At 74.1% G+C, this 55915-nt stretch carries 50 protein-coding genes, 2 tRNA genes, 1 other RNA gene and 1 pseudogene (1 of these 54 cut by a window edge); 35 read left to right on the top strand and 19 right to left on the bottom strand.

Annotated features, from left to right (window positions below; genetic code table 11):
- Positions 1 to 563: the 3' end of an exodeoxyribonuclease V subunit alpha gene (recD, locus tag G6553_RS06850; RefSeq protein WP_166190416.1), read on the top strand. It extends 1255 nt beyond the left edge of the window; the window shows 563 of its 1818 coding nt (coding positions 1256-1818); the start codon falls outside the window, past its left edge; the stop codon is at positions 561 to 563.
- 45 nt (positions 564 to 608) lie between these two features.
- On the top strand, positions 609 to 1220 hold the full coding sequence (locus tag G6553_RS06845; protein WP_166190414.1) for an ACT domain-containing protein: 612 nt from the start codon (positions 609 to 611) through the stop codon (positions 1218 to 1220).
- Between the two features lie 21 nt (positions 1221 to 1241).
- On the opposite strand, the gene G6553_RS06840 is transcribed toward G6553_RS06845, so the two are convergent.
- A complete protein-coding gene (locus G6553_RS06840; RefSeq protein WP_166190412.1) occupies positions 1242 to 1694 on the bottom strand; it encodes a nitroreductase family deazaflavin-dependent oxidoreductase in 453 nt (150 codons plus the stop codon).
- Positions 1695 to 1765: 71 nt separating this feature from the next.
- On the opposite strand from G6553_RS06840, the gene G6553_RS06835 reads away from it, so the two are divergent.
- From G6553_RS06835 to G6553_RS06825, 3 genes are read left to right on the top strand one after another with little or no spacing between them, the layout of a single operon-like run.
- A complete protein-coding gene (locus G6553_RS06835; protein WP_166190410.1) occupies positions 1766 to 2701 on the top strand; it encodes a 1,4-dihydroxy-2-naphthoyl-CoA synthase in 936 nt (311 codons plus the stop codon).
- 23 nt (positions 2702 to 2724) lie between these two features.
- Entirely contained in the window at positions 2725 to 3237 is a 513-nt protein-coding gene (locus tag G6553_RS06830; RefSeq protein WP_166190408.1) for a DUF4333 domain-containing protein, read from the top strand.
- Positions 3238 to 3290: 53 nt separating this feature from the next.
- On the top strand, positions 3291 to 3983 hold the full coding sequence (locus G6553_RS06825; protein ID WP_166190406.1) for an NAD-dependent deacylase: 693 nt from the start codon (positions 3291 to 3293) through the stop codon (positions 3981 to 3983).
- 112 nt (positions 3984 to 4095) lie between these two features.
- Here the strand turns inward: G6553_RS06825 and treZ are convergent, their stop codons facing one another.
- From treZ to glgX, 3 genes are read right to left on the bottom strand one after another with little or no spacing between them, the layout of a single operon-like run.
- Complete coding sequence (treZ, locus tag G6553_RS06820) at positions 4096 to 5856, bottom strand: malto-oligosyltrehalose trehalohydrolase (protein ID WP_166190404.1); 1761 nt, start codon at positions 5854 to 5856, stop codon at positions 4096 to 4098.
- A gap of 1 nt (position 5857) precedes the next feature.
- Positions 5858 to 8263 carry a malto-oligosyltrehalose synthase gene (treY, locus tag G6553_RS06815; protein ID WP_166190402.1) on the bottom strand — a complete coding sequence of 802 codons (2406 nt, stop codon included), beginning with the start codon at positions 8261 to 8263 and terminating at the stop codon, positions 5858 to 5860.
- Between the two features lie 2 nt (positions 8264 to 8265).
- Entirely contained in the window at positions 8266 to 10455 is a 2190-nt protein-coding gene (gene glgX / locus G6553_RS06810) for a glycogen debranching protein GlgX (RefSeq protein ID WP_166190400.1), read from the bottom strand.
- A gap of 152 nt (positions 10456 to 10607) precedes the next feature.
- Between glgX and G6553_RS06805 the strand changes: the two genes are divergently transcribed.
- The gene (locus G6553_RS06805; protein WP_166190398.1) at positions 10608 to 11753 is read left to right on the top strand and encodes an acyl-CoA dehydrogenase family protein; all 1146 of its coding nucleotides are present in this window, start codon (positions 10608 to 10610) and stop codon (positions 11751 to 11753) included.
- 67 nt (positions 11754 to 11820) lie between these two features.
- Complete coding sequence (locus tag G6553_RS06800) at positions 11821 to 12132, top strand: GNAT family N-acetyltransferase (protein ID WP_166190396.1); 312 nt, start codon at positions 11821 to 11823, stop codon at positions 12130 to 12132.
- Between the two features lie 6 nt (positions 12133 to 12138).
- Here the strand turns inward: G6553_RS06800 and G6553_RS06795 are convergent, their stop codons facing one another.
- Complete coding sequence (locus tag G6553_RS06795) at positions 12139 to 12873, bottom strand: GTP pyrophosphokinase family protein (RefSeq protein ID WP_347565552.1); 735 nt, start codon at positions 12871 to 12873, stop codon at positions 12139 to 12141.
- Positions 12874 to 12951: 78 nt separating this feature from the next.
- Here G6553_RS06795 and thpR point away from each other — a divergent pair, with 78 nt between their 5' ends.
- From thpR to G6553_RS06775, 4 genes are read left to right on the top strand one after another with little or no spacing between them, the layout of a single operon-like run.
- Positions 12952 to 13530, top strand: coding sequence for an RNA 2',3'-cyclic phosphodiesterase (thpR, locus tag G6553_RS06790; protein ID WP_166190394.1), 579 nt, complete (start codon positions 12952 to 12954; stop codon positions 13528 to 13530).
- Positions 13531 to 13554: 24 nt separating this feature from the next.
- Positions 13555 to 14679 (top strand): NAD(P) transhydrogenase subunit alpha, encoded by a 1125-nt coding sequence (locus G6553_RS21010; protein ID WP_166190392.1) that lies wholly within the window; start codon positions 13555 to 13557, stop codon positions 14677 to 14679.
- Positions 14676 to 14984: an NAD(P) transhydrogenase subunit alpha gene (locus G6553_RS06780; protein WP_166190391.1), complete on the top strand. Its 309-nt coding sequence runs from the start codon at positions 14676 to 14678 to the stop codon at positions 14982 to 14984. The genes G6553_RS21010 and G6553_RS06780 overlap by 4 nt, the downstream gene beginning before the upstream one ends.
- Before the next feature lie 20 nt (positions 14985 to 15004).
- Positions 15005 to 16378, top strand: a complete 1374-nt coding sequence (locus tag G6553_RS06775; protein ID WP_166190389.1) for an NAD(P)(+) transhydrogenase (Re/Si-specific) subunit beta — start codon at positions 15005 to 15007, stop codon at positions 16376 to 16378.
- Positions 16379 to 16530: 152 nt separating this feature from the next.
- Here G6553_RS06775 and upp read toward each other — a convergent pair whose 3' ends face one another.
- Positions 16531 to 17172: a uracil phosphoribosyltransferase gene (gene upp / locus G6553_RS06770; RefSeq protein WP_166190387.1), complete on the bottom strand. Its 642-nt coding sequence runs from the start codon at positions 17170 to 17172 to the stop codon at positions 16531 to 16533.
- Positions 17173 to 17308: 136 nt separating this feature from the next.
- On the opposite strand from upp, the gene G6553_RS06765 reads away from it, so the two are divergent.
- From G6553_RS06765 to G6553_RS06730, 8 genes and pseudogenes are all read left to right on the top strand, one after another.
- Positions 17309 to 17794, top strand: a complete 486-nt coding sequence (locus G6553_RS06765; protein WP_166190385.1) for a tRNA adenosine deaminase-associated protein — start codon at positions 17309 to 17311, stop codon at positions 17792 to 17794.
- Positions 17791 to 18267 carry a nucleoside deaminase gene (locus tag G6553_RS06760; RefSeq protein ID WP_347565551.1) on the top strand — a complete coding sequence of 159 codons (477 nt, stop codon included), beginning with the start codon at positions 17791 to 17793 and terminating at the stop codon, positions 18265 to 18267. Before G6553_RS06765 ends, G6553_RS06760 begins: the two co-directional genes overlap by 4 nt.
- 49 nt (positions 18268 to 18316) lie before the next feature.
- Positions 18317 to 18406 (top strand) — tRNA-Ser (locus G6553_RS06755).
- A gap of 250 nt (positions 18407 to 18656) precedes the next feature.
- The gene (locus G6553_RS06750; RefSeq protein ID WP_166190383.1) at positions 18657 to 18920 is read left to right on the top strand and encodes a hypothetical protein; all 264 of its coding nucleotides are present in this window, start codon (positions 18657 to 18659) and stop codon (positions 18918 to 18920) included.
- A 43-nt stretch (positions 18921 to 18963) separates the two neighbouring features.
- Positions 18964 to 20205 (top strand): calcium-binding protein, encoded by a 1242-nt coding sequence (locus G6553_RS06745; RefSeq protein ID WP_166190381.1) that lies wholly within the window; start codon positions 18964 to 18966, stop codon positions 20203 to 20205.
- A 28-nt stretch (positions 20206 to 20233) separates the two neighbouring features.
- A complete protein-coding gene (locus tag G6553_RS06740; RefSeq protein ID WP_166190380.1) occupies positions 20234 to 20893 on the top strand; it encodes a hypothetical protein in 660 nt (219 codons plus the stop codon).
- 164 nt (positions 20894 to 21057) lie between these two features.
- Positions 21058 to 23367: pseudogene (locus G6553_RS06735) on the top strand (excinuclease ABC subunit UvrA); the annotation flags it as partial.
- Positions 23368 to 23401: 34 nt separating this feature from the next.
- A complete protein-coding gene (locus G6553_RS06730) occupies positions 23402 to 23935 on the top strand; it encodes a gamma carbonic anhydrase family protein (protein ID WP_207619455.1) in 534 nt (177 codons plus the stop codon).
- 19 nt (positions 23936 to 23954) lie between these two features.
- On the opposite strand, the gene G6553_RS06725 is transcribed toward G6553_RS06730, so the two are convergent.
- Positions 23955 to 24326, bottom strand: coding sequence for a hypothetical protein (locus G6553_RS06725; protein WP_166190377.1), 372 nt, complete (start codon positions 24324 to 24326; stop codon positions 23955 to 23957).
- Positions 24327 to 24467: 141 nt separating this feature from the next.
- Between G6553_RS06725 and G6553_RS06720 the strand changes: the two genes are divergently transcribed.
- The 3 genes from G6553_RS06720 to G6553_RS06710 all read left to right on the top strand — a co-directional run bounded on the left by G6553_RS06720 (position 24468) and on the right by G6553_RS06710 (position 27262).
- Positions 24468 to 25349 (top strand): MoxR family ATPase, encoded by an 882-nt coding sequence (locus tag G6553_RS06720; RefSeq protein WP_166190354.1) that lies wholly within the window; start codon positions 24468 to 24470, stop codon positions 25347 to 25349.
- 7 nt (positions 25350 to 25356) lie between these two features.
- Positions 25357 to 26787, top strand: a complete 1431-nt coding sequence (locus G6553_RS06715) for a VWA domain-containing protein (protein ID WP_347565550.1) — start codon at positions 25357 to 25359, stop codon at positions 26785 to 26787.
- 196 nt (positions 26788 to 26983) lie between these two features.
- On the top strand, positions 26984 to 27262 hold the full coding sequence (locus tag G6553_RS06710; protein WP_166190353.1) for an HU family DNA-binding protein: 279 nt from the start codon (positions 26984 to 26986) through the stop codon (positions 27260 to 27262).
- Positions 27263 to 27470: 208 nt separating this feature from the next.
- On the opposite strand, the gene G6553_RS06705 is transcribed toward G6553_RS06710, so the two are convergent.
- Genes G6553_RS06705 through G6553_RS06695 form a run of 3 tightly spaced genes read right to left on the bottom strand, consistent with a single transcriptional unit; the run spans position 27471 to position 30248 of the window.
- Positions 27471 to 28814: a hypothetical protein gene (locus tag G6553_RS06705; protein ID WP_166190351.1), complete on the bottom strand. Its 1344-nt coding sequence runs from the start codon at positions 28812 to 28814 to the stop codon at positions 27471 to 27473.
- Entirely contained in the window at positions 28811 to 29791 is a 981-nt protein-coding gene (locus G6553_RS06700) for a hypothetical protein (protein ID WP_166190349.1), read from the bottom strand. The genes G6553_RS06705 and G6553_RS06700 overlap by 4 nt, the downstream gene beginning before the upstream one ends.
- 7 nt (positions 29792 to 29798) lie before the next feature.
- On the bottom strand, positions 29799 to 30248 hold the full coding sequence (locus G6553_RS06695) for a hypothetical protein (protein ID WP_166190347.1): 450 nt from the start codon (positions 30246 to 30248) through the stop codon (positions 29799 to 29801).
- 102 nt (positions 30249 to 30350) lie between these two features.
- On the opposite strand from G6553_RS06695, the gene G6553_RS06690 reads away from it, so the two are divergent.
- The gene (locus tag G6553_RS06690) at positions 30351 to 31787 is read left to right on the top strand and encodes a serine/threonine protein kinase (protein WP_207619454.1); all 1437 of its coding nucleotides are present in this window, start codon (positions 30351 to 30353) and stop codon (positions 31785 to 31787) included.
- Between the two features lie 49 nt (positions 31788 to 31836).
- Here the strand turns inward: G6553_RS06690 and G6553_RS06685 are convergent, their stop codons facing one another.
- The 4 genes from G6553_RS06685 to G6553_RS06670 all read right to left on the bottom strand — a co-directional run bounded on the left by G6553_RS06685 (position 31837) and on the right by G6553_RS06670 (position 36501).
- On the bottom strand, positions 31837 to 33243 hold the full coding sequence (locus G6553_RS06685; RefSeq protein ID WP_166190346.1) for a hypothetical protein: 1407 nt from the start codon (positions 33241 to 33243) through the stop codon (positions 31837 to 31839).
- A complete protein-coding gene (locus G6553_RS06680; protein WP_166190344.1) occupies positions 33240 to 33680 on the bottom strand; it encodes a WXG100 family type VII secretion target in 441 nt (146 codons plus the stop codon). The genes G6553_RS06685 and G6553_RS06680 overlap by 4 nt, the downstream gene beginning before the upstream one ends.
- 42 nt (positions 33681 to 33722) lie before the next feature.
- Complete coding sequence (locus tag G6553_RS06675; protein WP_347565549.1) at positions 33723 to 34910, bottom strand: pyridoxal phosphate-dependent aminotransferase; 1188 nt, start codon at positions 34908 to 34910, stop codon at positions 33723 to 33725.
- Positions 34911 to 35001: 91 nt separating this feature from the next.
- Positions 35002 to 36501 carry an FAD-binding protein gene (locus tag G6553_RS06670; RefSeq protein ID WP_166190342.1) on the bottom strand — a complete coding sequence of 500 codons (1500 nt, stop codon included), beginning with the start codon at positions 36499 to 36501 and terminating at the stop codon, positions 35002 to 35004.
- A 47-nt stretch (positions 36502 to 36548) separates the two neighbouring features.
- Here G6553_RS06670 and G6553_RS06665 point away from each other — a divergent pair, with 47 nt between their 5' ends.
- Together G6553_RS06665 and G6553_RS06660 are read left to right on the top strand one after the other, a co-directional pair.
- Positions 36549 to 37580 carry a TlpA disulfide reductase family protein gene (locus G6553_RS06665; protein WP_166190340.1) on the top strand — a complete coding sequence of 344 codons (1032 nt, stop codon included), beginning with the start codon at positions 36549 to 36551 and terminating at the stop codon, positions 37578 to 37580.
- A gap of 92 nt (positions 37581 to 37672) precedes the next feature.
- Positions 37673 to 39181: a potassium/proton antiporter gene (locus G6553_RS06660; protein ID WP_166190338.1), complete on the top strand. Its 1509-nt coding sequence runs from the start codon at positions 37673 to 37675 to the stop codon at positions 39179 to 39181.
- A gap of 170 nt (positions 39182 to 39351) precedes the next feature.
- On the opposite strand, the gene G6553_RS06655 is transcribed toward G6553_RS06660, so the two are convergent.
- Positions 39352 to 39867, bottom strand: a complete 516-nt coding sequence (locus G6553_RS06655; protein ID WP_166190336.1) for a LytR C-terminal domain-containing protein — start codon at positions 39865 to 39867, stop codon at positions 39352 to 39354.
- Complete coding sequence (locus G6553_RS06650; RefSeq protein WP_166190334.1) at positions 39867 to 40166, bottom strand: type II toxin-antitoxin system VapB family antitoxin; 300 nt, start codon at positions 40164 to 40166, stop codon at positions 39867 to 39869. The genes G6553_RS06655 and G6553_RS06650 overlap by 1 nt, the downstream gene beginning before the upstream one ends.
- A 69-nt stretch (positions 40167 to 40235) precedes the next feature.
- Here G6553_RS06650 and G6553_RS06645 point away from each other — a divergent pair, with 69 nt between their 5' ends.
- Complete coding sequence (locus G6553_RS06645; protein ID WP_166190332.1) at positions 40236 to 41825, top strand: helicase HerA-like domain-containing protein; 1590 nt, start codon at positions 40236 to 40238, stop codon at positions 41823 to 41825.
- A gap of 12 nt (positions 41826 to 41837) precedes the next feature.
- Here the strand turns inward: G6553_RS06645 and G6553_RS06640 are convergent, their stop codons facing one another.
- Positions 41838 to 42032 (bottom strand): hypothetical protein, encoded by a 195-nt coding sequence (locus G6553_RS06640; RefSeq protein WP_166190330.1) that lies wholly within the window; start codon positions 42030 to 42032, stop codon positions 41838 to 41840.
- A 130-nt stretch (positions 42033 to 42162) separates the two neighbouring features.
- Between G6553_RS06640 and G6553_RS06635 the strand changes: the two genes are divergently transcribed.
- On the top strand, positions 42163 to 42618 hold the full coding sequence (locus G6553_RS06635; protein ID WP_347565548.1) for a nuclear transport factor 2 family protein: 456 nt from the start codon (positions 42163 to 42165) through the stop codon (positions 42616 to 42618).
- Between the two features lie 48 nt (positions 42619 to 42666).
- Here G6553_RS06635 and eccCa read toward each other — a convergent pair whose 3' ends face one another.
- On the bottom strand, positions 42667 to 46680 hold the full coding sequence (gene eccCa / locus G6553_RS06630; RefSeq protein WP_347565547.1) for a type VII secretion protein EccCa: 4014 nt from the start codon (positions 46678 to 46680) through the stop codon (positions 42667 to 42669).
- Between the two features lie 226 nt (positions 46681 to 46906).
- On the opposite strand from eccCa, the gene G6553_RS06625 reads away from it, so the two are divergent.
- The 6 genes from G6553_RS06625 (at position 46907) to G6553_RS06600 (ending at position 53336) form a co-directional block, all read left to right on the top strand.
- Entirely contained in the window at positions 46907 to 48277 is a 1371-nt protein-coding gene (locus G6553_RS06625; RefSeq protein ID WP_166190326.1) for a hypothetical protein, read from the top strand.
- A gap of 156 nt (positions 48278 to 48433) precedes the next feature.
- On the top strand, positions 48434 to 48748 hold the full coding sequence (locus G6553_RS06620) for a WXG100 family type VII secretion target (protein ID WP_166190324.1): 315 nt from the start codon (positions 48434 to 48436) through the stop codon (positions 48746 to 48748).
- Positions 48749 to 48776: 28 nt separating this feature from the next.
- Entirely contained in the window at positions 48777 to 49073 is a 297-nt protein-coding gene (locus G6553_RS06615) for a WXG100 family type VII secretion target (RefSeq protein WP_166190322.1), read from the top strand.
- A 124-nt stretch (positions 49074 to 49197) separates the two neighbouring features.
- Positions 49198 to 50550, top strand: a complete 1353-nt coding sequence (gene eccD, locus G6553_RS06610) for a type VII secretion integral membrane protein EccD (RefSeq protein ID WP_166190321.1) — start codon at positions 49198 to 49200, stop codon at positions 50548 to 50550.
- Between the two features lie 6 nt (positions 50551 to 50556).
- Positions 50557 to 51984: a type VII secretion protein EccB gene (eccB, locus tag G6553_RS06605; RefSeq protein ID WP_166190319.1), complete on the top strand. Its 1428-nt coding sequence runs from the start codon at positions 50557 to 50559 to the stop codon at positions 51982 to 51984.
- A complete protein-coding gene (locus tag G6553_RS06600) occupies positions 51975 to 53336 on the top strand; it encodes a S8 family serine peptidase (RefSeq protein ID WP_166190317.1) in 1362 nt (453 codons plus the stop codon). The genes eccB and G6553_RS06600 overlap by 10 nt, the downstream gene beginning before the upstream one ends.
- 219 nt (positions 53337 to 53555) lie before the next feature.
- Here the strand turns inward: G6553_RS06600 and G6553_RS06595 are convergent.
- Positions 53556 to 53644: transfer RNA gene (locus tag G6553_RS06595), tRNA-Ser, on the bottom strand.
- A 106-nt stretch (positions 53645 to 53750) separates the two neighbouring features.
- On the opposite strand from G6553_RS06595, the gene ffs reads away from it, so the two are divergent.
- Positions 53751 to 53840: signal recognition particle sRNA small type (gene ffs / locus G6553_RS06590), an RNA gene on the top strand.
- A gap of 66 nt (positions 53841 to 53906) precedes the next feature.
- On the top strand, positions 53907 to 55915 hold a 2009-nt coding region (locus G6553_RS06585), incomplete at its 3' end, for a DNA polymerase III subunit gamma and tau (protein ID WP_166190315.1).

Here is a 55915-nt window from a genome sequence, read left to right as displayed (position 1 = left end):
GCGCCGTACGCGCTCTCGACGAGCACCGGCTGCTGTGCGCGCACCGCGAGGGTCCGTACGGTGTACGCGTCTGGAACCGGCACGTCGAGCAGTGGCTCGGCGAGGCGCTCGGGCAGGACCTGCGGCAGGAGTGGTACGTCGGCCGCCCGCTGCTGGTGACCACCAACGACCACGCGCTGGAGGTCTACAACGGCGAGACCGGCGCGGTGGTGCTCGGTGCCGACGGCCGCGTCCGGGCGTGGATCTCCGGGTCGCGGGGGCTCCAGGACTTCGCTCCCGGACGGCTCGACGCCGTGGAGACGATGCACGCGATGACGATCCACAAGAGCCAGGGCAGCCAGGCCCGCCGGGTGACCGTGCTGCTGCCCGAGGAGGGGTCGCGGCTGCTGAGCCGCGAGCTGTTCTACACCGCGGCCACGCGGGCCCAGGAGCACGTGCGCGTGGTCGGCTCCGAGGCTGCGGTGCGCGCCGCGGTGGGGACCCGGGCCCAGCGCGCGACCGGCCTGCGGCAGCGCCTCCAGGCGGCCCGCGCAGGTGGGTCCGGGAACGGGTCCGGGACGTGACACGGAGAAACCGCGTCGCAACCTCGGCCCACTAGGGTCGCGAGCATGCCCTTCCTGCTGCGCGTCGAGCTGCCCGACGTCCCCGGTTCGCTGGGGCGGCTGGCGACCGCGATCGGTGAGGCCGGCGGCGACATCGAGGCGATCGAGATCGTCGAGAAGCGGCACGACGGGACCGCGCTGGACGACGTCCTGCTGGAGATGTCCGGCGGCGCGATGCCCGACTCGGTGGTCTCGGCCTGCAACCAGATCGAGGGCGTCAGCGTGGTCTGGATCAGCCGGTACGCCGCAGGCGGCAACCTCGTCCTCGACCTCGAGGCCGTCGAGGAGCTGACCGCGACCCCTGCCGAGGCCGTCGACCGCTGCGTCGACCTGCTGCCGGTCACCTTCCGCGCCGACTGGGCTGCCCGGATCCACCGCGCCCACGGCACCCGGCACCGGACCGAGGCCGCGCCCGACGAGCTGCCGTTCGTCGAGATCGAGCACACCGAGCGGCTGGAGGTCGAGGGCGACGACGTGACGATCTACGCCGCGACCCGCCTCGACGGCAACCAGATCATCGTCATCGGTCGCCGGGGCGGGCCGGAGTTCCTCGACTCCGAGCTGGCCCGGCTCGACCACCTCGTCGGGCTCGCCCAGACCATCGCCCGCGTCGGCTGACGCGCGCTCGGTCCCGCCGCCTCAGTCCTCGACGCGCTCGAGGAGGAAGACGGGGATCTCCCGGTCGGTCTTCTCCTGGTACTCCGCGTACGGCGCGTACTGGGCGACGCACCGGTCCCACCACTCCGCGCGCTCGACGCCGGTGGCGACCCGGGCGCGGTAGAGGGCCGGCTCGGGGCCGTCCTGGAGCTGCACGACGGGATGGGCGAGGAAGTTGGCGTACCAGCTGGGGTGCTCCGGGTCGCCGCCCTTCGACGCGACGGCGGCGTACACGCCCTCGTGCTCGACGCGCATCACCGGGTTCTTGCGGAGCTTGCCGGACTTCGCGCCCTTCGAGGTGATGACCACGATCGGCCACTCCGGCTTGTCCATCAGCGTGTGTGCCTCGCGCCCGCCGGTGCGCTCGTAGGTCTCGACCTGGTTGCGCACCCACTCGCTGGGGCTGGGCTCGTACTCACCGTCCAAGAGGTCCATGACCTACCGGAACCCATTCCGGCGCGGTCCTCTTCCCGGGTGCCGGCGCGCCGCGGCTAGGGTCGGTCGCCATGAGCGCGATCGACGGGGTGTCGGAGATCTTCGACGCCGAGCTGTGGGACGTCGTCCCCGGCTTCGAGGACCTGACCGACCTGACCTACCACCGGGCGAAGGCGCACGGCACCGTCCGCGTCGCGTTCGACCGCCCCGACGTGCTCAACGCGTTCCGCCCGCACACCGTCGACGAGCTGCTGCGGGTGCTCGAGCACGCCCGGACCACCAGCGACGTCGGCTGCGTCCTGCTCACTGGCAACGGTCCCGGCGAGCGGCACGGCAAGTGGGCGTTCTGCACGGGTGGCGACCAGCGGATCCGCGGGCGCGCCGGTTACATGTATCAGGATCAGCACCGCGCGGAGGGCGAGACCGCCGAGACCGTGGTCGACAAGGCCAAGCTCGGTCGCCTGCACATCCTCGAGGTGCAGCGGCTGATCCGGTTCATGCCGAAGATCGTCATCTGCGTCGTCCCCGGCTGGACGGCCGGCGGCGGCCACAGCCTGCACGTGGTGTGCGACCTGACGCTGGCCAGCGCGGAGGAGGCGCGGTTCAAGCAGACCGACGCCGACGTGGGGTCGTTCGACGGCGGGTTCGGGTCGGCGTACCTCGCCCGCCAGGTCGGCCAGAAGATCGCCCGCGAGATCTTCTTCCTCGGCCAGGAGTACTCCGCCGAGGACGGGGTCCGGATGGGCACGGTCAACCGCGCGGTGCCGCACGCCGAGCTCGAGGCGACCGCGCTGGAGTGGGGCCGGATCGTCAACGGCAAGAGCCCGACGGCGCAGCGGATGCTGAAGTACTCCTTCAACGCCATCGACGACGGCCTGGTCGGCCAGCAGCTCTTCGCCGGCGAGACCACCCGCCTGGCCTACATGACCGACGAGGCCCAGGAGGGTCGCGACCAGTTCCTCGAGAAGCGCGACCCGGACTGGTCGGACTACCCCTGGTACTACTGAGGCGACCCGGGCACCGGCCGCCCGTGCGACGTCCCCTGCTCCGCGCCGCCGGGCTGGCCCCGGCGCTGCTGCTGGTCGCCTGCGGCGGCACCACGACCGGGGACCTGTCGGCGGACGCACTGGCCGCCGAGGTCGCGGCGCTCTACCCGGCGGCCGGCGACGCCCGCGTCGACGTCCGCTGCGCCGGTCCGCTCGCCGGCGAGCTGGGCGCCACGCAGGACTGCCGGGTGGCGGTGCGCCGCGACGTCGTGACGGTCCGCGCGACGGTGACCGAGGAGTCCGACGAGGGCCCGATGTTCGAGACCGTGCCGGTCGTCGCGGCGGGCCGGGTCGCCCGGACCGTGCTGCGTGCGCTGGTCGCGGACGAGTACGTCGTGGGCGAGGTCGCCTGCGAGGCCGAGCTGGTCGGCGTGGTGGGCGAGTCGGTGGCGTGCCGGGCCGCGCCACCGGACGGCGGGCGGCGTGCCGGCGTCACGGCGACCGTGCACCGGGTCGAGGGGCTCGACGTGCGGATCCGGTACCGCCTCGTGGGCTGACCCCCGCAGGGCGGCCCCAGGTGACACACTCGCCGCATGGAGGTGGAAGTGCTGTGAAGGTGGTCGTCCTGACCGGAGCCGGGATCTCTGCGGAGAGCGGGGTACCGACCTTCCGCGACGCCGACGGGCTGTGGGAGGGGCACCGGGTCGAGGACGTCGCCACGCCCGAGGCGTACGACGCGCAGCCGTTCGTCGTGCACCGGTTCTACGACGCCCGCCGCAAGGCGCTGGCGGCGGTGGAGCCGAACGCCGCGCACCACGCCCTCGCGCGGCTCGAGCAGGCCCTCGGCGACGACCTGCTCGTCGTCACCCAGAACATCGACGACCTGCACGAGCGCGCCGGCTCCAGCCGCGTCCTCCACATGCACGGCGAGCTGCTGTCGGCGGTCTGCCGGGCCTGCCGCGGCCGGTCGCGCTGGGAGCAGGACCTCGTCGACCTGCCGCCCTGCCCGCGCTGCGGCACGCCCGACCTGCGACCGGACGTGGTGTGGTTCGGCGAGATCCCCTACGAGATGGACCGGATCTACCTCGCGCTCGAGGCGGCCGACCTGTTCGTCTCGATCGGCACCTCCGGCGCGGTCTACCCGGCCGCCGGCTTCGTGCAGCAGGCGGCGGCGTACGGCGCCCGGACCCTCGAGCTGAACCTCCAGGCCAGCGAGGTCACCACGCTCTTCGACGAGACCCGGCAGGGCCTCGCCGGCGAGCTCGTGCCAGCGTGGGTGGACGAGGTGCTCGTCCGGCGTTGACCGGATGGCCAGCATCCCAAGTAGACCTGGGATGTTCGCACTCTGCGGCTGATGCGACGGCAGAGAACCTCCAGCATCCCAAGTTAACCTGGGATGCTGATACCCCCCGCCCCTATCCGAGCAGCACGCCCACGTGCGGCGGCAGCGACAGCGCGCCGCCGGGGAGGAGCTCGGCGCCGGTGGGGGTGGCGAAGAGGACGGAGAGGTCCGGGTCGACGGTGAGGTCGGCCGGCTCGTCACCGAAGTTGACCACCATCCGCGTGCCGGCGCGCGCCATCGTGAAGACGCGGGTGCCCTCGTCGGCGGTGCAGGAGACCGAGGTGAACGCGGGGTCGGTCAGCGCGGGGACCGTGCGCCGCAGAGCGGCCAGCCGGCGGTAGACGTCGAGCAGCACGGCGTGACGGCCGGACGACAGCTCGGTCCAGTCCAGCTTGGAGCGCCGGAACGTCTCGGGGTCCTGCGGGTCGGGCACGACCGACGGGTCCCAGCCCATTTTCGCGAACTCCGCGATCCGCCCCTCGGCGGTGGCCTTGCCGAGCTCCGGCTCCGGGTGGGAGGTGAAGAACTGGAACGGCGTCGACGCCGCCCACTCCTCGCCCTGGAAGAGCATCGGCGTGAACGGGCCGGCGAGCGTCAGCAGCGCAGCGCAGGCGAGCTGGTCGTCGTCGAGCACCTCGGCGATCCGGTCGCCGACGGCGCGGTTGCCGATCTGGTCGTGGTTCTGGTTGGCGACCACGAGCCGCCAGGTGGGCATGTGCTCGGTGTCGACCGGCACGCCGTGGTCGCTCTCGCGGAACGACGACCACGTCCCGTCGTGGAAGAAGCCCTTCTCGCACACCTTCGCCAGCGCCGACAGCGGCTCGAAGTCGGCGTAGTAGCCGGTCGTCTCTCGCGTCAGCGCCACGTGCACCGCGTGGTGGAAGTCGTCGCTCCACTGCGCGTCGAGCCCGTAGCCGCCGGCCTCGCGGGGCGTGACCAGCTTCGGGTCGTTGAGGTCGGACTCGGCGATGAGCGTCAGCGGGCGCCGCAGGTGGGCGGACAGCGCGGCGACCTCGACCGCCATCTCCTCGAGCAGGTGCACCTCGGAGGTGTCCTCGAGCGCGTGCACGGCGTCGAGGCGCAGCGCGTCGACGTGGTAGTCGCGCAGCCACATCGTCACGTTGTCGAGGATGTAGCGGCGCACCTCCGCGGACCCCTCGCCGTCGAGGTTCAACGAGTCGCCCCAGGTGTTGCGCCCGCTGGTCAGGTAGGGCCCGTAGACGGGGAGGTAGTTCCCGCTCGGCCCCAGGTGGTTGTAGACGACGTCCTGCACGACACCGAGGCCGGCCTGGTGGCAGGCGTCGACGAAGCGCTGGTACGCCGCCGGCCCCCCGTACTGCTCGGCGACGGTGTGCCACAGCACGCCGTCGTACCCCCAGTTGTGCGTGCCGTTGAAGCCGTTGACCGGCAACAGCTCGACCAGGTCCACGCCGATCGAGCGCAGGTGCTCGAGCTTGCCGATGGCGGCGTCGAGCGTGCCCTCGGGGGTGAACGTGCCGAGGTGCAGCTCGTAGATGACCGACCCGGGCAGCTGCCGACCGGTCCACGCCCCGTCGCCCCAGGTGTACGCCGTGGGGTCGTAGGTGCGGGACCGCTCGTGGACGCCCTGCGGCTGCCGGCGCGAGCGCGGGTCGGGCAGCACGGTGTCGGAGTCGTCGACGAGGTAGCCGTAGTCCACCTCGCCGCCTGTGGGCACCGGCTCGGCCGGCGTCCACCAACCGTCGTCGCCGCGGACCATCTCGACGACCTCGGTGGCGTCGGCCGGCCCGAGGGCCAGCCGCACGCGCGACGGCTTCGGGGCCCACAGGTCGAACGGGCCGCGGCGCTGGTGCATGTCAGTCCTCCTGGACGAGCAGGGCGACGGGGTAGGAGCCGAGCAGGTCGGCGACCCGGGCGGAGGCCGGCCGGTCGCCGACGGCGTCGCGCCAGCGGCCGGGCGGGAGCTCGAGCTGGGTGTCGCCCCAGCCGCCGCGGGCGGCCAGCCCGACGGGCAGGCGGGTGACGACGGCGATGGCGCCGCCGCGGTCGTAGGCGAGGACGTGGTCGGCGGCCGTGCCGGACGCCGGCACGGCGACGTACGAGCCGAAGAGGTCGGGCCGCTCGCGGCGCAGGGTGAGCGCCGCGGTGACGACCCGCAGCTTGGCGGTGGCCGGGTCGTCGAGCGCCTCGCCGAGCGGCGACCAGTCGGCCGCGCGCAGCAGCGACGCGCGGGCGTCGAAGTCGACCGGCCGGCGGTTGTCGGGGTCGACGAGCGACTGCTCCCACAGCTCGCTGCCCTGGTAGACGTCGGGCACGCCGGGCAGCGTGATCGACAGCAGCTTCGCTGACAGCGCGTTGACCCAGCCGGGGCCGACGACGGAGGGGAGGAGCCCCTCGATCGCGGCGCGGACGTCCTCGCGGTCGAAGGCGGCGTCGACAGCGGCGTGCACGGCCGCCTCGTACGCCTCGTCCGGGTCGGTCCAGGTGGTCCGGTCGCCGGCCTCGCGCATCGCCTTCTCGGCGTACCCGTGGAGGCGGGAGCGGAGGTCGGGGTCGGAGGGCAGCCAGGCGCCGACGACGGCCTGCCACAGCAGCGAGGCGAAGCCGGGGTCGGGCAGCGGCACCAGCTCGAGCAGCCGGTCGAGGGTGCGCTCCCACTCCGCCGGCACCTCGGCCAGCGCGGTGATCCGTGCGCGGACGTCCTCGCCGCGCTTGGTGTCGTGGGTGGACAGCGTCGTCATCGCGTGCGGCCAGCGGCCCTGGCGGACGGTCATGTGCTCGTGGAACGTCGCCGGGTCGAGCGAGAAGACGCTCGGGTCGCCGCCGACCTCGTTGAGCGAGGTCAGCCGGGAGTAGCGGTAGAACGCGCAGTCCTCGACGCCCTTGGCCATGACCATGCCGCTGGTCTGCTGGAAGCGGCGGGCCGGCGGCGTCCACGGGTCGCTGAGCACCGGCAGCAGCACGTCCAACGTCGACGCGAGGTCGGGCCGCTCCTCGCGCGCGGCCGCGAAGGCCTGGTCGAGGTGCTCGCGGCCCTCGGGCAGGTAGGAGCGGTAGACCGGGAAGCAGGCCAGCAGCTCCGCGACCGCGTCGACGACGCGGTCGGTCGTGGTGTCGGGCCCGGCGGGGAGGATGCGGCGGACCTCGCGGGTGATCCGGCGGACCTCGCTGTTGAGGATGCCGTCGGCGACCTCGCGCTTGGTGCCGTGGATCATCCGGTGCCAGTCCACGGGCCCGCCGCGCAGCCGCGCCTCGAGGGCGTCGAGCGGCTCCTGCCCGGCGGGGTCGGTGAGCACGCGGTCGACGTGGGCGAGCACGTCGTACCCCGTCGTGCCGGCGGTCGCCCAGGTCTCGGGCAGCTCCTCGCCGGGCTCGAGGATCTTCTCGACGAGCACGTACGCGCCGCCGGTGAGCTCGGCGAGGTCGTCGAGGTAGCGCTTGGGGTCGCGCAGGCCGTCGGGGTGGTCGACCCGCAGGCCGTCGACGAGGCCCTCCTCGAACCAGCGCCGCACCTCCTTGTGCGACTCGGCGAAGACCTCGGGGTCCTCGACGCGGACCGCGGCGAGGGTGTTGACGGCGAAGAACCGCCGGTAGTTCAGCCCCTCGTCGGCGACCTGCCAGTGCACGAGCTCGTAGTGCTGGCGGGCGTGGACGTCGTTCGCGTCGTCGCCCTCGGACCACGTGCCGGGCGCCACCGGGTAGTGGTTGTCGTGGTACAGCAGCTCGCCGCCGTCGGGGGTGTCGACCACGCGGAGGTTCGCGATGACGCCGGACCCGTCGAGGTCGTCGTCGCCGATGACCGGGATCCTGATCCGGCCGTCTCCGGCCGCCCACTCGATGTCGAACGCCGTGGCGTGCTCGGACTCGCGCCCGTGCTTGAGCACGTCCCACCACCAGGTGTCCTCCGAGGGCGCCGCGACGCCGACGTGGTTGGGCACGATGTCGACGAGCACGCCCATCCCGAGCCGCCGGGCCTCCGCCGAGAGCGCGGCCAGCCCCTCCTCGCCGCCGCGCGCCGGGTCGATCCGGTCGTGCGCCACGACGTCGTAGCCGTGGGTGCTGCCCTCCTCCGCCGCCAGGAGCGGGGAGAGGTAGACCCAGTCGACGCCGAGCTCGCGGAGGTACGGCAGCCGGCGGGCCGCCTCGAACAGGTCGAAGTCCTCGCTGACCTGGAACCGGTAGGTGCTGACCGGCACCCGCTGGCCGTCGGCGGGCCCGGCGTCGCGGTGCCGGCCTCCTGCGGCTTCCGTGCCTCCGGGCATGGTCACTCCTGCTCGCTCTCGATCAGCGCGGCGACCGACGCCGCGACGGAGGTGTCGACCTCGGCCTCGGGCGCGGCGTGCTGGCGCAGCACGACCATGCTGTGCGTCTCGAGCGGGATCGACGAGCCCGGCTCGAGCCCGGTCGGGCCGCCCTCGGGGCCGGCGTCGTGACCGGTGTCGACGACGACGTCCCAGCCGGCGGCGTACTCGTCGGGCGGGAGGGTCACCTCGGTCGGCCCGTCGGCGTTGAAGTAGAGCAGGAAGTGGTCGTCGACGATGCGCTGGCCGCGCTCGTCCTTGCCGGCGATGCCGTCGCCGTTGAGGTACATGCCGATGACCTGCTGGCCGCCCTCCCAGTCGCCGTCCTCCATCGGCCGGCCCTCGGGGTGCAGCCAGACGATGTCGTTGAGCCGCTCGCCGTCGCCGGTGCGGACCTCGTTGCCGGTGAAGAACCGCTTGCGGCGGAACGTGGGGTGGTCGCGGCGCAGCTGGGCGATCGCGGCGGTGAACTCCAGGAGCGCGGTGTCCGCGCGGTCCCAGTGCATCCAGGCGATCTCGGAGTCCTGGGCGTAGGTGTTGTTGTTGCCGTCCTGCGTGCGGCTCATCTCGTCGCCGTGCAGCAGCATCGGCACGCCCTGGCTGAGCAGCAGCGTGGCGATGAAGTTGCGCTGCTCGCGCGCCCGGGCGGTGAGGATCTCCGGGTCGTCGGTCGGACCCTCCGCGCCGTGGTTCCAGGAGCGGTTGTGGCTCTCGCCGTCGTTGCCGTCCTCGCCGTTGGCGTCGTTGTGCTTCTCGTTGTACGACACCAGGTCGCGCAGCGTGAAGCCGTCGTGGGCGGTGACGAAGTTGATGCTGGCGAAGGGCCGGCGGCCGGAGTGCTCGTAGAGGTCCGAGGAGCCCGCCAGCCGGCTGGCGAACTCGCCGAGCGCCGGCTCGCCGCGCCAGAAGTCGCGGACCGTGTCGCGGTAGGCGCCGTTCCACTCGGTCCACTGCGGCGGGAAGCCGCCGACCTGGTAGCCGCCGGGGCCGATGTCCCACGGCTCGGCGATCAGCTTGACCTGGGAGACGACCGGGTCCTGCTGGACGAGCTCGAAGAACGTCGCCAGCCGGTCGACCTCGTAGAACTCCCGCGCCAGCGTCGAGGCCAGGTCGAAGCGGAAGCCGTCGACGTGCATCTCGGTCACCCAGTAGCGCAGCGAGTCCATGATCAGCTGCAGCGAGTGCGGGTGGCCGACGTTGAGGCTGTTGCCGGTGCCGGTGTAGTCCATGTAGTAGCGCTTGTCGTCGTCGACGAGGCGGTAGTAGGCCTGGTTGTCGATGCCGCGGAAGCTCAGCGTCGGGCCCATGTGGTTGCCCTCGGCGGTGTGGTTGTAGACCACGTCGAGGATGACCTCGATGCCCGCGGCGTGCACCGCCTTGACCATCGACTTGAACTCCTGGACCTGCTGGCCCGGCTCGCGCGTCGCGGCGTAGTCGGCGTGCGGCGCGAGGAAGCCCAGGGTGTTGTAGCCCCAGTAGTTGCGCAGCCCCTTCTCCAGGAGCGTGCTGTCCTGCACGAACTGGTGCACCGGCATCAGCTCGATGGCGGTCACGCCGAGCTTCTGCAGGTGCTCGGTGATCGCGGGGTGCGCCAGGCCGGCGTAGGTCCCGCGCTGGGCCTCGGGCACGTCGGGGTGCAGCTGGGTCAGGCCCTTGACGTGCGCCTCGTAGATGAAGCTCTCGTTGTAGGGGATGCCGAGCGGGCGGTCGCCCTCCCAGTCGAAGAATGGGTTGATGACCACGCCCTTGGTCATGTGCGCCGCGGAGTCCTGGTCGTTGCGCGAGTCCGGGTCGCCGAAGTCGTAGCCGAAGAGCGCCTGGTCCCATGCGATGTCGCCGCTGGTGGCCTTGGCGTAGGGGTCGAGGAGCAGCTTGTTGGGGTTGCAGCGCTGGCCCTGGGCGGGGTCGTAGGGGCCGTGCACGCGGTAGCCGTAGCGCTGGCCCGGCTGGACCGACGGCAGGTAGCAGTGCCAGACGAAGGCGTCGACCTCGGTGACGTCGATGCGCGTCTCGGTGCCGTCCTCGTCGAAGAGGCAGAGCTCGACGCGCTCGGCGGCCTCGCTGAAGAGCGCGAAGTTCGTGCCGGTGCCGTCGAACGTCGCACCCAGGGGGTACGGCTGGCCGGGCCAGACCTCGGTCGTGGTCTCGGTCATGGTGGTGCCCTTCGTGGTGCGTGCGGTGAGGAGTTGGATCGATCGAATCCGCGGGCGCACGGGAGCGCCCCCAGGACGCTCCCGTTACCCACTCCGCCCGCCGGACACCCTTCACCTCTGCGGGTGTGCTACCGGCGAGTAGGATCAGCGCCATGAAGCGCGACATCTACGACGAGGACCACGAGGCGTTCCGCGGCTCGGTCCGGGAGTTCCTCGAGCGGTCGGTCATCCCCCACGTCGAGGAGCACGCCGAGGCCAAGGCGATCCCGCGGGACTTCTGGCTCGAGGCCGGCAAGCAGGGCTTCCTGGGCCTGGAGATCCCCGAGGAGCACGGCGGGGCCGGCGCCGGCGACTACCGGTTCAACGCCGTCATCGCCGAGGAGCTGTCGAAGGTCAACGCCGCGCTGGGGTCGTGCTGGGGCATCCACGCCGACATCACCGCGCCGTACCTCGTCGAGCTCGGCACCGAGGAGCAGAAGCAGCGCTGGCTACCCGGCGTCGCCTCCGGCGAGATCCTGCTCGCGATTGGCATGACCGAGCCCTCCGGCGGCTCCGACCTCGCCGCACTGAAGACCACCGCCGTCCGCGACGGCGACGACTGGGTCATCAACGGCTCGAAGACCTTCATCACCAACGGCTACTCCGCCGACCTGGTCATCACCGCGGTCCGCACCAGCCCGGAGAAGAAGGCGCGCGGCATCACGCTGTTCGCGATCCCGGCGAGCGCCGAGGGCTTCAGCCGCGGCCGCAAGCTCGACAAGGTCGGCCAGCCCGAGTCCGACACCGCGGAGCTGTTCTTCGAGAACGTCCGCCTCTCCGACGACCACATCGTCGGCGAGCTCGACATGGGCTTCATCCACATGATGCAGAAGCTCCCGCAGGAGCGGCTCGGCTGCGCGATCTCCAACCTCGCCCACGCCAAGCAGATCTTCGAGGAGACCGTCGCCTACACCAAGGAGCGCACCGCCTTCGGCGCCCCGGTCGGCACGTTCCAGCACAACAAGTTCCTCATGGCCGACATCGACACCCAGATCGACGTCAGCCAGGCCTTCATCGACCGCTGCGTCGAGATGCACGACAAGGGCGAGCTCACCCCCGTCGACGCGGCCAAGGCGAAGCTGTGGACCTCCGAGATCCAGAACCGGATCCTCGACCACTGCGTCCAGCTGCACGGCGGCTACGGCTTCATGAACGAGTACCGCGTCGCCCGCGCCTGGCGCGACGCCCGCGTCTCGCGCATCTGGGCCGGCTCGAACGAGATCATGAAGGAGCTCATCGGCCGCGACCTCGGCCTCTGAGCGGTTCTCCCACCGGCGTCGGGTGAGGGGTCCGGCACCTGCCGGGCCCCTCACCTACGCTCGGGGCATGACTGGCGTCGCGATCGCGCACAACCCGGGGAAGAGCCGCTACGAGGCCACGGTGGACGGTGAGGCGGCCGGCTTCGCGGAGTACCAGCTCACCGACGAGATCATCGTCTTCACCCACACCGAGGTGGACCGCCGCTTCGAGGGCCGCGGCGTCGGCTCGGCGCTGGCCCGGTTCGCCCTCGACGACGTCCGCGCCGACGGCGTCCGCCAGGTCCTGCCGGTCTGCCCGTTCATCAAGGGCTGGATCGCGCGGCACCCCGACTACCACCACCTGATGTACGGCGCGCCGCGCACGACCGCCGTCGACTGACCGGCCTTAGGCGTCGGGCGGGGAGCCGAGCCGGCGCAGCGAGTCGATGAGCTCGGAGGCCGGCACCGAGCCGGGCGCGCCGCGCAGCGACTGCACGACGCCGTCGTCGAGCGGGTCGAGCCCGCGGACCTCCTGGTGCAGCCGCTCCATCGTCGCGTCGAGGGCGTACGCCGTGTCCGCCGCCTCCTTGAGACCGGCGAGGAGGTCGGCGGGGACGTCGCGACGGTACTTGTAGTAGATCTTGTGCTCGAGGCTCGCCCAGAAGTCCATCGCGATGGTGCGGAACTGCACCTCGACCACCACCGGCACCGACCCGCCGGAGAGGAACACCGGCACCTCGACGAGCGCGTGCAGGCTGCGGTAGCCGTTCGGCTTCGGGGCGGCGATGTAGTCGCGCAGCTCGAGCGTGGTGACGTCCGGCTGGGCCATGAGCAGGTCGACGACGTGGTAGACGTCGGAGACGAAGCTGCAGGTCACGCGGACGCCGGCGACGTCGGTGATCTCCTCGCGCACCCGCGCCAGCGGGTCGGGGCCGTCGAGGTCGATGCCCCGGCGCTCCATCTTCTCCAGCAGGCTCTCGGGCGACTTCAGCCGCGAGCTGACCGACTCGATCGGGTTGTAGTCGTGCAGGTGGGCGAACTCGTCGCGCAGGATCGACAGCTTCGTGACGACCTCGTCCATGCCGAAGCGGTGCTCGAGCAGGAACCGTCGAACGACGTCGTCCCAGTCCCCCTCGCTCACGCCCCACAACGTACGCGGAGGGGGAGGGCGGACCGGGATCGGCCCAGGATCGGCCCAGGATCGGCCTAGGGTCGGGGCGTGCGCCTGTTCGCCGCCCTCGTGCCGCCGGAGGATGCCGTCGAGCACCTCGACGAGTTCCTCGCGCCGCGTCGGGAGGCGGGCGCGTTCCGCTGGGCCGCGGCCGAGCAGCTCCACCTGACGCTCGCCTTCTACGCCGACGTCGCGGACCGCTCGCTCGACGAGCTGGTGGAGCGGCTGGGGACGGCCGCCCGGCGGCGTACCCCCGTCGAGGTGCGGGTGGCCGGCGGCGGCGCGTTCCCCGACGTCGCCCGGGCGCGGGTGCTGTGGGCCGGCCTCGAGACCGGTGAGACCGGCGCGCTCGAGATCGAGCGGCTCGCGACGGGGTGCCGTGCGGCGGCCGCCAGGAGCGGTGTGGCGGTCGACGGGCAGCGGTTCCGGCCGCACCTCACGGTGGCGCGGCTCGGCCGGCCGGCGGAGGTGACGCGCTGGGTGCGGCTGCTCGACGCGTACGCCGGCCCGGCCTGGACCGCGGACCGGGTCACGCTCGTCGCGTCGTACCTCGGGGAGGGGCCGCGCCGCCGACCCCGGTACGAACCGCTCGCCGAGCTCCCGCTCGCGGGGGTCGAGCTGGGCTAGGTTGCCCAGCGTGAGGCAGGTCACGTGAGGGTCGCGGTGGTCCGCGAGACGCGGGAGGGCGAGACGCGGGTCGCGCTCGTGCCCGACCTCGTGCCCGCCCTGGTCTCGGCCGGCCACGAGGTGCTCGTCGAGCCGGGGGCCGGCCTCGGGGCGCTGCACGCCGACGAGGAGTACGCCGCCGCCGGCGCCGCCCTCGACGAGCGGGCGCTCGAGGAGGCCGACCTGGTGCTCGCGGTCCAGCCGCTCGACGTGGCGAGTGCCCGCCGGCTGCGGCGCGGTGCGGCGACGGTCTCGTTCCTGGCGCCCGGCCAGGAGCTCGCGCTCGTGGCGGACCTGCGTGACCTGGGCGTCACGGCGTACGCGATGGAGCTGGTGCCGCGCATCTCGCGGGCGCAGGCGATGGACGCGCTGTCGTCGCAGTCGCTGGTGTCGGGCTACCGCTGCGCGGTCGTGTGCGCGGGGCTGCTGCGCCGCTTCTTCCCGCTCAACATGACCGCCGCCGGCACGGTCCCGCCGGCGCAGGTGGTCGTGCTCGGTGCCGGCGTGGCAGGGCTGCAGGCGATCGCGACGGCCCGGCGGCTGGGCGCGGTGGTCAAGGCCTACGACGTGCGGGCCGCAGCGGCGGAGGAGATCCGCTCGATGGGCGCGCAGGCGATCGAGCTGGACCTGCCGACGCTCGAGGGCGCGGGCGGGTACGCCCGGGAGATGTCGGAGGAGCGGTCCGCGCTTCAGCGTGAGCTGCTGGCGCCGTACGTCGCGGCGGCCGACGGCCTGATCACGACCGCCGCGGTGCCCGGCCGGACCGCGCCGGTGCTCGTGACGGCGGCGATGGTCGAGGCGATGCGGCCCGGGTCGGTGGTCGTCGACCTGGCGGCCGACAGCGGCGGCAACGTGGAGGGCTCGGTGCCGGGGGAGGTGGTGCGGATCGGGCACGCGCAGGTCTGGGGCGGGCGCAACGTGCCCGCGCAGATGCCGGGGCCGGCGTCGCGGCTCTACGCCCAGAACGTCGTCAGCCTCGTCCAGCTGCTCACCGCCGACGGCACGCTCGAGCCCGACCTCGACGACGAGGTCCTCGACGCCTGCTGCGTCACCCACGAGGGCGTCGTGCGCCACGCACCGACCCGCGAGCTGCTGGAGGGGGTCCGATGAGCGAGGCCGTCGTCTGGCTGACGATCTTCGTGCTGTCGGTCTTCGTCGGCGTCGAGGTGATCTCGAAGGTCTCCTCGACGCTGCACACCCCGCTCATGTCCGGCGCGAACGCCATCCACGGGATCATCCTGCTCGGCGCGGTGCTCGTCACCGGCACCGCCGACTCGACGCTGACCCTCGTCGTCGGCCTGGTCGCCACCGTCCTGGCCACGGTCAACATGGTCGGTGGGTTCGTGGTGACCGACCGGATGCTGCGGATGTTCAGCCGCAAGCCGGCCCGCCGCCCGCGGGGTGACGGCTCGTGACCCCCGCCCTGACTTCCACCATGACCCCCACGTGGGTCCAGCTGGTCTACCTCGCCTGCGCGGTCTGCTTCATCCTCGCGCTCAAGGGCCTGGCCGGCCCGCGCACCGCGCGGCTGGGCAACCTCGTCGGCGCCACGGCCGCGGTGGTCGCGGTGGCCGTGCCGTTCGCCCACCTCGACCTCGACCACGTCGCGCTGATCCTCGCCGCGATCGTGGTCGGCAGCGTGGTGGGTGCGCTCGGCGCGCAGCGCGTGCAGATGACCCAGATGCCGCAGCTGGTGGCGCTCTTCAACGGCGTGGGCGGCGGTGCCGCCGCGCTGGTCGCGCTGCTCGAGCTCGACCACCTCGGCCCGGCGACACCGGCCTTCGACGTCGGCGCCACGGCGTTCACGGTGGCCGTCGGCGCGGTGTCGTTCGCCGGGTCGGTCGTCACCTTCGCCAAGCTCCAGGAGCTGATGACCTCGCGGCCGGTGGTGTTCCCCGGCCTGCCGCTCGCCGCCGGTGCGGCCCTGGTGGGAGCCCTGGTGCTGGCCGGGCTGGTCGTCGCCGAGGTCGCGGTCGGCTGGGCGGTCGCGCTGGCCCTCGTCGGGCTGGCGGTGGGTGTCCTGCTCGTGCTGCCGGTGGGCGGCGCCGACGTACCCATCGTCATCTCGCTGCTCAACGCGCTCACCGGCCTCACGGTCGCCGCCGGCGGCTACGTGCTCGGGAACGTCGTGCTGCTCGTCGCCGGCACGCTGGTCGGTGCCTCCGGCACGTTCCTGACCCTGCTCATGGCGCGGGCGATGGGCCGCTCGGTCGCCAACATCCTCTTCGGCGCGCTGCGCGGCGGGTCGACCCTCGGTGCCGGCGAGGCCTCCGACCGGCCGGTGCGCAGTGCGGGGCCGGAGGACGTCGCGATCCTGCTGGGGTACGCCGAGCGGGTCGTCGTGGTGCCCGGCTACGGGCTCGCGGTGGCCCAGGCCCAGCACACGCTCCGCGAGCTGGTCGAGGTCCTGGCCGCTCGCGGGGCGCGGGTGGACTACGCGATCCACCCGGTGGCCGGCCGGATGCCCGGCCACATGAACGTGCTGCTCGCCGAGGCGCAGGTGCCCTACGAGCAGCTGGTCGAGATGGACGACATCAACCCCGAGCTCCCGCACACCGACGTCGTGCTGGTCGTCGGCGCGAACGACGTGGTGAACCCGGCCGCACGCACGACGCCGTCGGCGCCGATCTACGGGATGCCGATCCTCGACGTGGACCAGGCGCGGCAGGTGGTCTTCCTCAAGCGGTCGATGCGCCCCGGCTTCGCCGGCATCGAGAACGAGCTGCTCTTCGACCCCCGCACCACGCTGCTCTTCGGCGACGCCAAGGAGTCGCTCGCCAAGCTGCTGGCGGCGGTCAAGGCGCTGTAGCGGGCTGTGGACAACGGGTCGGGACGAGCGTCAGCATCCCAGGTGAACGTGGGATGCTGACGCTTCGCGGCCATCGCAATGCCCGCGAAGTGCGCACGATGGCCGCGGAGTGACCCTGTCCGAGCCGCCCCAGGCGTCGTCGCGTCGGGAGGTCAGCCCGCGACGCCGTAGAGCCGGTCGCCAGCGTCGCCGAGGCCCGGCACGATGTAGCCCTTCTCGTTGAGCCGCTCGTCCAGCGCCGCGGTCACGATCGTCACCGGCACGTCGAGGCCCTCGAGCTCGCGCTCGAGCCGCTCGCAGCCCTCCGGCGCGGCGAGCAGGCAGATCGCGGTGATGTGGTCGGCGCCGCGGTCGGTGAGGAAGGTGATCGCCGCCGCCAGCGTGCCGCCGGTGGCCAGCATCGGGTCGAGCACGTAGCACTGGCGTCCCGACAGGTCCGCGGGGAGCCGCTCGGCGTACGTCGACGCCTTCAGCGTGTCCTCGTCGCGGACCATGCCGACGAAACCGACCTCGGCCGTCGGGAGCAGCCGCATCATCCCGTCGAGCATGCCGAGGCCGGCGCGGAGGATCGGCACCACCAGCGGCTTCGGCGAGGCCAGCGCGACGCCGGTGGTGGGGGAGACCGGGGTCTCGATGTCGTAGTCGGTCACGCGGACGTCCCGCGTCGCCTCGTAGGCGAGCAGGGTCACCAGCTCGTCGGCGAGGTGCCGGAACGTCGGCGAGTCGGTGCTCTTGTCGCGGAGGACGGTCAGCTTGTGGGCGACGAGCGGGTGGTCCACGACGTGGGTGCGCATGGGTCGAACTCTAGAGGTCGCCGCGGGAAAGGGGGTTGGCCGGACGGCGGCGGTCTGCCACGCTGGATGACTCGCCGTACCGCCAGCAGTCCAGCCAGCAGTCCCGCCCGCAGTGCCCGCCGCCTGAGGAGACGAGATGCCCGACCAGCTCGACGCCGTCGACTTCGCCCTGGCGGCGTACCGCGAGGACGGCGCCTGGACGGTCGCGGAGCTCGTCCACGACCACCTCGACGACGTGACCGCCCTCGCCAGCGGCCTGCGGCGGCTCCCCGGCGACGCCGGTGCCGTCGGGCTGGTGGCGATGGACGAGGACTTCTTCCTGCTCGTCCGCGTCGCCGGGCCCACCACCCGGGTCCTGCTCTCCGACATCACCGCCGCCGACGAGTGGGAGCTGGCCGCCTCCGCGGTGGAGTTCCTCCACCTGCCGATGCCCGAGGACGACGACGACCAGGTGCCGGCCGGTGACCTGGACCTGCTCGCCGACCTCGGCGTGCCGGCGATCGACCTCGCGGCGCTGCTCGACGACCCGGACTCCTACCCCGACGAGGTGCTGTCCGACGTCGCGCGGCGGCTCGGGTTCGGCGAGCTGTTCGACGACGCGGTGGGGCTCACCTCGGCGTGACCGGACCCTCCGACTGGCGGGAGCCGATGCTCACCGCCCTGGCCGAGGCGCGCGCCGCGCTGGCGACCGGCGACGTACCCATCGGTGCGGTCGTCCTCGACCCCTCCGGCGCCGTGATCGGCACCGGCCGCAACGTCCGCGAGGCGCAGGCGGACCCCACGGGTCACGCCGAGGTGGTGGCCCTGCGGGCCGCCGCGCTGGCGCGCGGGGAGTGGCGGCTCGACGGCTGCACCCTCGTCGTGACTCTCGAGCCGTGCACGATGTGCGCCGGCGCGGCCGTCCTCGCCCGCGTCGAGCGGGTCGTCCTCGGCGCCTGGGACCCCAAGGCCGGGGCCGTCGGCAGCCTGTGGGACGTCGTCCGCGACCGCCGGCTCAACCACCGCCCCGAGGTCGTCGGCGGCGTCCTCGCCGAGGAGTCGGCCGCCCTCCTCGAGGACTTCTTCCGCGTGCACCGCGACCCCGGCCCCGCCTGACCCGCGCCTGATTTCGCCGCCCCGTCGGCGCTCCGGTACATTCCTCCGCGGTGGCGTGTCCGAGCGGCCGAAGGTGCATCACTCGAAATGATGTGTGGGGTCAAACCCACCGTGGGTTCAAATCCCACCGCCACCGCCAGCCTCACGACGAGCCCCGACCGGCATGCCGGTCGGGGCTCGTCGCTGTCTCCGGGCCCTCCGGGCGGGGTCGGGCCGTCGTCCCACCAGCCCCACCCGTTCATGTAGCGGACAGTTCGCCACTCTGTCTGCACGTTGCAGCGTGCAGACAGAGCAGCGGACGGCGCGTTACATGCGCGGTCGCGACCCGGGCCAGTTCGGCGGGGAGCGGGCCGGCCGGGGCGGGGTAGGGTCCGTCCCGTGGACCGCCGATGAGCAAGATGGACAACCTGCGCGCGCTGCGCGAGGCCCGCTACGAGCAGGACAAGGCGGCCCGGACCGCCACGAGCGGCGGCACCGCCCCGGCCGCCCGGCGCGCCGCTCCGCGCCGACCGGCGAAGGACGCCGCCGTGGCGCCGGCCCCTGGTGCCAGGAGCACGCCGGCGGCGGAGGCGGCCTGCGGGCACCGCGCGATCAGCGGGCGGACCTGCACCCGGCCCGCGGGTCACGCGGAGAAGAACCACCGCTACGCCTGAGCCCTCCGCGAACCAGGCCGGCCGTCCCGGCGTCGTACGAGACATGCGCACCGTTCGTCTCCTCCTCCCGCCCACGCTCCTCCTGGCTGCCCTCGCCGCGTCACCGTCACCGGCACCGGCCGCTCCCGGCCAGGCCGCGCCCCCGCCGACCTGCCGAGGTCTGACCGCGACGATCGTCGGCACGCCGACCGACGACACGATCCGGGCGACGCCCGGGCCGGACGTGGTCGTGGGGCTCGGCGGCGACGACGTGCTGCTCGGGCGGGGTGGGGACGACGTCCTGTGCGGCGGGGAGGGCGCCGACCGGCTCGAGGGCGGCAACGGCGACGACCGGCTCCACGGCGGCCAGGACCGCGAGGAGCGCACGCGCACCGTCGACACGTTCGGCGACACCCTGACCGGCGGGGCGGGCGACGACCTGCTGGACCCGGGCGCCGACCTCGACGGCGACGGGGCGGCGGTCCCCGACCGGGTGACGTACGCCGGCTCTCCGACGCCGGTGCGCATCGACCTGCCGGCGGCGACCGTGACCGGGGAGGGCACCGACCGGCTGGTGGTGGCCGGCCAGCCGGTGACGTTCGAGGGGTCCACGCACGACGACACGGTGGTCGGCACCGACGGCGACGACCTCCTCGAGGCCGGCGCGGGGTCCGACACCGTCGAGGCCGGCGCGGGCACCGACCGTGTCCGGACCGACCCGGCCGGCGCGCCCGACCGCGGCGGCGACGACCGGGTGGTCCTCGGCCCGACGGTGGCCGGCGGGTACGACACCGTGGTCAGCCAGGGCGGGCGCGACCGGGTGACCGGCACGGACGGCACCGACTACGTGCGAGCGCTCGGCGCCGAGCCGGTCGTGGTCGACCTCGGCGGCGGCGACGACTTCGCCGACGTCCGCGCCGACGCGGGCGGGTGGCTCCTCGACGCCGGCAGCGGCCGCGACAGCCTGCGGCTGTTCGGCGGCCGCGGCGAGCACGCCCGGCAGGTGGCGGTGGACGCGCGGCGCGGCACGGTCACCACGGCGGCCGGCACGGCGACGTACACCGGGGCCGAGGTGCTCGAGCTCTGGTACGGCGCCGGGTGGACCTACCGCGGCTCGCCGGCGCGTGACGTGGTCGACGCGTCGCTGGCGACCGGTCCGGTGGACGCCCGGCTCGCGGGCGGCTGGGACCGCGTGTCGGCCGGTCCGGGGGCCGACGTGCTCCGTGGCGGGTCGGGCACGGACCGGGTGCTGAACGGGTCGGCGGCCGACCGGTGCCGCTCGTTCGAGGTCGGCGACTGCGGCTGACCCGGCCCGATGCGGCAGGCTGGGACCCGTGACGGAGGAGCAGCGGGCCACGCTCGGCGAGGAGCTGGCGACCTGGATCGAGCGGCTCGGGCTGGAGGGCCACCTGACCGAGGCCGGCCTGCCGACGTTCCGCCGCGACGGCGGTGCCGGGAGCGGCGGCGCCGCCCGTTGGATCGACCCCGGCACCGGCCAGGACCTCTCGCTGGCGCAGCTGCAGGACGTCGAGCGCCTGCTGCGCAACGAGGGCACCGAGCCCGAGCACGCCGTGCCCGTCGCGCTGGTGGTGCTGCGCCGGCACGCGCGGCTGCGGATCGAGCTGCTGGCGACGCCGACGTTCGACTACGCGGCCCTGGCCGAGGTCCGCGGCACGTCGGTCGACGCGACCCGGTTCGCGGTGCACAAGGCCGCCTCGACCCACCGGCTGCTGGTGGTGCCCGTCGACGAGCGCAGCCTCGTGCCGGCGTTCCAGCTCACCGACGAGGGCGAGCTGCGCCCTGACCTCGCCCCGGTCCTCGAGCCGCTCCTCGCCGCACGGATGGACCCGTGGCGGGTCTGGGCGTGGCTCACGCAGCCGGCCGCGCTGCTCGGCGGCCTCGTGCCCGAGCGGGCCGTGACGGACCCGGAGACCGCGGACCTGGTGCTGACCGCCGCCGTCCGGCTCGCCGAGCGGGTCGCCGCCGCCTCCTGAACCGGTCCTCGACCGATGAGCCCGGTGTGCCTGCCGGGTCGCTACGTCGACCGGTGGCCGGCTGTCGGTGCTCTCCGACATGCTGGCCCTGCCCGACGAGACGGAGACCGATGAGCGCCACGACGCACCCCGCCGACACCCACGACCTGATCCGCGTGCGCGGCGCGCGGGTCAACAACCTGCGCGACGTGAGCGTCGACATCCCGAAGCGGCGGCTGACCGTGTTCACCGGCGTCTCCGGCTCGGGCAAGAGCTCGTTGGTCTTCGGCACGGTCGCCGCGGAGTCGCAGCGGCTGATCAACGAGACCTACAGCGCGTTCGTGCAGGGCTTCATGCCGACGCTGGCGCGCCCGGAGGTCGACGTCCTCGACGGCCTGACCACCGCGATCATCGTCGACCAGGAGCGGCTCGGCGCCAACCCGCGCTCGACGGTCGGCACGGTCACCGACGCCAACGCGATGCTGCGGATCCTCTTCAGCCGGCTCGGCGACCCGCACATCGGTCCGCCGAACGCCTACTCCTTCAACGTCCCCTCGGTCCGCGCGGCCGGCGCGATCACTGTGGAGAAGGGTGGCCGCAGCACGACCGAGAAGGCGACCTTCAACCGGCTCGGCGGCATGTGCCCGCGCTGCGAGGGCCGCGGCGCGGTCTCCGACATCGCGCTGAGCGCGCTCTACGACGAGTCCAAGTCGCTCAACGAGGGCGCGCTGACGATCCCGGGCTACAGCATGGACGGCTGGCAGGGCCGGATCTTCCGCGGCTGCGGCTTCTTCGACCCCGACAAGCCGATCAAGGACTACGGCAAGCGCGAGCTCGACGACCTCCTCCACAAGGAGGCCACCAAGATCAAGGTCGACGGGATCAACCTGACCTACCTCGGGCTGATCCCCTCGATTCACAAGTCCTTCCTGTCCAAGGACGTCGAGGCGATGCAGCCGCACGTGCGGGCCTTCGTCGAGCGGGCCGTCACCTTCGCCACCTGCCCCGAGTGCGACGGCACGCGCCTCGCCCCGGAGGCCCGCTCCTCGCGCATCCGCGGCCGCAACATCGCCGATCTGTGCGCGATGCAGATCAGCGACCTCGCCGCCTGGGCGCGCGACCTCGACGAGCCGTCGGTCGCGCCGCTGCTGCAGAGCCTGCGCCACACCCTCGACTCGTTCGCGGCGATCGGGCTGGGCTACCTCTCGCTCGACCGCCCCTCCGGCACGCTCTCGGGCGGCGAGGCGCAGCGCGTGAAGATGATCCGCCACCTCGGTTCCTCGCTGACCGACGTCACCTACGTCTTCGACGAGCCGACCGTCGGCCTCCACCCGCACGACATCCAGCGGATGAACGAGCTGCTCCTCCAGCTGCGCGACAAGGGCAACACCGTCCTCGTCGTCGAGCACAAGCCCGAGACGATGGCGATCGCCGACCACGTCGTCGACCTCGGCCCGCGCGCCGGCACCGAGGGCGGCGAGATCGTCTTCGAGGGCACCCTCGACGGGCTGCGGACCAGTGGCACGCTGACCGGCCGCCACCTCGACGACCGGGCCGCGCTCAAGGCACAGGTGCGTACGCCGTCCGGCGCGCTGGAGGTGCGTGGTGCGAGCACCCACAACCTGGTCGACGTCGACGTCGACGTGCCGCTCGGCGTGCTGGTCGTCGTCACCGGCGTGGCCGGGTCCGGCAAGAGCTCGCTCGTGCACGGCTCGGTCGCGGGCCGCGAGGGCGTGGTGGCCATCGACCAGAGCGGCATCAAGGGCTCCCGGCGCAGCAACCCGGCGACGTACACCGGTCTGCTCGAGCCGATCCGCAAGGCGTTCGCGAAGGCCAACGGCGTCAAGCCGGCCCTGTTCAGCGCCAACTCCGAGGGCGCGTGCCCGACCTGCAACGGCGCGGGCGTGATCTTCACCGACCTCGCGACCATGGCCGGGGTGGCCACCACCTGCGAGGACTGCGACGGCAAGCGGTTCCAGCCGGCCGTGCTGGAGCACGAGCTGGGCGGGCGAGACATCAGCGCGGTGCTGGGGATGTCGGTGGCCGAGGCCGAGGCGTTCTTCGGCGACGGCGGGGCGAAGGTGCCGGCGGCCCACAAGGTGCTGGCCCGCCTCGCCGACGTCGGCCTCGGCTACCTCACCCTCGGCCAGCCGCTCACCACGCTCTCGGGAGGCGAGCGGCAACGGCTCAAGCTGGCCGCGCAGATGGCGGAGAAGGGCGACGTCTACGTGCTCGACGAGCCGACCACGGGCCTCCACCTCGCCGACGTGGAGCAGCTGCTCGGCCTGCTCGACCGGCTGGTCGACGCCGGGAAGTCGGTCATCGTCATCGAGCACCACCAGGCCGTCATGGCGCACGCGGACTGGATCATCGACCTCGGCCCCGGCGCCGGCCACGACGGCGGCCGAGTGGTCTTCGAGGGCACGCCGGCCGACCTCGTCGCCGACCGTTCGACGCTCACCGGCCAGCACCTCGCGGCGTACGTGGGCGCCTGAGCCGGTTCGCGCCGCCCCAGCAGGGTGGTGTGGGATGACCGGCGTGAACCTCTTCGAGTTCGAGGGCAAGCGCCCCGACGTGCACCCCGACGCCTGGATCGCGCCCACCGCGACCCTCATCGGCGACGTGACGATCGAGGCCGGCGCGAGCGTCTGGTACGGCGCGGTGCTCCGCGGCGACGTGTGCCGGATCGTGGTGCGGGCCGGCAGCAACGTCCAGGACAACAGCGTCCTGCACGCCGGCCCGGACCAGGTGCTGACCGTCGGGCCCGACGCCACCGTCGGGCACGGCTGCGTCGTGCACTGCACCGAGGTCGGCGAGCGTGCTCTGGTCGGCAACGGCTCGACCCTGCTCGACGGCGCGAAGGTCGGCGCCGGGACGCTGGTGGCCGCGGGGTCCGTGGTCACACCCGGCGCCGAGATCCCGCCGGGCGTCGTCGCCGCCGGCGTCCCGTGCAAGGCGACCAAGCCGATCGAGGGCACGTCCTCGCAGTTCTGGGTCGACACCAACGCGCCGTACTACGCCGACCTCGCCACGCGGCACGCCGCCACCGCCCGCCCCGCCTGAACGCCGGCGCGCGCTGGGCTCAGGGGCGGCCGAGGCAGACCGCGACGAGGAGGCCCGGCGAGCGGCCGGTGAAGACGTCCCAGCCGCGGTCGAAGCTGACGACGCGCAGCTCGCCGCGCGTGGTGCGCACCAGGGCGGAGTCGGGCTGGGTGCCGGGCGCGAAGCCGGTGCTCGAGCAGTTGTGCTCGCTCATCACCTGCTGCACCACCTGGGCGGAGGCGTCCATGGTGAACACCGGCGGCCGGGCGTCCGGGGCGGCGGTGGTCCCCGAGGCGGTGACGCCCGTGGTCACGGTCAGCGCGAGGACCGCCCCCAGCACGGCGGCCTTGACGGCCAGCAGCACCGAGGAGACCTGTGCCCGCGACGGGGCTCGCCTGCTGGTGGTTCGCATCGCGGACTCCCGCTGCCGGTGGGGATGGGACAGGTACGCCGGGACAACGACCGGCCCCGGAGGCGGTCACGTGCGCCCGTCGCACGTGAGACAGATCTCTGGACCGGGCCGCGCCGGGGGCGATGGGCGAGGATGGCCGGCATGACGACGGCCGACTGGTTCTCCTCGCCCGACGACGCGACCGGGCGGTTGGCGGCGACCGGCTACCTCGCCGACCCGGCGACCGCCACGACGGCGTACCTCGCCGGCGCCCTGGAGAAGCCGCTCCTCGTGGAGGGGCCGGCGGGTGTCGGCAAGACCGAGCTGGCGAAGGCCGTCGCCCGCGCGAGCGGCGCCGAGCTGGTCCGACTGCAGTGCTACGAGGGGCTCGACGAGGCCCGCGCGCTCTACGAGTGGAACTACAAGAAGCAGCTGCTGCGCATCCAGGCCACGCAGGCGACGGGCGATGCCGCCACCTGGGACGAGACCCACGACGACATCTTCACCGACGAGTTCCTGCTGACCCGGCCGCTGCTGACGGCGATCCGCCGCGAGGAGCCGACGGTCCTGCTCATCGACGAGGTCGACAAGACCGACGTCGAGGTCGAGGGCCTGCTGCTCGAGGTGCTCTCGGACTTCCAGGTCACGATCCCGGAGCTCGGCACGGTCACGGCGGTACGCCGCCCGTTCGTCGTGCTGACCTCCAACGCCACCCGCGAGCTCTCGGAGGCGGTCAAGCGCCGCTGCCTCTACCTGCACCTGGACTACCCGGACGCGGAGCGGGAGCGCGAGATCGTCTCCAGCCAGGTGCCCGACCTCGAGGAGCGCGTCGCGGGCCAGCTGGTCACGACGGTGGCCCGGTTGCGGGAGCTGGAGCTGAAGAAGGCGCCGTCCATCGCGGAGTCCGTCGACTGGGCGCGCACGCTCATCGCGCTCGAGATCCGCGACCTCGACGACAAGGCGATCGCCGACACCCTCGGCGTCGTCCTCAAGCACGCGTCCGACCACGACCGCGCCGTCCGCGAGCTGCGGCTGCGCCGATGAGCGCCCGGTGAGCGGCCCGAGCGGCGGCCCGAGCAGCAGCGGCCTGCTCGACCGGCACATCGCGTTCCTCGAGGCGCTGCGCGCTGCGGGGCTGGCGGTCTCGCTCGCCGAGGACCTCGACGCCGTCGCCGCACTCTCGGCGGTGCAGTGGGGGAGCCGGCAGACGGTCCAGGCGGCGTACGCCGCCACGCTGGTCAAGAAGCAGTCGCAGCGACCCACCTTCGACGCGCTGTTCGACCTCTGGTTCCCGCGGATGGTCGGCTCGGGGGCCGGTGCCGCAGGGACCGGTGCCGGCGCGGCGGCCGACGGGCCCGACGCCGCGGGCCAGGAGTTCTCGGTCCGCGACGGCGCGGACGCGCTGCGGGACTTCCGCGAGCGGCTGGCCGAGGCGCTCGCCGCCGACGACCAGCAGGCGTTGGCCGACCTCGCGGCGGAGATGGTCGCGACGTTCGGCGCCATGCCGGGCCGCGGCCCCGGGTTGTCCAGCTGGTCGGCGTACACCGCCCTCCAACGGGTCTCGCCCGGCGAGCTGGTCGACCAGCTCGTCGCCGGCCTCCTCGCCGAGGGCCGCACCGACGAGGAGGCCGGGCGCACCGCCGGGCGGCGCGTCGACGCCTTCACCCGCCGCGTCGAGGACGACGCCCGCCGGCGCATCGCCGAGGAGAAGGGACCCGAGCACGTCGCGAACGTCGCCCTGCGGCCCAGCATCGACCGGCTCGACTTCCTCTCCGCGCGCCGCTCGGACCTGGAGGAGATGCGCCGCGAGATCTACCCGCTCGCGCGGCGCCTGGCGACCCGGCTGACCAAGGAGCACCACGCGCAGCGCCGCGGCCCGCTGGACTTCCGGCGTACCGTCCGCGCCTCCGTCTCCACCGGCGGCGTCCCCCTCACGACCCACCACAAGCCGAAGCGGCCGCACCGCACCGAGCTCGTGGTGCTCTGCGACGTCAGCGGGTCGGTGGCGAACTTCGCGCAGTTCACCCTGCTGCTGGTCTTCGCGCTGCGCGACCACTTCCAGAAGGTCCGGGCGTTCACGTTCATCGACCACGTCCACGAGGTGACCCACCACTTCAAGCCCGGCGGCGACGTCGTCGACGTGATGACCGATCTCGCGGCGAGCACCTCCCACGCGGCGCTGTGGGGGCGGACGAACTACGGCCGCGCGATCACCAAGCTGGCCGAGAACCACGCCGACGCCCTCGGGCCGAAGTCCTCGCTGCTGGTCCTCGGCGACGCGCGGTCGAACTACTCCGACCTCGCCCTCGACACCCTCGCCGAGCTCGTCGGCGGCATCCGGCACGCGTGGTGGCTCAACCCCGAGCACCGTCGTCACTGGGACAACGGCGACTCGGCGGCGTCGCGCTACGGGGCGGTCGTGCCGATGGTCGAGTGCCGCAACCTGACCCAGCTCGGGGAGTTCGTGCACGACATCCTGTGACGTCCGGGCGGGGCCCGGAGCGCGACACGCCCGGCTTTCCGGGGCCCGCGGATGCGCGCGAGCGCCGTGGTGCGGCTAGCCTGCGGAACGCCGGACGCGCCTGCGGCACCACGCGCAGGCCGCCGGGCGTGCCGCCGGGCCCTTCGCCGGGCCGGCACGGCACGACCCCCGCAGACCTGACGAACAGGAGCATCACATGAACAAGGGACAGCTGCGCGACGCCGTCGCCGAGCAGACCGGCCTGAGCAACAAGGACGCCGAGGGTGCCCTCGACGCCGTCATCGACAGCATCGTCAAGGCCGTCGCGGCCGGCGACAAGGTCAGCATCTCCGGCTTCGGCACCTTCGAGTCGCGCGAGCGCTCGGCGCGCCAGGGCCGCAACCCGCAGACCGGCGAGACCATCGAGATCGCCGCCACCACGGCGCCGGCCTTCAAGGCCGCCTCCGCCTTCAAGTCGGCGGTCTCCGGCAGCTGAGACGCCGCCTCCGCACCACGGCCGAAGGGCCGGACCCCTCACCGGGTCCGGCCCTTCGCCGTTCCTGGGGGCCGGTGTCCGCGGGCGGCAGCCGTGAGGTTCATCGGGTGGCCGATAAATCTCGCGGTTCCTCGATGAAGTTCCGTCGGGGGACCGGCAGGTTCATCGGGGCGCCGATGAACCTCACGACCCGGCCGACCCGGGAACGTCAGCCGGCGAGGTAGCCCAGCGAGGCGAGCCGGTCGAGCTCGGCGCGGAGCGCGGGGTGCTCGGCCGCGTCGGCGGCACGGCCGCCGGCGACGTACGTGCTCCCGGCGGAGCCGTCGACCGCGGCCGCGTCGAAGACGACGGTCAGCCGGTTCGGCGTCTCGAGGTTGAGCAGCGAGCCGAGCAACGCGACGGGGTCGGCGCGGTCCTCGAGCGCCAGCACCCGCGTCGGCTCGGGCACCCGCGTGGTCTGGGCGGCCGGGGCGCCGGCCGTCACGACCTGCTCGACGGTGAACGACGGCGCGGCAGCGGCGACCTCGGCCGCGGTCACCCCGCCCTGCGCGGAGCCGACGAGCATCACCCGCGCGGCCGGGTCCTCGGCGACGGCGACCTCGACCGCGCGCACCACCTGGACGGCGTACGGCGTGGGGTCACCGCTGACGAGCCGCAGGCGCCGCCCGCCGCCGCCCGGACCGGGCAGGTAGGCGATGTAGCGGCTCTCGGCGACCCGCTCGACGGCGACGGACGCCGCGACGCCCTCGAGCGCGGTCATCAGCCCCGCGAGCCCGCGCGGGGCGCCCCCGACGACGGGGCCCTCTGCAACAGGGGCGTCGGCCGGGTCGGCCACCACGCCGCCGGCGACGTCGCGGAGCGCGGCGCCGAGGTCGGTGCGGAGCTCGTCGACCCCGAGCGCGCGCAGCCCCCCGCGCGCGGCCGCCCGGCCGGTCTCCCCGGCGAGCAGGCCGACGGTCAGCAGCGACCGCATCGACAGCCCGTCGAGCAGTCCGCCGCGCCCGGAGACGTGCTCGAGCAGCTCGGGGTGCTCCTGCGCCAGCTCGGAGAGGTACGCCGCCACGCCGTCGCGGTCGAGCGCGTCGGTCTCGATCAGGCCGGCGCTCACCACCGGCCCGCCGAGGGCGACCTCCGGCGCGAGGTAGCCGATCGCGCGGCCGGCGATCGCGCCCATCGTGCGCGAGGCCTCCTCGGCCAGCTCGTCGATCCAGCGATAGGTCGCCACCGTGGCCCGCACGACCACCGCGTCGGCGTCGAGCTCGGCGGAGCGGGCCAGCAGCCCGTGCTTGTCGCCGGTCGCGGCGAGCACGTCGCGCTCGACCTCCGACCAGGTCCCCTGCGCCACCTCCGCGGAGTCCGCGACGGCCGGGTCGCCGAGCACCTCGGTCCCTAGCGACGCGCGCGCACGCGCCTCCTCGCCGGCGGCCTCGAACAGGGCGGCCAGCCGCGTCATTTGGTCGTACTTGTCGGCCAGGTCCGCCGCCTCCACCGCGTCCCGCGGCACGGTCGGCTCCTCCTCGGGGGCGCCGGCCGGCGGCGTCGCGTCGTTCACCGGGTCACCTCCGCCAGCACCGGCGCGAGCAGCGGGCCGAGGTCGGCCGGCTCCACGCGGCGTACCTCCACCCGCGCCTCGCCGCTGGTCCGGTCCCGGTAGGGCCGCAGTGCGTGCCACCCGTCCCCGAGCAGCACCCACGACACGACGCCGACGACGTCGGTCGTCCCGCCGGAGGTGTCGGCGACCATCGCCCGCAGCCGGCCCTGCGCCTCCCCGCTGAGGCCGGTGAGCAGGTCCAGCACCTCCACCGCGTCGTACGTCGTGCCCTCGGCGCCGCGCACGGTCGCGGCCTGCTGGTCGGCGAGCACCGCGAGCAGGTCGGGTCGCGAGGACCGCACGGCCTCGGCGGCGGCGTCCGCGAGCTCGTAGGGGAGGTCGACGTGCGCCGGCACGGTCGTGCGCCCCGCACCGTGCTCCTCGGGCAGCACGGGGACCCGGGCGAGCTCGGTGGGCCAGTGCTCGGCGGCGAACCACGCCAGCTCGAAGACCACCCCGTCGAGCGTCGACAGCGTGGCGACGGCGCCGCCGGCCTGTCGGTGCCAGGCGCGGGCGCGCAGCGGGCCGCCCGCGGTCTGCACGGCCACGTCGAGGTCCAGCGCGACGTCCGGGACGGCCAGCAGGCCGACGGCGCCGGCGAGCCCCTCGTCCAGCGCGCCGTCGACCAGCAGCCCGCGGCGGTCGAGCGAGCCGATCGGCTCGTGCAGCGCGCCCATCACCGTCGCCCACGCCTCGTCGTCGGCCGACCCGCGCGAGCGGCCGAGGCGCGACTCGAGGCCGCCCTGGTGGGCTGCCGCGCCGGCACCGGGGCCGTCGCTGGGCTCGCGGACCTCGAAGGGCAGCGGCGCGTCACCGGCGTGCGCGGCCGCGCACCGGAGCTCGGGCAGGGTGAGCGCGACCCGCCGGGGGAGCGCGTCGAGCAACCCGGCGGTCGGCTCGGGCGTCGGCGGCGGGGCGCTGAGGTCGACGAGGGTCACGAGTGCCTCACAGTCCGGGGAGGTGGACGCCGAGCCAGTCACGGTGGCCGGGCGGGGGAGGGTCGAAGGCGGCGAGCCGCCGGTCGCCGGGGTCGGCGGTCCGGGTGACGCCGGCCGGGTCGGCCGCCGCCTGGGACTCCACACGCGCGACGCGCGCACGGGCGTCCGTCACGAGACCGAGCGCCTTCCGCTCGCGCTGGGCGATGGCGTCCTTGACCCGGTCGACCTCCTGGAGGTGCGCCTGGAGGGAGTCCGCGGCCCGGTCGTGGCCGGCCGCGGCCTCGCGCAGCCGGGCGGCGCGCTCGCGGACCCGGTCGGACAGCGACTCGGCCGCCCGTCCGGTCCACCCGGTGCCCGCGGTGCGGGCGACCAGCTGGTCGGCCAGCTGCCGCAGGTCGGTGGCCTGCTCACGCAGCTGGTCCACCCGTCGGCGCATGACGTCGGTGTCGCCGTACATCGGTCCTCCTCGCCGGGCCGCTCGAGGAGGCCGGGCCTCGGCTGCCGGTCGCATTCCCGGACGGTCCTGTCCCGAAACGCCGGGACCGGGCAGGATCAGACCATGCACCGCCGCCTGCTCCCGCGCGTCGCGCCCGCGCTGCTCGCCCTCACCCTCGCGCTCGGCCTCACTGGCGCGCTCAGCGCTCCGGCCGGCGCCGGCCCCGACCGACCCGCCGGCAGCTCCGCAGCGGACAGCACAGCGGACCCCGGAGCGGACACCGGAGCGGACGCGGACGCGGCCACCCGTGCCGCCCTGCGCGCGTTGCCGACGTCGGCCCAGCACGCGGCGCTGAAGCCGGCCGGGGTCCGCCGGGCGGTGTTCGTCGGCAACAACTGGGACGGCACGGCGAGCATCGTCACGCCGGGGTCGTTCAAGCGCCTGGGACGGATCAACATCATCCCGGACCGCGCCGAGCGGATGCAGGAGATCGCGCTCAACCCGTACCGCCTGGCGTACTTCCTCGCCATCCGCGCGCTCATCGGCGAGGGCCACGACCAGTTCGTCGACGACATGTACTCCTCCAACGACGGCCGCCTGCTGGTCGTGTCCCGGCCCTCCTTCGCCGACGTCGTCGCCATCGACCTGAAGACCCAGGAGATCGCCTGGCGGTTCCCGGTCGCCGGCGTCCGCTCCGACCACATGGCGGTCTCGCCCGACGGGAAGCGGGTCGTGGTGAGCGCCTCGACCGGCAACGTCGTCCACGTCATCCGGATGAGGGACGGCAAGGACCTCGGCCAGTTCCCCTCGGGCGGCTCCCCGCACGAGAGCACCTACATCGACGACGGCAGGCGGATCCTGCACGCCAGCATCGGGCTGGTCTACACGCCGCTCGACGACCCGGCACTCGACCCGCTCAAGGACGACCGCGTGCTGCAGGTCGTGGACGCGCGGACCAACAAGGTCGTCCGCCGCTACGACCTGCGCAAGGCGCTCGACGAGCGGGGGATGACCCGGGTCAGCACGGCGGTCCGCCCGATCACGCTGAGCCCGGACGAGGAGAAGATGTACTTCCAGCTCTCCTTCTTCCACGGCTTCGTCGAGCTCGACCGCCGCAGCGGGAAGATCACCCGCGTCAAGCGGCTGCCGAACCTCATCCCGAGCACGCCCCGTGAGCTCTACCTGCTCGACTCCGCCCACCACGGCATCGCGATGAACCACCGGGGCACCAAGATCTGCGTCGCCGGCACCATGTCCGACTACGCGACCGTGGTCGACGCGAAGACGTTCAAGACCGGCAGGCTGCTCAAGGGCGGGCTCAAGCCCTACTGGGTCACGCCGAGCTGGAACGGCGAGCACTGCTACATCTCCTGGAGCGGCTCGGACACGATCTCGAAGATCTCCTACGAGACCGGCCGCATCGTCCGCACCGCGAAGGTCGGCTACCACCCCCAGCGCGTGCGCAACGGGTACGTCGACCGCCGGCTCGTCGCCGGCCTGCCGAACCACGTGCCCGAGCGCTCCCCGCTGGACGGGCTGGTCGACGCGCTGACCCCCTGACCCGGCCCACCTGACCCCTGGCCGCGGCCGGTCCGGCGCCAGCCACGCTTCAGTCCCGCGTCACCACGAAGAGCTGGGTCGTGACGGTCGTGCCTGCTGGCGCGGCCGGCCCGGCGACGTACCCCTGCTCCTCGAGGCGGCGCAGCGCGTCGACCACCGACGGGTGGGCGGTGCCGTCGGCCCGGGCGGCATCGAGCGCGACGGCGGCCGCGGCGTAGCGGTCGATCCCGTGCGCCTCGGCCACGCCCGAGGCGGGCGTGCCCTCGAAGCGCACGGTCGTCTGCTCCGGGCGGTCGCGGTTGTCCTCGCCGTCGAGCAGCGGGACGAGGTCGCCGCGGTGCTCGAGGGACAGCACGTGCGTGTCGGGCGGGAAGCCGTCGACGTGGGCTGTCGGTGACCCGGCGGTCACCACGTCGGTGACGTGGAACGGGCCGCCCGCCGCGAGCAGCGCCGCCGCGACCATCCCGCCCTGGGAGTGCCCGACGAGCAGCACCGGCTCGTCCGGCCCGACCCCGGCCTGCGTCATCGCGTCCACGACGCCCTGCTGGTAGGGGTTGTCCAGGCCGGCGAGGAGCAGCAGGTTCGTGGCGAGGTCGCGGGCGTCCTCGTCCCGCGTCCACGGCAGCGTCGCCATGTCGTCGGTGCCGGGCAGGTGCACGACGTGCCGCACCGAGCCGTCGGGTGCGGTGGCCGTGCGCACCTCGATCCCGCCGTCCGACCCCATCCGGTGCGCCCGGTCGAGGCCACCGACGAGGTCGGCGAGACCGTCCGGGTGGCGGGCCGCCTCGGTCGGGCCGAGGCGTTCGGCGCGGCCGCGTCCGGGATCGCCGTACGTCGCCGCGAGCACCGCCGCCGCGTCCTCCAGGTCGCGGCGCCGCCACGGGCCGCGCAGCAGACCGCTCAGCAGCAGCCCGTCGAGCAGGCCGCCGCCACCGTTGACGAGGTGCTGCACCAGGTCCGGGTGCTCGGCGACGGCCTCGGTGAGCAGCTCGTCCAGCGCCGGCGCGAGCAGCGGCCCGCCCGCGACCAGCGCCGGCAGCAGCGGGAGGGCGACGAGGACCGCCGCCGGCAGCAGCGTGCCGACCGCCCGCCCGACCGCGTGGTCGATGACCTCGAACGACCCGCGGGCCAACGCGTCCGCACCCTCCAGGCCGGCCACCGCGGCGCGGACGGCGACCGCGTCGGCCTCCCACCACGTGCTCGCGACCAGCGCGCCGTCGCGGCCCGTGGCCGCGGCCAGCACGGCGGCCTCCGCCTCGGCGAAGGTCAGCGGCGCCAGCGGAGCCGACTCGAGCAGGTCCGCGTCGAGCAGGACCCGCCGCCCGACGCCGGACCACCCGCGCATCACGTCGCCCGCCCGGTCGTAGGTGTCCGCGAGCGCCCGGACCGCGACGTACGCCGCCGCCAGGCCGTGCGAACCACCGACCACCTCGGTGACGACCACCTCGCCGGTCATCGCGGCAGGTCCGGCAGGCGCGGCAGGTCGACCGACAGCCAGTCGCGGTGGCCGCTCGGCGGCGGCACGAACCGGTCCAGCAACCCGCCGAGCAGGTCACCGACCGCGTCGCGGGCCTCGTCGACCAGCGCGTGGAACCGACGCTCGACGGCGGCGACCTGCGCCTGCCGCCGCTCCACCTCGGCGGCGTGCCGGTCGAGGGCCTCGGCGGCGTCCTCGTGGAGGTCGGCGGTACGTCGCAGACCCGCCGCCCCGGCGCGCGCCCGTTCGCGCATCGCGTCGGCGGCCCGGCCGGTCCACGGGACCGCGTCGGCGAGCCCGCGGAGCCGCTCGGCCTCGGACCGGACCTCCGCGGCCTGCTCGTGCAGCCGCGCCGCGAGAGCGCGGATGGCGCCCGGGTCGCCGTACCTGCCTGCTCCGTCCCCTGCTCCGTCCATGCGGCAGGTCTGCCCGAGCGGGGTCGGGCGGTAACGCCCGGATCAGAGAGCTGTGGACAACCGCGCGAGCGCCTGCTCGATCTCCGACTGCTGGCCCGCGAAGGACATCCGCACGAAGCTGCTGCCCTCTGCGGTGTCGAAGTCGATCCCCGGCGCGACCGCGACGCCCACGCGCTGCAGCAGGTCGTGCGCGAAGGCCATCGAGTCGTCGGTCAGGTGCGCGACGTCGGCGTAGACGTAGAACGCGCCGTCGGCCGGCGCGAGTCGGGTGATGCCGAGGTCGGCGAGGCCGTCGAGGAGGACGCGGCGGTTGGCGGCGTACCGCGCGACGTGGCCGTCGAGCTCGGCGTACGACGCGTCGTCGAACGCCGCGAGGCACGCGCGCTGCGCGATCACCGGCGGGCAGATCGTGAAGTTGCCGGTCAGCACGTCGACCGCCCGCCGCAGCCGCTGCGGGACCAGCATCCAGCCGATCCGCCAGCCGGTCATCGAGAAGTACTTGGAGAACGACGAGAACACGACCGCCTCACGGGAGGTCTCCCACACGCTCCGCGCGAGCGACGGTGCGCCGTCGAGCGGGGCGTACTCGATGCCGTGGTAGATCTCGTCGGAGATCAGCTGCACGCCTCCCGCCTCGCACCAGCGCGCGAGCGCGGCGAGCTCCTCGGGCAGGAGCATCGTGCCGGTGGGGTTGGCCGGGCTCGCCACCACGAGGCCCTTCAGGCCGACCTCGGCGTGCAGCGCCGCGACCTGCTCGACGCTCGGCTGGAAGCGGGTCGCCGGACCGGTCGCGATCTCGACCACCTCGCACCCGAGCGCGGCGAGCACGTTGCGGTAGCAGGGGTATCCCGGCCGCGCCATCGCCACCTTGTCGCCCACCTCGAACGCCGCCAGGAACGCCAGCAGGAACCCGCCGCTGCTCCCTGTCGTCACCACCACGTCGGCCGGGTCGACCTCGATCCCGTGCGCTCGCCGGTGGTGCCCGGCGATCGCCTCGCGCAGCTCGTGGATGCCCGCCGCCGGGGTGTAGCCGAGCGGGTCGCCGGACTGCAGCAGCCGCACCGCCTCCGCCGCCACCGGCGCCGGCGCGCCCGTGCTGGGCTGTCCGGCCAGCAGGTTGAGCATGTCGCCGTGGCTGCGCTGCCGCTCCGCCGACGCCGCCAGCAGGTCCATCACGTGGAACGGCGGCACGTTGGCGCGGCTGGCGACGGCGAGGCGGTCGAGGGTCACGCCGCCGACCTTAGGTGGTCTGCGATCTCACCGGATCTCGAGACAGGCGCTGCGCGCCTTCCTCGACCAGCCGGCCGGCGTGCGAGGGGCGTCAACCAGCGGGGGCGGTGGTGACGCGGGTGCGCGCAGCCGCGAGGCCGGCGCGGCGGCCGAAGAACGACCCCTCGCCGAGCTGGGTGCCGGAGCAGTAGCCCTTGCCGTCCTGGGCGATGTTGGAGGCGCAGGCGCCGGCGGCGTACAGGCCGGGGACGACCGAGCCGTCGGGCCGCTGCACCTCGCCGTCGACCGAGGTGCGCATGCCGCCGAGGGTGAAGCCGGCGTACATCGCCTTGCCCAGCGTGAGGTCGAAGACCGCCCACGGACCCACCCGCTGCGAGGCCAGCCAGTCCGGGTGCTTGTGGAAGTCCGGGTCCTCCCCGCGGTCGGCGTGGTCGTTGTAGCGGTCGAGCGTCGCCTGCACGGACCCCGCCGGCAGCTCGAGCGCCTCCTCGAGCTCGGCGACGGTCTCGTAGCCGTCGACGAGCGGGACGAGGGGGTACTTCGCGTACTCGACGTGCTCGCTGTCGACGACGAGGTACGCCGCGGAGCCGGGCTGCTCGGTGGCGAACTGCGAGGTGCGCGAGTGGTAGGAGTCCTCGGCCACGAACCGCCGGCCCTCGCGGTTGACGACGATGCCCGTGAGCAGCGTCGACGGCGGGTAGAACGGCGCGGTGATGAACGGCTCGTCCATGTGCTTGAGCTCCGCGCCGACCGAGACACCGAGCCGGATGCCGAGCCCGTCGTCGTACGTCGACCCCAGCACGAACGGCTTCTCCGCGAGCTTCGGGGTGTGCTCGGCGACCATCGCGGGGTTCATCACGAACCCGCCGGCTGCCACGACCACACCGTCGGCGAGCACGTGGCCGGTCTCCTCGAACGAGCGCCACGCGACGCCCACGACCGCACCCGCGTCGTCGACGACCAGGTTGGTCACGCCGGTCTCGTAGCGGACCTGCACGCCGGCCTCGTCGAGCCGGTCTTGCAGCCGGTCCATGACCATCTTGGTGCCCTCGGTGTCGCCGGGCACCGGCACCTTGTGGCCCCGCGGGGCCGGCTTGGCCTGCTCGCGGTAGGGCCACACCTTCTCGTTGCCGGTGTACATCAGCCCCTGCGTGCCGGGCTGGATCACGGCCTTCTCGGGGTAGAAGGACCGCTCGAACTCGAAGCCGAGCCCCTCGAGCCAGTCGAAGTGCTCGACCGACCCCTCGCAGTAGGCGCGGATCTTGTCGTGCTCGGGCTCCTTGGAGGTGGCGACGAGGTACTTGTACATCTCCTCGACGCTGTCCTCCTGGCCGGTCGCCCGCTGCACCGCGGTGCCGGCACCCAGGTAGAAGTGGCCGCCGGACATCGCTGACGTGCCGCCGTGCACGGCCGCCCGCTCGAGCACCAGCACGCGCGCGCCGGCCCGTGCCGCCTCGAGGGCCGCGCAGCCGCCGGCGATGCCGAAGCCGACGACCACGACGTCGTACGCCGGGGTGTCGGCCGGCAGCGTCGAGGCAGGGACGGTCGCGGGGATCTCGGTGCCCTTGCCGGCGGCGTCGCTCGCAGTCATGCACACAAATCTAGAACAAGTTCCAGTTCCGTGCGATCCTCCGTCCCATGGTGGTCCTCATCGACGCCGACGGCGTCCCGCACGACCTGCCCCTGACCGAGGGGTACGTCGCCGCCGACGCGCTCGCCGCCGCGACGGGGTGGGTCCTCAAGCCGGTCGGCCTGTGCCGCGACGAGGTCTGCGTGCCGCTCCTCGGGCGGGCCGTCGCCCACCCCGACGACCACCCCGACGACCCGGGCCGCGTCTCGCTGGCCGCCTGGGCCGAGGCGCTCGACCTGCTGCTCGTGCTCGACGAGGAGGAGGGTGTCGCGGCGCTCGCGCCCTCGGCGGCCGCGCACGCCCGCGACCTCGGCGACGGCCGGGCCCCGAGCCTGGTGCTCCCCGACGTCGACGGGAACCCGGTGTCCTTCGAGGACCTCTCCGGCCACAAGCGCGTCCTCGTCACCTGGGCGTCCTGGTGCGGCTGCCGCCACGAGCTCGCCGGGTGGCAGCGGGTGCAGGACGAGCTGGCCGACGCCGGGCTGAAGGTCTTCTCCGTCGCCCTCGACGCCGACCCCGAGGACTCCCGGCCGTGGATCGAGGCCGGCGCCCCGACGTACCCCGTCGCGGTCGACACCGCCCACGTCACCGCCGAGCGCTACGGCATCACCAACGTCCCCTCGGTCGTCTGGGTCGACGAGGACGACCGGATCGTCAAGCCGCCGACGATCGCGCCGGGCGACGACCAGTTCGTGGACTTCACCAAGATCAGCAGCGAGCAGCACCACGAGGCGCTGCGGCGCTGGGTCCGCGACGGCGAGCTGCCGGCGAGCGCGTCCGCCCCGATGCCCGAGCGCAGCGACGACGAGCAACGGGCGTTGGCGCACCGGCGCGTCGCGGCCCACCTCCAGCGCGCCGGCCGCACCGACGCCGCCCGCGCCCACCTGGCGACCGCGCAGGAGCTCGCGCCGTGGGACTGGACCGTCCGGCGGGGCGGGATCATGATGACCGGCGGCGACCCGTTCCTCGGCGAGGAGTTCACCTCCTTCTGGGAGGAGTGGGACGCCTCCGGGCGGCCGGGCTACACCCCGACCACCTGAGCGCCCCGGGGCGGGCGACGCAGACGGGCGGGCGCACGGCCGCGGGCCGATAGACTGCGGGCCCGCCGCCCCGACCCCGCGCCAGAGGTGACATGACGTTCGACGCCCATCAGCTGGACGTCTTCCTGCTGGTCGGCTCGGCCGTCACCTTCCTGGCCGTCCTCGCGGTGCGCGCCTCGAGCCGCGCCGGCCTGCCCAGCCTGCTGATCTACCTGCTCATGGGCGTGCTGCTCGGCGAGGCGGGCCTCGGGATCGACTTCGAGGACGCCGAGCTCGCGCACGCGCTCGGCTTCGGCGCCCTCGTCGTGATCCTCGCCGAGGGCGGGCTGACGACGAACTGGCACGAGATCCGCCCCGCCATGCGGCTCGGCGTCGCCCTGTCGACGCTCGGCGTCGCGATCTCGGTCGGGGTCGTCGCGTGCGGCGCGCACTACCTGCTGGGGATGGACTGGCAGCTGGCGGTCCTGCTCGGCGCCTGCACGTCGGCGACCGACGCGGCGGCGGTGTTCTCGGTCCTCCGGGCGGTGCCGCTGCCCCGGCGGCTGACCGGCGCGCTCGAGGCGGAGTCCGGCCTGAACGACGCCCCCGTCGTCGTGCTCGTCGTGCTCATCTCCTCCGGCGCCGCGGCGGAGGACGGGCCGCTCGCCATGGCGGCGCTGATCGTCTTCGAGCTGGTCGCGGGCGTCGCCATCGGCCTCGCCATGGGGTTCGGCGGGGCCTGGGTCATGCGGCGCGCGGCGCTGCCCTCCTCGGGCCTCTACCCGATCGCGATCATCTGCCTGACCGTCCTCGCCTACGGCACCGGCGCGGCCGTGCACGCCTCCGGCTTCGCCGCGGTGTACGTCGCCGCGCTGGTGCTCGGGAACGCCGAGCTGCCCCACCGGGCGGCCACCCGGTCGTTCTCCGAGGGCATCGCCTGGATCGCGCAGATCGGCCTGTTCGTGATGCTCGGGCTGCTCCTGTCCCCGGGCCGGATCGGCTGGGACGTCGTCGGTCTGGCGTTCGCCTCCGGCCTGGTCCTGACCTTCGTCGCCCGGCCGCTCTCGGTCGCGGCGTGCGGCCTCGTGCAGCGGTTGCCGGTCCGCGACATGGCCTTCATCTCCTGGGCCGGGCTGCGCGGCGCCGTACCCATCGTCTTCACGACCATCCCGCTCGCCGAGGGCATCGACGGAGCCGAGCAGCTCTTCGACATCGTCTTCGTGCTGGTCGTCATCTACACCCTGCTGACCGGCCCGACGCTGCCGCTGGTGGCCCGGCTCCTCCGCGTGGCCCGCCGCTCCGAGCCCCGCGACCTCGACCTCGAGGCGGCCCCGCTCGAGCGGATCGCCGCGGACCTGCTGCAGGTCACGATCAGCCCGCGCTCGCTGATGCACGGCGTCGAGGTCGGCGAGCTGCGGCTGCCCAAGGGCGCCTCGGTGTCGATGGTGATCCGCGAGGGCGAGACGATCGTGCCCGAGCCGCGGACGGTCCTGCGGCGCGGCGACGAGCTCCTCGTCGTCACCCCGCGCAAGATCCGCGAGCAGACCGAGCAGCGGCTGCGCGCGGTCTCCCTCGGCGGCCGGCTCGCCCAGTGGCTCGACCACCGCGCTCCCGGGCGCTGAGCCTCCGCTCGTCCTCCGGCCCCGCACCCGGCGCGCACCCGGCCGCGCACACAACGGCGCAATTGCGCGGGAATGTCGGGGTGCACCCGCTTCCACCGCGACAATTCCGCGCCATTGAACGGTTGTGCGCGCGCCCCGGGTCTCCCAGCTCGACCGGCGCGGGGGCCGGCTCACTCCGGCGGTGCGCAGACCACCGAGTCCTTCTTGACCTTCACCGACTCCTTGCCGTCGACGAGGTCCTCGAAGTCGTCACCGACGACGACGGTCACGCCGGGGCCGACGCCGTCGCGCCGCTCGAAGCCCGCGTCGGGGCCGAGCCGGGTGCGCACGAGCCGCACGGCGGGGTCGTGGGCGGTGTCGGACCAGACCTGCGCGTAGGCGACCTCGGTGCCGCGCGGGGCGTTGCCGGTCTCGCCCGCGACGAAGCCGGCGTCGACGAAGAGCTGCATGGTCCGGCTGGCGAGGCCCTCGCGGCGGCTGGCGTTCAGGACGCTCACGACGACCCGGTCGGCGAAGAGCCGGTCACCCTTGCCGAGCTCGGTGTCGACGCAGGCCGGGGTCTCGACCGCGCCGGGGAACGGCTTGGTCGCCGCCGTCCAGCCCCACGCGGCGCCCAGCAGGAGCAGCAGCGCGAGCACGCCGAGCGTGACCAGGCTGCGCAGCCGGTCGTCGAGCCCCGCGGGCATCAGGCCGCGTCCATCGTGTGCACCCGCGCGTGCAAGACGCTGCGCTGCTGGAGCGCCGCGCGCAGGGCGCGGTGCAGGCCGTCCTCGAGGTACAGCTCACCGCGCCAGGCCACGACGTGGGCGAACAGGTCGCCGTAGAACGTCGAGTCCTCGTCGAGCAGCGCGGCCAGCTGCAGGGTGTCCTTGGTGGTGACCAGCTGGTCGAGACGCACCTGCCGTGGCGGCAGCGCCGACCACTCCTTGGGGCTCAGCCCGTGGTCGGGGTAGGGCCGTCCGTCCCCGACCCGCTTGAAGATCACGCCCCCGACCCTAGCGAGCCGCGCCGCAGGACGGGGCGTACGTCGCGTGCCGCTCGCTACGCTGCCGGGATGGCCGACCCCGATCAGCTCGCCGCCACGGTCGCCGCCGGCTACGGCTTCGAGGGCCCGGCGCTCGAGCTCGGCCGGCTGCTCGTCGACGCGGACACCCTCACCGAAGTGCCGGTGCGGATCCCGATCGCGATGCTCAACCGGCACGGCCTGGTCGCCGGCGCGACCGGCACCGGCAAGACCAAGACGCTGCAGCTGCTCGCCGAGCAGCTGAGCGCGGCGGGCGTGCCGGTCTTCGCCGCGGACGTCAAGGGCGACCTCTCGGGCATGGCGAGCCCGGGCGAGGAGTCGCCGAAGGTGGTCGAGCGCGCGGCGTCGGTGGGTCAGCAGTGGTCGCCGGCGGCGTACCCCGTCGAGCTGCTCGCCATCGGCGGCATCGGCACCGGCGTGCCGCTGCGGGTCACCGTCAGCGCGTTCGGGCCGATCCTCCTCGCCAAGGTGCTCGACCTCAACGACACCCAGGAGTCCAGCCTCGGCCTGGTCTTCCACTACGCCGACCAGGCCGGGCTGCCGCTGCTGGACCTGGCCGACCTGCGGGCCGTGGTCGCGCACCTGCTGAGCGACGAGGGCCGGGCGGAGCTGAAGACCCTCGGCGGGCTGTCGACCGCGACGGCCGGCGTCATCCTGCGCGAGCTGGTGGCGCTCGAGGCGCAGGGCGCGGGGGCGTTCTTCGGCGAGCCCGAGCTCGACACCGTCGACCTGCTGCGCACCACCGAGGACGGCCGCGGCGTCGTGTCGCTGGTCGAGCTCGCCGAGCTGCAGGACCGGCCGGCGATGTTCTCGACGTTCCTGCTCTGGCTGCTGGCCGACCTCTTCCACGACCTGCCCGAGGTCGGCGACATCGACCGGCCCAAGCTGGTCTTCTTCTTCGACGAGGCGCACCTGCTCTTCCGCGACGCCTCGAAGGCGTTCCTCGAGCAGGTCGCCCAGACCGTCCGGCTGATCCGCTCGAAGGGCGTCGGGGTCGTCTTCGTGACCCAGAGCCCGACCGACGTGCCCGACGAGGTGCTCGCCCAGCTCGGCTCGCGCATCCAGCACCAGCTCCGCGCGCACACGCCGAACGACGCGAAGGCGCTGAAGGCGACCGTGTCGACGTACCCGCACTCCGGCTACGACGACCTCGGCCGCGTCATCACCGGCCTGGGCATCGGCGAGGCGGTCGTCACGGTCATGGACGAGCGCGGCGCCCCGACGCCGGTCGCCTGGACCCGGCTGCGCGCGCCGCAGTCGCTGATGGCGCCGAGCGACCCGGCCGCGCAGGCGGCGCTGGTCGCGGCGAGCCCGCTCCGGGAGAAGTACGGCACCGCCGTCGACCGCGACTCCGCCCGCGAGCGCTTGGCCGCCCGCCTCGAGGAGGGCGCACGCAAGGCCGCCGAGGAGCGGGCGGCCGAGGCGCGGGCCGCCGGGGCGGAGCCCGTGGAGCCGGAGCCGCGGCGGCGGAAGCCCGCGCGCAAGCCGGCCGGCCGGAGAGCGCCGCAGAGGGAGCCGGACCTGGTGCGGGACGTCGTGGAGTCGAAGGTCTTCCGCGACGTCATGCGCACCGCGGCCCGGGAGATCGCCCGCGGCGTGTTCCGCACCGGTCGGCGCTAGGGCGGGCAGCCCTCAGGCGGACCAGCGCAGCGAGTCGTCGACGAAGTCGGCGAGCGCGTGCACGCCGCGCAGGTCCTCGCGCTCCTCCATCAGCCGGGCCAGCGCCTGGGAGTGGCGCAGGCGCAGGGCCACCCGCTGGGCACGGATCCGGTCGAGGCGCTCCTCGAAGGTGGACGGGGCGGGGTCGATCGCGATGGGGTTCTCCATGACGGCCTCCTCGGGCTGGCTGGTGGATGGGGGTGGCACCAGCGTGGAGGGCGTACGTCGCCGGGGGATTGACGCGCGGTTACGAGCAGGTTCCACGACGCGGGGCGGCGGTGTGATCTACGTTGCACGCGTGACCAGCACCGACGTGGACGAGATCTGCCGGCTGAAGTACCGCTACCTGCGCACGCTCGACACCAAGCAGTGGGACGACTTCGAGCAGTGCTTCGTGCCGGAGGCGACCGGCGACTACAACGGGCTGGTCTTCGACGACCGCGCCGCGCTGGTCGGCTACATGCGCGAGAACGTCGTCGAGGGGATGATCACCCTCCACCAGGCCCACCACCCCGAGATCACCGTCCAGGGCGACACCGCGACGGGTCACTGGTACCTCCAGGACAAGGTGATCGTGGAGGCCTTCCGCTTCGTCCTGGAGGGCGCGGCGATCTACACCGACCGCTACGTGCGGACGCCGGCCGGCTGGCGGGTCGCGCACACCGGCTACCGCCGTACCTACGAGATGACCTGGAGCATGGACGACGTGCCGAGCCTGAAGATCAGCGGCCCGGGGTCCCACACCCACGTGTGATCCCCGGGGCCACCCGGCTCGCAGCGCTCCCCGCGATCCCCGCGCGACCTACAGCGCCATGTCGGTCCACGCGGTCTGCACGACGTCGAGCCCCCGGTCGCGGGTGAGCAGCCGGCCGCGCCCCGGCGGGGCCGGCTGGGGCCGCAGGTTGCCCAGCAGCGGACCCTCGTCGGGGCTGCCGGACAGCAGCAGGCCCGGCATCGCCAGGTCGCGCATCGACTGGATGACCGGCTCGTAGAGCGCGCGGGACGCGCCGCCGGAACGGCGGGCCACCACCACGTGCATGCCGACGTCGCGCGCCTGGGCCATGAGCGGCTGCAGCGCCGCGACCGGCGAGGACTGCTGGGTGGCGACGAGGTCGTAGTCGTCGACCACGACGAACACCTCCGCGCCGCTCCACCAGCTGCGGTTGCGCAGCTGCTCGGGCGTGACGTCCGGGCCGGGGATCCGGCTCTCGAGGTACGCCGCGAGGTCCTTGAGCTGCGGCTGGGCCTGGGTGGCGGAGGTGAGGTAGCCGAGCAGGTACTCCTCGGGCACCTCGCCCAGCAGCGAGCGGCGGTAGTCGACCACCATGATCTGCGCCTGCTTGGGGCTGCGGGTGCGCATGACCTCCTTGAGGTAGGTCCGCAGCAGCGCGCTCTTGCCGGACTGGCCGTCGCCGAAGACGAGCAGGTGCGGCTCGCTGTCGGGGTCGAGCCCGACCGGGGCGAGCTCCTTCTCGTTGATGCCGAGCAGGATCCGCTTGTCGGTGACGTCCTCGGGGGCGGTGCTCTCGTCGGCTCCGGCGAGGCGGCGCAGGTCGGCGAGGTCGATCCGCTCGGGCAGCAGCCGCAGCTTCGGCCCCGCGGGCCCGGTCCACGCCGAGGCGACCCGCTTGACCAGGTCGTCCACGCCGTCGCCGAGGCTCTCGGAGTCGGGCGTGCCGTCGATGCGCGGCAGCGCGCCGAGGAAGTGCAGCTTGCCCGGGACCAGGCCGCGGCCGGGTCGCCCGGCCGGCACCAGCTGCGCGATCTTGCGGTCGATCTCGGAGTCCATCGCGTCGCCGAGGCGCAGCTCGAGCCGGGTGCCGAACATGTCCCGCATCGCCGCACGGAAGTCCGCCCACCGGCTGGCCCCGGCCACCACGTGGAAGCCGAAGGTCAGACCACGGGTGGCGAGCTGCTGGATCTCCATCTCCAGGTCGTCGAAGTCGGCGCGGATCGTGCTCCAGCCGTCGACGACGAGGAACACGTCGCCGTAGCCGTCGTCCACGCGCCCGGCCGCCCGACGCGAGCGGTAGGTCTCGATGGAGTCGATGCCGTTGGCGCGGAAGTACGCCTCGCGGCGGTCGATGATCCCGCGGACCTCCGCGAGCACCCGGCGTACGACGTCGGGCTCGGCGCGGCTGCCGACGCCGGCGACGTGCGGCAGGGAGGCCATCGGGGCGAACGTGCCGCCACCGAAGTCGAGCACGAAGAACTGCGTCTCGAGCGGGGTGGTGGTCAGCGACATGCTGGTGACGATTGTCCGCAGCAGCGTGCTCTTGCCCGACCGTGGCCCGCCGACGACGGCGACGTGGCCGCCGGCGCCGCTCAGGTCGACCGTGAGCGTGTCGCGCCGCTGCTCGCGGGGGCGGTCGACGGTGCCGAGCGGCACGACCAGGCCCCCGAGGTCGCGCCAGGCGGGGGCGACCAGGCCGAGCTCGGGGTGCTCGGCGAGGTCCATGAGCTCGTCGAGGGTGTCGGGCACGTCGAGGGGCGGCAGCCACACCTGGTGGGCGGCCGGGCCCTGGCCGACCATGTGCTCGACGGCGATGTCGAGCAGCGACTCCTGGCTCTCGGGCTCGGCGACCGGCGTCGGCTCCGGCTCGTCGGCCTCGGGCACCTCGAGGGTCAGCACCTCGGCGACGGTGAACGGCAGGATGCCGCGCACGTGGCCGCCCTCGTCGCGACGCACCCGCCTGCGGCCCGACGGCGGACCGGAGACGTACGCCGCCTTGAACCGCACCATCGACGTCGGGTCGGGCTTGAGGTAGCCCAGGCCGGGCACCGGCGGCAGCTCGTAGGCGTCCGGCACCCCCAGGACCGCCCGGGACTCCTGCGCGCTGAACGTGCGCAGGCCGACCCGGTAGGACAGGTGCGACTCCAGGCCGCGCAGCCGGCCCTCCTCCAGGCGCTGCGAGGCCAGCAGCAGGTGCAGCCCCAGCGACCGGCCGAGGCGTCCGATGGCCACGAAGAGGTCGATGAACTCCGGCTTGGCCGAGAGCATCTCGGAGAACTCGTCGACCACGATGAACAGCGACGGCAGCGGCGCGAGGTCCTCGCCGGCGCTGCGGGCCTTCTCGTAGTCGCGGACCGAGGCGTAGTTGCCCGCGTCGCGCAGCAGCTCCTGGCGGCGCACCATCTCGCCGGACAGGGCGTCCTGCATGCGGTCGACGAGGGTCAGCTCGTTCTCGAGGTTCGTGATGACCGCCGAGACGTGCGGCATCTCGCTCATGCCGGCGAAGGTCGCGCCGCCCTTGAAGTCGACGAGCACCATGTTCAGCTGCTCGGGGCTGTGGGTCATCGCGAGGCCGAGCACGAGCGTGCGCAGGAACTCCGACTTGCCGGAGCCGGTCGCGCCGATGACCAGGCCGTGCGGGCCCATGCCCTGCTGCGCGGACTCCTTGATGTCGAGGTGGACCATCGCCCCGCCCTCGCCGAGGCCGATCGGCACGCGCAGCCGGTCGCGCGCGGGGCGCGGCCGCCAGGCGGCGGTCGGCTCGAAGCGGCGTACGTCGCCCAGCCCCAGCAGGTCCATGAAGTCGCTCGGGCCGGTGATCTCGCCGCTGGTCGGCTGCTCGACCGTGCCCGAGGCCACGGTGTGCAGCGGGGTCAGCCGGCGGGCGCACGCCTCGGCGGTGGCCAGGTCGCACTGGTCGGCCTTGGCGGGGATCGGCTCCTCGCGCAGCCGCAGCGCGAGCACCGGCTGCCGGCCGTCGCGGGTGGTGCGGCCCTCGACCTGGATCCGCAGGCGGGTGGCGTCCTCGAGCTCGTCCCAGCGGGCCGGCAGGTCGAGGATCGTCATGCCGTGGAGGCCGTCGGGCGGGACGACGTGGTTGCCCGGTGGCAGCTCGCCGCCGTCGACGACGAGCAGGATGTGCGGGCTGGCGGGCCGCTCGTCGGCGCCGAAGCGCGGGCGGTCGGCGAGGTCGGGCGGCAGCAGCGCCGCGAGGTCGGCGAGGTTCGTGGTCACCATCCGCATCGGTCCCACCGCGTCGGACTGGTGGGCGCTCTGGGCGTGCGGGAGCCACTTGACCCAGTCCCAGTGCGCGAGGTTCTGCTCGGAGGCGAGGACGGCGACGACGAGGTGCTCGGGGGAGTGGAAGGTGGCCGCCTCGCAGATCATCGAGCGGGCCAGCGCGCGGGAGGGGTCCTCCGGACCGCACACCTCGATCCGGTCGAACGCGCGCAGGTCCACCGACGCGGGCAGGTCGGGCTGGAGCCGGTGCACCACGAGCAGCCGGTGCAGCGCGGAGGCGGCGGCCGGGTCGACCTGGTCGATGGGCGCGCTGTCCGGCGGCACCAGCTCGACGGCGAGCGGCTGCGCGCAGGTGCCGTAGCGCACCTGGAGGAAGCGCGGGTCGCTCGCGCCGCGCTCCCAGACCCGGGACCGCTCGTCGGCGATCGCGGGCAGCGCGCTCGGCTCGGGGTGGTGCCAGGCGAGCGCGCGGCGCTGCTGGTCGGCGGACTCGCGCGCGAGCTTGCGCACGGTGGCGAGGTAGCGCAGGTACTCCGTGCGGGAGCCGGTGACCTGCTGGGCGCGCTGCTTCCGCTGTCGGTCGATCTGGACGACGATGAAGCCGATCGTGGCGAAGAGGAACATGCCCGCGGCGATGAAGCTGCGGCTGGAGCTGCCGCCGCCCTGGCCCGCCATCGTCGCGACCAGGACGATCGAGCCGAGGCTGCCGAGCATCGGGATCGCGTTCATGAGCACGCCCGCCGCGCCCTCGTGCTGCTCGATCTGCGGCGGGGGCTGGAGCACGAGCTGGCCGGAGGGCATCTCCGGCTCGTCGGCGCGTGCCCCGCGAAGCGTCGTACTCACACCCAGGCTCCTTGAAAGGCCTCACGGCCGTGTCCGCGGACGAGCCGACGTGGGCGGCTCCGGCGCCATCGTGCCCCGGCGACGGCCGCCCAACCCTGCTCGCGGTCGCTCGATGATAGGCAGGGCGGGAAGCGCCCACCAGCGGCCCCGCTACCCTCCTGAGCCACCGGGCGCACACGCCGCATCAGGGTCGTAGCAGGGTCACAGCACCGTCACGGGAGGACCGATGGCCGGGGGCACCACCGACGTGCTCACGCTCAGCGTGCACGGCTCCGCCGGCGTCGTCGACCTGGTGGTGCCCGCCGAGGCGTCCGCGCGCGACGTCGCCACGGCGTACGCCGAGCAGGCCGGCCTGGCCGCGGTCCCGGCGCTCGCCCGCGCGACCGGCGCCGCGCTCCCCGACGACGCCGTGCTCGCGGACGTCGGGGTCGACGCGGGCACCGTGCTCGTCGCGCTCCTGCCCGGCGAGGCCGCCGCCTCGACGCCCGACGGGTCGGGCGACCGGTCCCGGTCGGCCGCGGCGTCGCGCACGGGTGAGCCCGGGCCGCTGTCGGTGCTGTGGTTCTGCGTCGCCTCGGCCGCGGCCGGCCTGGCCGGGTGGTTCGCCGCCCAGGCCGGGCCCGGGGACCTGCGCGACGCGGCGACCGTGCTGCTGGCGCTCGCCGCGCTGCTGGCGGTCCTGCCCGTCGGCCGCTTCGCCGGGCACCGGGCGGTCGCCGCCCCGGCGTTCGCCGGCGCGGCGGCGTTCGCCGTCCTCTGGGACCCCGCTCCCGAGCGGCTCCCGACGGTCGTCGGTACGACCGCGCTCGTGGCGGCCGTCGCCGCCGCGGTCGCGCGGGCGCTCGACCAGCGGTCGGAGGAGGCGCTGCGGACCTGGATGCTGGTCGGCAGCAGCGTCTTCGGCGTCACCGTCCTCGCCGCTCTCGCCGGGTTCTCCGAGCAGGTCGTGTGGGCCGTGCTGCTGGTCGCCGCGGTCCTCGCGGCGCGGCTCGTGCCCGGGTGGGCCGTCGACGTGCCCGACCAGCTGCTGGTCGACCTCGAACGGCTGGCAGTGACCGCCTGGTCGGCGCGCGAGCAGCCGCGCGGCCGGCGCGGCCGCACGATCGTCCGACCGCACGCGGTGGCCGAGGTCGCCGCCCGTGGCTCCCGCGTCATCACCGCCGCCTCGGTCGCCGTGCTCGCCGTCGCCGCGGTCTCCGCGCCGCTCCTGCTGGCCACCGCAACCGTCCCGATGGACCGGATCGGCGCGCGGGTGCTGGTCGGCGCCTCCGGTGCGAGCCTGCTGCTGGCCGCGCGCAGCTACCGCCACGTGGCCGCCCGCAGCCTGCTGCGCGCCGCGGGCCTCGCCTGCGAGGTCGCCCTCTTGGTGCACCTGCTCGACCACCTGGGCGGCGGCTGGGGCACGACCGTCGCGGGCACCGCGGTGCTGGTCGCCGTCCTCCTGGTGGTGGTCGCGGTCGCGACCGGGCGCGGCTGGCGCTCGGCCTGGTGGTCGCGGCGGGCCGAGGTCCTCGAGGGCGTCTGCGGGTCCTTCGCGGTCGCGTCGGTGGTCGTCGCGGTCGGTCTCTTCCGTGCCCTGTGGGAAAGGACGTTCTGAGGTTTAGGGGTCGGGGCGCCGGGTAGATCGATGCCTGTCCGCCCGGGCGACCGAGCGGGCCCCCAGACCTGACGAGCAGCAGCCGGGACGGCCATCCCGGAGCTCGGGGACAACCGACCGGCGGCGACTGCCGCTGACCACGTGAGGAGAAGCGACATGTCGCAGGGCAACTTCGGACAGGGAGAAGCAACACTCAGCCGCGCGGCCGGCATGGTGTCGGACGCACGCAGTGACTTCATCAGCCTCGCCGGCACGCTGAGCGACCAGCTCAGCGCCCTCCAGGGCAAGTGGGTGGGCGAGGGCGGCCGTGCCTTCTTCACCCTCCACCAGACCTGGAACGAGAAGCAGCGCACGATCGTCAACGCGCTCGACGACTTCGCCGCCTCGCTCACCTCGACCGAGCAGCTGAACGTCAACACCGACCAGGAGAGCGGCGGCGGCATGAGCCGCATCGCCAGCCGCCTGCAGTGACCACCAGGACCTCAAGGGAGACAACGACATGAACCTCGACGGCATCCGCGTCAACCACGCCGGCCTGGACACCGCTGCGGCGGACCTCATGCAGGGCGTGAAGAACATCGACGACCGCCTCAACCGCCTCGAGAGCGAGCTCGCGCCGCTCCGCAGCGACTGGGACGGCCAGGCCCAGCAGGCCTACCACGTGGCCAAGGCCAAGTGGGACACCGCGATCACCGAGATGCGCAACATCCTCCAGGACACGAGCGCGGCGGTCAGCCAGTCCAACGCCGACTACTCCGCCGCGGACAAGCGCGGCGCGGCCGCCTTCGGCGGCTGACGGCAGCACCAGCACAGCAACACACCTCGAAGGGGTCGGCGCCGTGGCGCCGGCCCCTTCGAGGACTCTGCGCCGGCGCTAGGCTGCGCCCGGCCGACCGGCGACACCCCCGCGAGGAGACACGATGAGCCAGGCGCCCACCAGCACGTCCGGACTGGTCCGGGTGACGGTGGCCTCGGGCACCCGGCGGGTCGACCTGGTGCTCCCCGGCGCGGTTCCCGTCGCCGAGCTCCTCCCCGAGCTCGCGCGCAGCGTGGGCCTCCTGGACCCCGCGACCGTGTACGGCGGCTACCGCGTCGTCACCGCCGAGGGGCGCGAGCTCGCCGGCGACGCGGGCCTCACCATCCAGGGCATCGAGGACGGCGGCCTGCTCACCGTCTCCGCCGGCGTCGACGACGAGCCGCCGCGGGTCTACGACGACGTGGTCGAGGCGATGACCGACGTCGTCGAGCGCGACCTCAAGCCGTGGGAGCCCGCGTCGGGACGGCGTACCGCCCTCGCGGCCGCCGGCCTGCTCATGGCGCTGGGTGCGGTGGCCCTGCTCATCCAGCGCGGCTCGCTGCTCGCCGGGGTGGCAGCCGCCACCGTCGCGGTCGCGCTGGTCGCCGGCGCGATCGTGCTCTCGCGCGCCCAGGACGAGCCCGAGGCGGCCGTCGCGGTCGCGTGGATGGGAGCGGCGTACGCCGCCGTGGCCGGCCTGATGCTCGTCACGGACGACTACCTCTTCGGGCTGCCGATGGCGGCCGCCGGTGGTGGTGCGCTGCTCGCGGGGCTCGTCGCGCTGGTCGGCCTCGGTGAGGGCCGGACCCTGGTGTCGCCGCCGGTCGTGGTCGGTGCGGTGCTGCTCGCGACCGGGCTGGTCATGAACGCCGTCGACGTCGACCACCGGGTCGTGCTGACCACGACGCTGGTGCTGGTCGTCCTCGCCGGCTCGATCTTCCCGTGGCTGGCGCTCGGCGCCACCGGGACGAGCGTCGAGCAGCTCTACACCGTCGCCGACATCACCGCCGACCCCGCCGAGATCGACCCCGTCCGTGTCCAGTCCGACGCCCGCGTCGCCCACGAGATCCTGCTGGGCATCTCCGCGACCGTCGGCCTGCTGCTCGTCATCATCGCGCCGCTCGCCGTCGCGCTCGGCCTCTCCGGCACCATCCTCGCGGTGGTCGCCTGCATCGTGGTCATGCTGCGCACCCGGCAGTACCGCACCGGGTCCGAGGTGCTCGTCGGGCTCGTCTCCGGCATCGCGGGCCTGGTGTCGGTGGCGATCGCCGTGCTGTGGCTGCACCCGGACTGGCGACCGGCCGGAGCGGTCGCGCTCGCCGCGACCGGCGCCGTGCTGCTCGCCGCCACCCTGCTGCCGGCCACCCCGTCGCTGCGGCGCGGCCGGCTCGGCGACCTCGCCGAGTCGGTCTGCCTGCTCGCGCTGCTGCCGCTCACGGTCCTCGCGACCGGCGTCTTCGCGGCCGTGCGGGGCTAGTCGCCGATGGCCACCAAGAAGGACCTCGTCGAGGCGCACGCCTTCAGCCGGCGCCGCCTGGTCACCGCGTTCGTCTCCGGCGCGCCCGGCGGCCGTGAGGTGGAGCCGACCCGGCCCGGCCGGACCGTGGTGGGCGGCGTCGCGCTGGCCGTGCTGCTGGTCGCCGGCGCGGCGATCGCGTCGATCCTCAGCCCGCGGTCGCCGAGCGGCTGGACCGACGGCGGTCTCGTGGTCTCCAAGGAGCGCGGGGCGGCGTACGTCATCCTCGAGGGCGGCGACGACCCCGTGCTCCGCCCCGTCATCAACGTGACCTCGGCCCAGCTGATCCTCGGCTCCGACCTCGACCCGAAGGTGGTCAAGCAGTCCGAGATCGACAAGCACACGATCGGCGAGGACATCGGCATCCTCAACGCGCCGGCGACGGTGCCCGACGCGGACCTGTTGCTGGAGTCGGGCTGGACGGCCTGCACCGGCACCGGCGCCGGGGTCACCGTCGACGTCTCCGAGGAGACCCGGGTCCGCGAGCTCAGCGGTGCCGGGATGCTCGTGCGGTCCCGCGGCCGGGTCTACCTGCTCGCCGAGTCGGCCACGCCGGACGACAGCGGCCAGACCCGCGCGCACAGCTACCTCGTGCCGGACCGCGGGTCGGTCGACCTGCTGCTCGAGCAGCTCGGGCTGCCCATCCGCGACGAGGCCGTCGAGGTGCCGCAGCGGTGGCTGGCGCTCTTCCCCTCGGGCGGTGCGCTGAGCTTCGCCAGCTTCGGGCTCCAGGGGTACGGCGAGCGGTCCGACGTCGCGGGCCAGGACGGCCTGCCCGGCGACGCCCGGGTCGGCGACCGGTACGAGTCCGCCGGCATCGAGCTGCTGGTGACCAAGGGGGCACCGGTCAGCCTCACGCCGTTCGCCGCCGCGGTCTACGCCAGCGTCGAGAAGCCGGCCGGCTACGAGCCGCGCACGCTCCGGCCCTCCGGCGACCCGCAGCTGCGGCAGGTGGTGCCGGCGTACGAGCAGGCCCGCTGGCCGGCCGACGCCCTCGCCGACGTGGACGGCGAGCACTGCGCCGTGCTCCGCGCCGACCCCGACGGCGCCCCCGTCGTCCGGCTCGCGACCGACCCCACCCCGGAGGCCTCGGCGGTCGCGCGGGCCGTCCCTGCGGCCAACGTGGAGAGCTCCGTCGACGCGGGCCGCGGCGCCTACGCGCTCAGCGGCAGCTGGGACGGCCGTGAGATCGGCACGCCGTACCTCGTGGACGCCAAGGGCGTCGCCTACGCGCTCGTCGGCCGCGAGGTCGCGGACCGGCTCGGGTACGCCTCGGTGGATCCGCCGGTGGTCCCGGACAGCTGGGTCAAGCTGTTCGACAAGGGGGTCCCGCTCTCGGTGGACGCCGCGCTGTGCCCGCCGGAGCAGCCCGGCCGGGAGTCGACGTGCGAGTGACCCGCGCGGTCGTGGCCGGTGCGCTCGCTCCGGCCGTGGCGGCGTTCGTGCTGGTGCCGGTGGGGCCCGCGCACGCCGAGACCGTCGACTGCACCTCGACCGCGGCGGACGCGCCGGCACCCTCGTCCTCGACCGACCCGAGCGTCCCGCTCGACCTCCTCGGCGTCGAGCGGGCGCACACCTGGTTCGCCGCCCAGCGCAAGCGGCCGGGGGCGGGCGTCCGGGTCGCCGTGGTGGACTCCGGGGTCGCGCCGAGGGCGGCGGGCACGGCGATCCCCGTCGCCGGTGACAGACCTCCCCGGATCAGCAAGAAGCCGGAGGTGGTGGAGGCGCACGGCACGATCGTGGCCGGCATCATCGCCGGCGCCCCGCGCAGCGGTGACGGGGCCGACGAGCCCAGGGACGGGGCAGCCGGGGACGACGACAGCGGACGACTGGTCGGCGTGGCGCCGGGCGCCGAGATCGTCGACGTGCGCGTCTACGACTCCGCCGGCGGCGCGGAGGACGAGGACCCCGTCCAGCCGACGAACCTGGTCGCCGGGCTCGAGTGGGTCGCCGCCAACGCCGAGCGCCTGGGGATCGGCGTCGTCAACGTCTCGCTGGCGATCGGGGAGTACCCGCCGCTGACCCGGGTGCTCGAGCGGCTCGACGCCGCGGACGTCGTGGTGGTGGCCGCCAGCGGCAACCGGCCCGAGCAGGAGACCGACCCGCTCTACGCGGAGTTCGGCCCCGACCCCGACGCCGCGGAGGACGAGGGGAGCACGGGCCCGAAGCCGGGGGAGGACGCAGCCGGGCTCGTGTGGCCGGCGGCGTACGACGAGGTGGTCGCGGTGAGCGCCACCGCCGACGGGACCGACGCCGGCGACGCGACCGATCAGGTGCTCCAGAGCAGCGACATCGACGTGGCCGTGCCGACGCACGGGCTGGTCTCCTACGGCCTCGACGGCGGGTCGTGCGGGGTGTCGGGGTTCTACACCTCCTGGGCGGCGGCCGTGGTCTCCGGCGTGGTGGCGATGCTGCGGTCCGCCTACCCCGACGAGACCGCCGACCAGGTCGTCGCCCGGCTGCTCGCCACCGCCAGCGCGAGCGACGAGCAGCCCAACGTCCAGACCGGCGCCGGGGTCGTCCAGCCCTACGAGGCGCTGACCCGGTCGCTGCGCCCGAGGAAGGACGGCACCCTCGAGGCCGCCTCCACCGAGGGCCGCTCCGTCGAGCGCGCGACCGCCCCGCCCGAGGAGGTCGACCTGCTCTCCGGCGCCCGCGACCGCGCGGTCTGGTGGGGCCTCGTCGGCGGCGGTGCCCTCCTCCTCGCCCTCGTCCTCCGCCCGGTCCTCGCCCGCCGCCGCTCCTGACCGCTCGGCTGGTCGAGGAGGGCCGTCAGGCCCGTCGCTGGTTGAGCAGGCGAGCGCCAGCGAGCCGTGTCGAAACCCGGTGACCGTGGCGGCGCCCCTGCGCCCGCCCCCGGGTCTCGTCTCGACATCGCCCAGGCCGCCAGCCGGCCTGCGCTGCTCGACCGGGGGGTGCCCCACAGACGACGAACGGCGCCGCACACGAGTGCGACGCCGTCCGGGTGGCGGAGGATAGGGGATTCGAACCCCTGAGGGCTGTTAACCCAACCCGCTTTCCAAGCGAGCGCCATAGGCCACTAGGCGAATCCTCCGCGGAGGAGCGTACCGGTCACCGGCGACGCCGGTGAAATCGCTCCCGGGCCGGCGGGAGCGGGCTGGTGTTGGTCGTCCCGCCGGGGCTCGCCTAGACTCCGGGGCAACCCCCCGTGCGGCGGTACCTCACCCAATCCCCCAGGGCCGGAAGGCAGCAAGGGCAAGTGGGCTCTGCCGGGTGCACGGGGGGCCTTTGCGTTCCCGGGGCGGGCCGGTCCGGCGGCCTGTCGGGATGTCGGTGCCGGTGGTTAGTGTTCTGGCGTGGAGTCACCCCTCGCGCTGTACCGCCGCTACCGGCCGGAGACGTTCCGTGAGGTCATCGGCCAGGACCACGTCACCGAGCCGCTGCGTGCCGCGCTCGCGAACAACCGGGTCAACCACGCCTACCTGTTCTCCGGCCCGCGCGGGTGCGGCAAGACGACGTCGGCGCGCATCCTGGCGCGCGCGCTGAACTGCGAGAAGGCGCCGGTCGCCGACCCGTGCGGGGAGTGCCAGAGCTGCCGCGACCTGGCCCGGGGCGGGCCCGGCTCGATCGACGTCATCGAGATCGACGCGGCCTCCCACGGCGGCGTCGACGACGCGCGCGACCTGCGGGAGAAGGCGTTCTTCGCGCCGGTGCGCAGCCGCTACAAGGTCTACATCATCGACGAGGCGCACATGGTGACCACGCAGGGCTTCAACGCCCTGCTGAAGCTGGTGGAGGAGCCCCCGCCCCACCTGCGGTTCATCTTCGCGACCACCGAGCCGGACAAGGTGCTGCCGACGATCCGCTCGCGCACGCACCACTACCCGTTCCGGCTGATCCCGCCGCGGCTGCTGTCGTCGTACCTCTCCGAGCTGTGCCAGCAGGAGGGCGTCGACATCGAGCCGGCGGCGCTGCCGCTCGTCGTCCGTGCCGGCGCCGGCTCGGCCCGCGACACGCTCTCGGTCCTCGACCAGCTGCTGGGCGGCGCGGGACCCGACGGCGTCACCCACCAGCTCGCGACCGGGCTGCTCGGCTACACCCCGGACACCCTGCTCGACGAGGTCGTCGACGCGTTCGCCGCCGGGGACGGGTCGGCGGTCTTCGGCGTGGTCGACAAGGTGATCGAGACCGGCCAGGACCCGCGCCGGTTCACCGAGGACCTCCTGCGGCGGCTCCGCGACCTCGTGATCGTCGCCGCGGTCCCCGACGCGCCGGCCACCGGCCTGATCGACGTCTCGGAGGACCAGGCGGAGCGGCTGGTCGCCCAAGCCGCCCGGTTCGGTGCCCACGACCTGAGCCGCGCGGCCGACATCGTCGCCACCGGCCTGACCGAGATGCGCGGTGCGACCGCGCCGCGGCTGCTGCTCGAGCTGATCTGCGCGCGCGTGCTGCTGCCGGGCGCCGACCACGGCGTCGAGGGCCTCGCGGCCCGGCTGGACCGGCTCGAGAAGCGCGTGTCCATCAGCGGTACGCCGTCCGCCGCCGCGACCGCGTCGGCCGCTCCGGTCGCCCCGGCCCAGGACCGCCCGGCGCCGCTGGCCCACGAGCCCGAGCCGGTCACGCCCGTCCGGACGGTGCCGCACGTCGCCCCCGCCACCACGGTCTCGCTGCCACCGGAGGCCGCGCCCGCCCCTCCCGAGCGGCCCGCCGCCGAGCCGCCGGCCCCGGCGCCGGCCGAGCCGGCTCCGGCGCCGAGCCAGGCCGCGCCCGCCGCGGTCCCGGCTCCTCCGACGCCCGCTCCCACGACTCCGGCGCCGGCTAAGCAGGCGCCCGCGGCCCAGCAGCCGGCCGAGCCGGGCGGGCTGACCCTGGTCGACGTGCGCCGGCTGTGGCCGGACATCGTCGAGGCCACCAAGCTGCGGCGCCGGGTCACCTGGATCCACCTCACCCAGCACGCGCAGGTCGTGGCGGTCGACGCCAGGACGCTGACGCTGGGCTTCACCAACGCCGGCGCCCGCGACTCCTTCGACAACGGCGGCAGCGCGGAGATCGTGCGCCAAGCGGCGATCGACGTGGTCGGCTCCGACTGGCGGATCGAGACCATCGTCGATCCCGGCGCCCGGGCCGACGTGCCGCCGCCCCCGCCCGCGTCCGGTCCGGCCTCGGGCCCGGCCGCCCCGGCGGACCCGCCGCCGTGGGCGCAGCCGGGCCAGCCGACCGCACCCGCGGTGCAGCCGGGCGCGCAGCCCGAGCCGCCGTTCCGCGAGGGGCCGCCCCCCGGCCAGGACGGCCCGCCGGCCTGGGCCGACGTACCGCCCGACGACGACGCCGGCCGGGCGCAGCACCCGCAGGACCAGGCCCCCAA

This window comes from Nocardioides sp. IC4_145 (assembly GCF_011250565.1).
Lineage (GTDB): Bacteria > Actinomycetota > Actinomycetes > Propionibacteriales > Nocardioidaceae > Nocardioides.
Note: the sequence above shows the minus strand (reverse complement) of the source record. Positions and strands in the feature narration are given on the sequence as shown.

What these genes read in the sequence shown, in the direction of transcription:
- G6553_RS06845 (WP_166190414.1), top strand. Translation starts at nt 609, where the DNA reads ATGCCCTTCCTGCTGCGCGTCGAGCTGCCCGACGTCCCCGGTTCGCTG.
- G6553_RS06840 (WP_166190412.1), bottom strand. Translation starts at nt 1,694, where the DNA reads ATGGACCTCTTGGACGGTGAGTACGAGCCCAGCCCCAGCGAGTGGGTG.
- G6553_RS06835 (WP_166190410.1), top strand. Translation starts at nt 1,766, where the DNA reads ATGAGCGCGATCGACGGGGTGTCGGAGATCTTCGACGCCGAGCTGTGG.
- treZ (WP_166190404.1), bottom strand. Translation starts at nt 5,856, where the DNA reads ATGCACCAGCGCCGCGGCCCGTTCGACCTGTGGGCCCCGAAGCCGTCG.
- treY (WP_166190402.1), bottom strand. Translation starts at nt 8,263, where the DNA reads ATGCCCGGAGGCACGGAAGCCGCAGGAGGCCGGCACCGCGACGCCGGG.
- glgX (WP_166190400.1), bottom strand. Translation starts at nt 10,455, where the DNA reads ATGACCGAGACCACGACCGAGGTCTGGCCCGGCCAGCCGTACCCCCTG.
- G6553_RS06805 (WP_166190398.1), top strand. Translation starts at nt 10,608, where the DNA reads ATGAAGCGCGACATCTACGACGAGGACCACGAGGCGTTCCGCGGCTCG.
- G6553_RS06800 (WP_166190396.1), top strand. Translation starts at nt 11,821, where the DNA reads ATGACTGGCGTCGCGATCGCGCACAACCCGGGGAAGAGCCGCTACGAG.
- G6553_RS06780 (WP_166190391.1), top strand. Translation starts at nt 14,676, where the DNA reads ATGAGCGAGGCCGTCGTCTGGCTGACGATCTTCGTGCTGTCGGTCTTC.
- G6553_RS06775 (WP_166190389.1), top strand. Translation starts at nt 15,005, where the DNA reads ATGACCCCCACGTGGGTCCAGCTGGTCTACCTCGCCTGCGCGGTCTGC.
- upp (WP_166190387.1), bottom strand. Translation starts at nt 17,172, where the DNA reads ATGCGCACCCACGTCGTGGACCACCCGCTCGTCGCCCACAAGCTGACC.
- G6553_RS06765 (WP_166190385.1), top strand. Translation starts at nt 17,309, where the DNA reads ATGCCCGACCAGCTCGACGCCGTCGACTTCGCCCTGGCGGCGTACCGC.
- G6553_RS06750 (WP_166190383.1), top strand. Translation starts at nt 18,657, where the DNA reads ATGAGCAAGATGGACAACCTGCGCGCGCTGCGCGAGGCCCGCTACGAG.
- G6553_RS06745 (WP_166190381.1), top strand. Translation starts at nt 18,964, where the DNA reads ATGCGCACCGTTCGTCTCCTCCTCCCGCCCACGCTCCTCCTGGCTGCC.
- G6553_RS06730 (WP_207619455.1), top strand. Translation starts at nt 23,402, where the DNA reads ATGACCGGCGTGAACCTCTTCGAGTTCGAGGGCAAGCGCCCCGACGTG.
- G6553_RS06725 (WP_166190377.1), bottom strand. Translation starts at nt 24,326, where the DNA reads ATGCGAACCACCAGCAGGCGAGCCCCGTCGCGGGCACAGGTCTCCTCG.
- G6553_RS06720 (WP_166190354.1), top strand. Translation starts at nt 24,468, where the DNA reads ATGACGACGGCCGACTGGTTCTCCTCGCCCGACGACGCGACCGGGCGG.
- G6553_RS06710 (WP_166190353.1), top strand. Translation starts at nt 26,984, where the DNA reads ATGAACAAGGGACAGCTGCGCGACGCCGTCGCCGAGCAGACCGGCCTG.
- G6553_RS06695 (WP_166190347.1), bottom strand. Translation starts at nt 30,248, where the DNA reads ATGTACGGCGACACCGACGTCATGCGCCGACGGGTGGACCAGCTGCGT.
- G6553_RS06690 (WP_207619454.1), top strand. Translation starts at nt 30,351, where the DNA reads ATGCACCGCCGCCTGCTCCCGCGCGTCGCGCCCGCGCTGCTCGCCCTC.
- G6553_RS06685 (WP_166190346.1), bottom strand. Translation starts at nt 33,243, where the DNA reads ATGACCGGCGAGGTGGTCGTCACCGAGGTGGTCGGTGGTTCGCACGGC.
- G6553_RS06680 (WP_166190344.1), bottom strand. Translation starts at nt 33,680, where the DNA reads ATGGACGGAGCAGGGGACGGAGCAGGCAGGTACGGCGACCCGGGCGCC.
- G6553_RS06670 (WP_166190342.1), bottom strand. Translation starts at nt 36,501, where the DNA reads ATGACTGCGAGCGACGCCGCCGGCAAGGGCACCGAGATCCCCGCGACC.
- G6553_RS06665 (WP_166190340.1), top strand. Translation starts at nt 36,549, where the DNA reads ATGGTGGTCCTCATCGACGCCGACGGCGTCCCGCACGACCTGCCCCTG.
- G6553_RS06660 (WP_166190338.1), top strand. Translation starts at nt 37,673, where the DNA reads ATGACGTTCGACGCCCATCAGCTGGACGTCTTCCTGCTGGTCGGCTCG.
- G6553_RS06655 (WP_166190336.1), bottom strand. Translation starts at nt 39,867, where the DNA reads ATGCCCGCGGGGCTCGACGACCGGCTGCGCAGCCTGGTCACGCTCGGC.
- G6553_RS06645 (WP_166190332.1), top strand. Translation starts at nt 40,236, where the DNA reads ATGGCCGACCCCGATCAGCTCGCCGCCACGGTCGCCGCCGGCTACGGC.
- G6553_RS06640 (WP_166190330.1), bottom strand. Translation starts at nt 42,032, where the DNA reads ATGGAGAACCCCATCGCGATCGACCCCGCCCCGTCCACCTTCGAGGAG.
- G6553_RS06625 (WP_166190326.1), top strand. Translation starts at nt 46,907, where the DNA reads ATGGCCGGGGGCACCACCGACGTGCTCACGCTCAGCGTGCACGGCTCC.
- G6553_RS06620 (WP_166190324.1), top strand. Translation starts at nt 48,434, where the DNA reads ATGTCGCAGGGCAACTTCGGACAGGGAGAAGCAACACTCAGCCGCGCG.
- G6553_RS06615 (WP_166190322.1), top strand. Translation starts at nt 48,777, where the DNA reads ATGAACCTCGACGGCATCCGCGTCAACCACGCCGGCCTGGACACCGCT.
- eccD (WP_166190321.1), top strand. Translation starts at nt 49,198, where the DNA reads ATGAGCCAGGCGCCCACCAGCACGTCCGGACTGGTCCGGGTGACGGTG.
- eccB (WP_166190319.1), top strand. Translation starts at nt 50,557, where the DNA reads ATGGCCACCAAGAAGGACCTCGTCGAGGCGCACGCCTTCAGCCGGCGC.